The following is a 57,343-nucleotide window of genomic DNA, read 5'->3' on the forward strand; positions in this document are numbered from 1 at the left end:
GGGCAGGGCCCGGAAGCAGGTGGTAAACAGGCCGGTTCCCCCGTTGAAGCGGTATCGGACGAGGCCGAGCTGATTTCCTGGCCCGAGGAGGAGATAGCGGTCACCGTCGAGGGCCTTGAAGAGGCAAAAGTCAATGAGGCCGAGATCGAGGCTGATGCCGCCATAGAGCCAGTCCCTTCATCCGTGGAAGAGACTCCGGATGAGCCGCCTGCTCCGGTTCGCGCGGATGATATGCCGTCGCCCGCCGCGGGCATCGAGGCCGGGCCTGGCGAGGTTGAAATTGATATCGAAGACCTCCTTAAAGGAGAGCTGCCAGCTGCAGCATCCGAGGGGATACTTTCCGAGGCCGGTCCTGGAATTCCTTCCGAAATCGAGATTGAAATCGAAGCTGCACAGCAGGAAGAGGCCGTGGCGCCTACTTCCGAAGCCGATTCAGAGCCGGAGGAAACGCTTTCTTCCGGCGGGCCGTTTGAAGCCGGGTCCGGGGAAGAGGAAATTGAAATAGATGTAATGTCCGAGGAAGGGGTTGAGGAGGCGGTTTCCGGGGAAGCTGCTATTAACGAAGCCCCGAGCGCTTCGGAGGAGCCCCCTCAGGAGGTCCTGCCGGAGACTGTAATCGAGGCCGAAGCCCTAGGCAATGATGCTGTCGAGGCGGCCGGCGAAGTACCCCCGGTCACAGTGGAAGCGCTTACGCCGGTTGAGGCAAACGAGGAATATGCCGAGCCCGCGCCAGACGAAGCAGGTCCCCAGGCCGCCGAAGCGCCGGAGCCGGAGGTCATTGACGAAGAACCTGGCGAGGCCGCGCCCCCGCACGAGGACGACGGGGCCCAGGCTGCAGGCCTTCCCCGGCCGGAAGAGCAGGCGTTCAGCGATTTCGAGGAGTCGCAGGAGGACATCTCCTCCGCCATCAAGGAGCTCATGGAGAAGATCGAGCCCGAGGCGGGGGATGCGGCGGCAAAGAAAGAAGACTACGTCGACCTTTCCGCAGAGCTCGGCATGGAAGAGGCGCTTACGGACCTTGCCGGCTCATGGGGGAGCGAGGAAAAGAAGGACACCTTCGACGAGTTCAAGAGCGGCATAGGCAACCAGCTCAGCAAGGAAGACTCCGAGACGCACTACAACCTCGGCATAGCCTACATGGAGATGGAGCTCTTCTTCGAGGCCTCGAAGGAGTTCAAGATAGCGCTTAAGGACCCGCGCCTCGAATTCAACTGCTATACGAGGCTCGGCCTCTGCGCGATGGCGCTTAGCGAGCCGCAGGAGGCAGTGACATATTATCTTAAAGGCATCAAGGTCGAAGGCCGCTCCATAGAGGAACGGATAGGCATGATGTACGAGCTTGGGTTGGCTTACGAGGCTGCCGGCGAGACCGAAGAGGCCGAGGAGCTCTTCAAGGGCATACACGAGCTCGCGCCATCCTTCAGGGAGGTAGCCGACAAGGTCAAGACCAACATGCAGGCGCGTTCGAGCCCGCCGCCCTTCATGCCGCTCGAAGACGGGCTCCTGGAAGTGGAGCTCCTGTGAGCGGAAACGAAGAAATGGAAGGGACGGGCCGAAGCGATTCGGCCCGTTCGTTTTTAAGGCACTTCGAAGGCCTCGCCTCGCTAGCGAACGACAGGGTAGTGAAAGGGGTCTTCTCGGCAGCCGAGGCCCGGGTCTGGCTCGTGGGAGGCGTGCTCCGGAACCTTGCGCTTTCAGCCCCGGCCGCGCCCGATTATGATTTTGCCGTCATGGGCGATACAGCCGCGTTCGCAAAGAAAGCGGCGTCGAGCTTCGGGGGCACCCCCTTTGCCCTCGACGAGGAGGCGGGCGCGTACAGGGTGGTCGTCAAGGGCGACGGCGCGGCCACACTCGATTTCACGCCCCTCTCACCAGGCGGAATAGAGGAGGACCTCGCGAAGAGGGACTTCACAGTGAACGCGATGGCAGTCGATCTCCGTAGCCTCTTCGAGGGAAATGGCAAGCTCATGGACCCCTTCGGCGGGCTTGACGACGCAAGGGCCGGGGTATTGAAGGCGGTCTCAGCCGGGGCCTTCGATAGCGACCCTCTTAGGATGCTCAGGGCAGTGCGCCTTTCAAGCCAGTACGGTCTCCGCGTTGAGGACGGTACCTATTACCTCATAAGGGAAAAGGCCGGGCTTATTGAAAGGTCTTCTCCGGAAAGGATAAGGGACGAGTTCAAGGCGCTTTTCGCAAACAGCGGGACCGCAAACGGGATAAGCCTCCTCTACGATACGGGGCTGGTAAATACGATAATCCCTGAGATAAGCGGCTGGCCTGACGTGGACGGGTATGACCTCCTTTCCCATTCCCTTGCGGCTTTAAGAGAGGCTGAGAGTATCCTCGCGAAAATGACAGAGGAGGCGTTCCCCGGCTTCTCCGAAAGGCTTAGGGAATATTTTTCCGGGCGCGAAGGGGAGCTGCCAAACCATGCGATCCTCAGGCTCGCGGCTTTTTTTCACGATACCGGAAAGCCGCTGGCCCTGTCCAGGGAGGAGGGGAGGCTCCGCTTCATCGGGCACGATACCAGAGGCGCTGAGGCGGTAAAGGGCCTTTTGGAAAGGCTCAGGTTCAGCAGGAAAACCTCCAACGTCGTTTCTTCCTTTGTGGCGAACCACCACAGGGTATTCATGCTAGCCGGCCTCAAGGAGCGGAGCTACCGCGCAAAGGGGCACTTCTTCAGGGCTTCGGGCGACTCAGGCGGCCTGCTTCTGCTTTGCCTCGCCCTTGCGGACGCGCGGGCCACGAGGGGCGGCGAGGACCCGGAACTCTTTTCCGTGGTCATGGAAATGCTGGACTTCTATTTTGGGCCGTACTCCAGGAAAAAACCGAAGCCCCTCCTTACGGGGGACGAGATAATGGAGGCCTTCGGGGTCGAGGAGGGGCCGATAGTGGGGGAGGTTATCCGCGAGCTTAACGAAGGGGTCGAGAAGGGGGAGATAAGGAACAGGAAAGAGGCGTTGAAGCACATAAGGGATTGGCTCAAGCGCAAGCCCCATTAATGTTGACAACGGTGCACTGTTGGGGTTTACTGTATTTCCGTAATAACGAGACCGGAGGGGATTATGAGACGCTTTCTTTTGGTTTCACTTGTCATAATGATCATGGCGGCCTTGCCTGCCTTGATAAACGCAAAGGAAGGAGCAGGTAAGAGGATGGGAGAGGCAAAAGAGAAAAGGGCCGTAATCGAGACCACGTACGGCGATATGGAGTTGAGGTTTTTCCCGGAAGTCGCGCCAGGGCACGTTGAGAACTTCCTCAAGCTCGCCGGGGAGGGTTTTTATGACGGCACGATATTTCACAGGGTGATACCAGGCTTCATGATCCAGGGCGGCGACCCCAACACCAAGGGGGCCGACAAGAGCACCTACGGCACGGGCGGGCCGGGCTGGCACGTCAAAGCCGAGTTCAACGACAGGCCCCACAAGAGGGGCGTATTGTCCATGGCAAGGGCCCAGCACCCGGACAGCGCCGGCTCCCAGTTCTTCATAGTGGTCAAGGACTCGAACTTCCTCGACGGGCAGTATACGGTTTTCGGCGAGGTCACGAAGGGCATGGAGGTCGCGGACAAGATAGTGAACCTTCCGAGGAACCCCAGGGACCTCCCGAACGAGAGGGTCGAGATGAAGGTGAGGGTGGTTGAGTAGGGTTTTCCTGAACTGGATAGAGTCGGTGAGAAGAAAAGGCCCCTTACGGGGCCTTTTCTTGTTTTTTACTTTTTCTGTTTTGTCTTCGGCTTCGGCTTCAATTTCCTGAGTTCTTTCTCCGCTATGTCGAAGAGCGCCCTTACTTCCTTCTTCTGCGTCTCGAAAAGGGAAGGCACCTTCACGCCCCTGGGGACCTTCTCCTTAGCCTTGCAGTTCTTCTTAAGGGGCGTATCGATGAAGAGCCTGCCCCTGTGCCACGTGATGGGATAGGTCCTGCATATGGTCGGCACTATCCTCTTCGGCAGCCCCTCGGTGGCCCAGAGATAGAAGAGCGAGCAGCCCTTTGAGCCCCTGAGGTGAAAGGCGCAAAGGTCGTCCTTTTTCCTCACGGCGGTCTCCCTGAACGAGCCGCCGATGTAGTCGTCGTCCTTTTTAAGCTCGGTCGAGAAGCAGTCCTCGACCTTTGCCCCGATGAGGGGCTCGATAAGGGCCCTGTATTTCAGGATGAGCTTGTAGGTCGCGTAGTCAACGTCGCAGCCCCAGCCGCAGCACTCGTCCTTGCAGGCGCACCCGTAGCAACCCTCGTCGAAGAGGCCGTTATGCTCGGCTATCCTGGTGTCAACCTCGGTAATCCGTATCTTCCCTGTCCTTTTTTTCGCCCCGGGCTTTTTGCCCGCGCTCTTTGCCATCTTAAGCCAAGCCTCCGTCGTAGATTAGGTGTTTTTTTGCTGCAAATAAAGGTATGCGGGTTTTCAGGGCAGCTTGTGTATGCTGGCCGCGTCCACTATTATGTTGTTTATTACTCCGTTTACGCCCCAGGTGAACCATGCGTCGTCCTCTGCGGCCTCCCTGCTTTCCGTGCTTGCCGCGACGCCTTCGAGGGTGACGACCCAGTCCCTTGTGAAGACCCTCAGGCTCGAGGCGTCGACGAGCCTGTCTTTTTCGAGTATGAGCCTTATCGCGTCGCTCACTTCATCGTCCGAATCGGCCTCCGCCGGCACGACCTCTATGCTGTTTATGACGTCCGTCGAGCCGGGCACCCACCACGCGAGCGCGCCTGCAAGGCGCTTGTGGCTCAAGGACCAGACCTCGCCCTCGAGGTCCACCACACCCCCGTTCACCTCGGGCTCGATGCGGAGGCCCTTGAGGGCGCTTTCCTCTGAAAGGGCCCTTTCGACATGGTCCCGTATTTCGTCGTCGGACATGTGGACCGAGGGCCGCACCCGGAGCCTGTCTATCACTCCGGAGACGCCTTCGAAGCCCATCGCGAAAAGGAGCGCCCTCTTTTTCTGGGCTATCTTCTCGACTGCTCCTTCAATGAGGACGGAGCCGTTTTCGGTCCTCACCTCGACCGGGTGGATTGCGGGGTCGAGGTGAAGCTCGTTTACGAGAAGAGCCTTTACGGCCTTCGCTATGTCGTTGGGGGTGTTTTCTTTCGGGGTCATTATGCTTTATCAGGCTGCTGAAAAAGCCCTTGAATGAGTCGTCTTCAAAGTTGGATGCTCCGGCGTACAGGGAAAATACGCCTCACTCCTCATTTTTCGGCTCCTTGCACCGTGGGCTTTTTGAGCAGCCTGAGTGAGATTTTGGATTTTTCCTTTTAGTGATCTCCGGTCCGGCTCGCTCGGGCGGTCGCTATAGCCGATGCTAAAGCTAAAATTTAAAATTGCTGTTGAGTATAGCAGAGCAAACCCCCTTTAACAAGCGGTATTTGGGGCATTGCGCGTCCACTGACGCGCAATGCCCCGGTCAGCGGAATGCCATGATTCGGCTCGAAAAAACCTCAATTTTGGCCTTGCAAAGGCCGTTATTGTGTGTTAAATTGTATTTAATTAAAAACCCTCTTACATCTAAAGTGGGCCTTTGCTCACTTTTTTTGTTTGGGAGGAAGTTCTCCCAGGCGTTCCGTATTTTAGCGGCTCGCCGCAAGGGGTCGGAGGCAGGTTGAAGCCGGAAGGCGTCGAGGACAGGATAAGGGAACTCGCCAGGCCTGTTGCGGAGGGCTTCGGCCTTGAGCTCGTGGACGTTTCATACACCTCAGAGTACGGCAGAAGGGTCCTCCGGATATACATAGACAAGCCGGGCGGCATAACGGTCGAGGACTGCGAACGCGTAAGCAGGGAGTTGAGCGCCATCCTCGATGTCGAGGACCCGATACCGCAGAGCTACAACCTCGAGGTCTCATCTCCGGGGCTCGACAGGCCCCTTAAGACAGAAGCGGATTTTTCAAGGTTCAAGGGCAAGAGGGCCAGGATAAAAACAAGGGAGCCCATCGAGGGCAGAAGGAACTTCAAGGCCCTTATAGACGACGCCAGGGACGGCGAGGTGCTCGTAACCGACTTCGACGGCAGGAAGTTCACGATAGCCGTCATTAATATCGAAAAAGCGAGACTGGAAATAGAGATTTGAAAAATTTCAAGATGGAATCCGGAGGATTTTTTAGATGCTAAACTTGGCCAATATAATCGACCAGGTCGGCAAGGACAAGGGGATCGACAAGCACATCCTCATCGAGGCGCTTGAGTCCGCGATGCTCAAGGCCGCCGAAAAGAGGTTCGGCCCGAACAAGGTCATAGAGGCGCACTACCAGGAGGAGATGGGCGAGATAGAGCTCTTCCTCTTCAAGGAAGTGGTCGAGGAAGTTACGGACCCCGACACGCAGATAAGCTTCGAGGACGCCAGGGAGCTCGACCCCGAGGCCGCGCTCGGCGACAGCCTGGGCGTCAAGCTCGACTCCAAGGAGTTCGGCCGCATAGACGCGCAGACCGCGAAGCAGATTATCATACAGAAGGTCCGCGAGGCGGAGAGGAACATAGTCTACAACGAGTACTCGTCCAAGCGCGGCGAGATCGTGACCGGCATAGTCCAGAGGTTCGAGAAGGGCGACATAATCGTGGACCTCGGCAGGGCCGAGGCGCTCCTTTCCAAAAAGGAACAGGTAAGGCGCGAGGGCTACAGGCAGGGCGAGAGGATACGTGGCGTGATACTCGAGGTCAAGGTAGAGGCCAGGGGCCCGCAGATAACCCTCTCGAGGACGCACCCGGCGTTCATAATCAAGCTCTTCCAGATGGAGGTCCCCGAGGTATACGAGGGCATAGTCGAGATAAAGGGCGCGGCCAGGGAGCCGGGAGACAGGGCGAAGATAGCCGTGGTATCGCATAACTCCGACGTCGACCCGGTCGGCGCCTGCGTGGGCGTAAAGGGCTCCAGGGTGCAGGCCGTCGTGCAGGAATTGAAGGGCGAGAAGATAGACATAGTCCACTGGTCCGACGACCCCGCCATATACGTGAAGAACACCCTTTCGCCTGCCCAGATATCGAGGGTAATCGTCGACGACGAGGAGCACGCGATGGAGGTCATAGTCCCGGACGACCAGCTCTCTCTCGCGATCGGGAAGAAAGGGCAGAACGTAAGGCTTGCGGCCAAGCTCACGGGCTGGAAGATAGACATACGGACGGAGAGCGAGTCCAAGGGGATAAAGGAGAAGCTCTCCCCCGAGGAGGCGCTCCGGAAAGAGGTCCAGGCGGCCGGGGAAAGGGAAGACCGCGAGAGGGCGGCCGCCGCAAGCGATATCGGTGAAACGCTTGGCCTCTCCCCCGAACTGGCAACCAAGCTTGCCGCCGCGGGATACGTAAGCGCCGACAGCCTTACCCATGTGACGAGGGAAGAGCTTGAGAAGATAGAGGGGCTTGACGAGGAGGATATCGAGGCGGTGCTCGGCGCCGTCTCCGAGCGCTCCGAGAAGGGTAATGCCTGATAGGACGTGCCTGGGCTGCAGGTCGGTCCTTCAGAAGTCCTCTCTTGTAAGGCTCGCGCTGGACGGGGAGGGGCGGCTAAGGCCTGACCTTCCGGGAAGGCTCGGTGGCAGGGGGGCTTACATATGTCCGGACGAGGCCTGCCTCAAGGCGGCTTTGAAGAAGAACGCGTTTCATAGGGCATTGAGGTCGGTTCCATCCGTCCCGGCCGCCGACGTTTTATGGAATGAGATAAAGGGCGCGGCCGGCGAGACCGGCTAAGGTATAACAGCTTGCTGAAAAACTCCGTTTTTATTCAGGCTGTTCAAAAAGCTCCAGATGCGAGGCGTCGAGGAGCGAGGAATGAGGCGTACTTTCGTGTACGCCGCAGTGACGAGCGACGAAGGCAACGACGCAGATGGACTTTTTCAGCAGCCTTCTAAAACTTAAGAGCATTGCATCCGGAGACCGGATGCAAAAGTCCTGGCAATAATCTTTGGGCGAGGAAAATGACACAAAAAGAAAAAGAAAAAGAGATCCAGCAGGGCGGAGAGGTCGTTGAGAAGCGGATAAAGCCTTCGGTAATAAGAAGGAGGACCGCGCCAAAGCCCGCACCTGCGCCTGAAAAGGCAGCCCCGGAGGCAAAGGCTGAAGAAACGAAGCCGGCGGCAGGCGCGGAAGTGCAGCCTCAGCCTGCAAAGGCGGCCAGGGAACCTGAAGCCGCAGCCCCCGCAGCGGCTGAGGCGGCCACAGCCCCCGCAGCCCCGAAAGCCAAGGACGAGAAAAAGGACGAGAAAAAGGGCAGGCCCGTAAGGGGCAGGGGCAAGGCAGACGAGAAGAAAGAGGCCCCGAGGAAGACGGCCGCTAGAAAGGTCAAGGAAAAATCCGCAGCCGAGATACTCGCCGAGCTAACGGTGGAGGAGGAGCTTGAGAAGGCTGCCCTTACAGGCGCCGCTCCGGAGCCCACGGAAACGGCCGCCCCCGAAGTCCAGGCCGAGGCCGCGCCAGCGCCTTCAGAGGCACCGTCGGCTGCCCAGCCTTCCGTCAAGAAGGAGAAGGTCTTCGAGAAGGAGCCTGAGCTTAAGAAGTTTTTCTCAAGGCGTCCCCAGAAGAAGGACAGGTATCAGAGAGACGCGAAAAAGGCATCGTCCCAGGCCAGGCCCATGAAGAAGACCGAGATAACGGTCCCGAAGGCCGCCAAGAGGGTCATAAGGATAGTCGACGCCATAAGCGTTGCCGACCTTTCGCAGAAGCTTGGCGTAAAGGCGGGCGAGATAATAAAGAAATTGATGGGTCTCGGGATAATGGCCACCGTCAACCAGCTCATTGACCTGGACGCGGTCACGCTCATAGCCCAGGAATACGGCCACGAGGTCGAGAGCACCGCTGTCCTCGAAGAGAACCTCATGGAAGCCGGGGTCGAGGCCCCGGAAGGTGAGCGCATAACCAGGGCCCCCGTAGTGACTGTCATGGGACACGTCGACCACGGCAAGACCTCTCTCCTCGACGCCATCAGGAAGACCAACGTCGTAAGCGGCGAGGCGGGCGGCATAACCCAGCACATAGGCGCATACCACGTGCACCTCGACAAGGGGGACGTTACCTTCCTCGACACGCCGGGCCACGAGGCGTTTACCGCCATGAGGGCCAGGGGAGCGAAGGCTACGGACCTGGTCATCCTGGTCGTCGCGGCGGACGACGGCGTAATGCCCCAGACGGTCGAGGCCATAAACCACGCCAGGGCCGCCGGGGTCCCGATAATAGTCGCCATCAACAAGATAGACCTCCCCCAGGCCGACTCCGGGAAGATAAAGCAGGAGCTTACGGGATACGGCCTCGTCTCCGAGGAATGGGGAGGGGACACCATATTCGTCGAGGTCTCGGCCAAGAAGGGCATAAAGATAAAAGAGCTTCTCGAGATGATACTCCTCCAGGCCGAGGTGCTGGAATTGAAGGCCAGCCCGGACTCCCCGGCAAGGGGCATAGTCGTCGAGGCGAAGCTCGACAAGGGGCGCGGCCCGGTCTCCACGGTCCTTATACAGGACGGCTCGCTTAAAGTAGGGGACGCAATCGTCACCGGCATGCACTACGGCAGGGTAAGGGCCATGATAAACGACTGGGGCAAGCGCGTGGAGAGCGCGGGTCCCTCGATGCCTATCGAAATACTGGGCCTTTCCGGGGTTCCGCTTGCCGGGGATACCTTCGTCGCGGTAAAGGACGAGGCCACTGCCAAGCAGATAGCCGCCATAAGGGAAAGAAAGAGTGTCGAACGGGAGCGGCTTAAGACCGCAAAGGTGAGCCTTACCGACCTCTACGACAAGATAAACAAGGGCGAGGTCAAGGAACTTAACCTCATAATAAAGGCGGACGTCCAGGGCTCGATAGAAGCCGTGAAGGAGACGCTCGGCAAGCTTTCGACCGAGGCCGTCAAGATAAAGGTCATCCACAGCGCCGCTGGCGGCATAAACGAGGGAGACGTCATGCTCGCCGCCGCCTCCAACGCGATAGTCATAGGCTTCAACATCAGGCCGGACGCAAAGGCCCAGGCCCTTGCCGAGCGCGAGAACGTCGACCTCCGCCTTTACGACATCATCTACAACCTCGTTGACGAGATAAAGGCCGCTATGGAGGGCATGCTCTCGCCGGTCGTCAGGGAAGAGGTGCTGGGAAGGGCGGCCATCCGCGATGTCTTCCGCATAACCAAGGTCGGAAACGTCGCCGGATGCTTCATGACCGACGGCAAGGCCGTAAGGGGGGCCAAGGCCAGGCTCGTAAGGGACAACGTCGTCATATACGACGGCAAGCTCTCGTCCCTCAAGCGTTTCAAGGACGACGTGAAAGAGGTCGCCTCCGGGTTCGAGTGCGGCATGACCATAGAAGGCTATAACGATTACAAGGTAGGCGATGTCATAGAACTGTATGTCCTCAAGGAAGAGGCCGCCAAGCTATAGCACTGCTCAATAGCCCAATCTGCGCGGTGTCGTCTTTTAAAATTGGCAACTCCGGCGTACAAGTAAAGTACGCCTCGTTCCTCATTTTTCGACTCCTTGCATCTTGAGCTTTTTGAGCAGCCTGGATGCGTTTTTGAGTTTCAGCAACCTGACAGAGGCATGCCGGGCCTTTTTCGCCGGAACCGGCAAATACACGCGGCCGGAGCGCAATGGTAATCGGGGTATCGAGGGTTACGCTCATTGTGCATGAAAGCCGGTCTCTGAAGGACAAGAGGCAGGCGATCAAGAGCGTGATCGGAAAAGTGAAGAACAGGTTCAACGTCTCCATCGCGGAAGTGGCCGACAACGACTCGTGGCAGAAGGCCACTATCGGGATAGCCGCCGTGGGGAACGACAAGGCCTTCGTCAACTCGGTCCTCGACAAGACGCTTTCCTTCATAGAGGGGCTGCACCTTGCCGAGGTCACTGACTCGACCATCGAGATGATTAATATTTAGAACGGGCATTCCGGTCTACCGGCTTTAATCCCTGTTCCTATATCTTCCAAAGGACACCTGATTTCCATGAGCTACAAGCGTTCCGAACGGGTGGCCGACCTCATAAAAGAGGAGGTCGCCTCCATGGTCCTTTACGGCGAAATAAAGGACCCGAGAATAGGTTTCGTGACCATCACCAAGGTCGAGCTCACGCCGGACCTCAAGGAGGCCAGGATATTCTTTAGCCAGCTCGGCTCACCGGAGGACAGGGAAAAGAGCCGGCAGGGGCTTGAGAGCGCGAGCGGGTACATCCGGAGAAACCTTGCAAAAAAGCTGGATTTGAGGCATATTCCTAAAATCACCTTCCTTTTCGACGAGTCGCTCGAATATTCGGAAAAGATTGAGAGGATGATAAGGGACATGAAAAAGGGAGGGGACCTTTAAGGGGCTACCGTCGAATCATCGGCGCCTTAAGGCCCGCTAAAGACCAGGGACATGGACAAAAGGTTTGACGATTTAAAGCCGGAAATAGAGAAGGCGAAAAAATTTCTGGTGGTATCGCACGTAAGCCCGGAGGGCGACGCGATAGGCTCCCTCCTGGGGCTTGCACTGGCCCTGAGGGCGGGCGGCAAGGAGGCGGTCGCCTATCTCGAGGACCCGGTCCCGGAACTCTTCAAGTTCCTTCCCGGCGCGGATACGATCGTACACAGCCTTGAAGGCGCGGGGCCGTTCGATGTTACCTTTGCGGTGGACTGCGGTCAGAAGGAGAGGCTCGGCAAGGGCTTTGTCGGGCTCAAGCAGCCTGGGAAGGTGATTAATATAGACCACCACGCTACGAACGACTCCTTCGGGGATTTTAACGTGATAGAGCCTGGCGCGAGCGCCGCCGGCGAGATGGTCTACGACCTCTGCAAGGCCGTATCCCTCCCGATCACAAAAGAGGTGGCCGTGAACCTGTATGTGGCGATACATACGGACACCGGCTCTTTCCACTATTCCTCGTCCACTCCTGAATCATTCATCAAGGCGGGCGAGCTCGTGAGGCTCGGCGCAGACCCCTGGGAGGTCTCCAAGCGTGTCTACGAGAACCACCCGGCAAGGAAATACAAGCTCCTCGGCATGGTGCTCTCAACCCTCGACGTGGTTGACCTTAACGGGAGCGGGCACGCCAAGGCCGCAATCCTCGTCGTCACCCAGGAGATGTTCAGGAAGTCGGGGGCGGAGAAGGACCTTGCCGACGGGTTCGTCAATTACGCGAGGGGCATAGAGGGCGTCGAGGCCGGGGTGCTCTTCAGGGAGGCAGGAGAGCTCGAGTACAAGGTGAGCCTCCGCTCCAAGGGCGGGCTTGACGTTTCGGCGGTCGCCATGCAGTTCGGAGGCGGCGGCCACAGGAACGCCGCCGGGTTCATGCTGAAGGGAAGCCTCGAGGCCGTGAAGGCCAGGGTCATAGAGGCCCTTAGAGGCGAATTCGGCAGGGTATGACACGCAGGCCTGGCGGACGCGGTTGCATATAAAGGCGTGAAGGTGCTTTCTGCAGGGTATAACGGCGTCCTGGTAATAGATAAGCCCCAGGGCTGGACCTCGCATGACGTCGTTCAGCACGTAAAAAGGAAGCTCAAGGCAAGGAAAGTGGGGCACCTGGGCACACTGGACCCCATCGCGACCGGCGTGCTGGTGCTGGTCCTGGACTCCGCGACAAAATACGCGGCGAGCCTTGGCGCGGGCTCGAAGGAATATCTGGCTGCCTGCAAGCTCGGCGAGGAGACTGACACCTACGACAGCGAAGGCAGTGTTGTAAGGGCGCCGGGTGTCGCGGGCCTTACTGGCGAGGAAATCAAAAAGGCTATAGGGGGCTTCAGGGGCCGCATAAGCCAGGTCCCGCCCATGTACTCGGCCATAAAGAGCAAGGGCACTCCCCTTTACAAGCTCGCGAGAAAGGGTGTTACTGTCGAGAGGGAGGCCCGTGAGGTAACGGTCCACGAGCTTGAGGTCACGGCCTTGGACCTCCCCGTTCTGGAATTCAGGGCCGTCTGCTCCGGCGGGACCTATGTGAGGTCCATATGCCACGACCTGGGCGAAAGGCTCGGTTGCGGGGCGCACCTTCAGGCCCTCCGGAGGACCAGATCGGGGGCTTTCCGCATAGACGAGGCGGCGCACCCGAAGATTGCGGCCGAGGAGCTGGCGAAGAGGATAATACCGCTCGATGAGGCACTGAAGAGGGCCGAGGCCGAGGCCGGGCCTCATGGCCCTGAAGTATAGATTTTGCTTTTCTTATTTGAAGAGAGGTGTTACTATCGATTTGCCCTACGCCGCACGCGGGCCGGGCTTTCCGGAAAAACGCGGCACGGCTTAAAGAGGATGACCCCTTTGAATTGCCGGAATGCTCTCATGCTTTCAGCCCCTGAGAGTCAGTTCATACCCATTCAGTCATGAGAGAAAGGAGGTAGTAAATAGTTCAGATGCTGGCTACCGAAAAGAAACAGGAGATCATAACGTCCTTCAAGACGCACGAGAAGGACACGGGCTCGCCCGAGGTGCAGATAGCGCTCTTAAGCGAGAGGATAAACAGCCTGAGCTCGCATTTCAAGACGCACAAGGCTGACCACCATTCGAGGAGGGGCCTCCTCAAGATGGTCGGTCAGAGGAGGCGTCTTCTTGATTACGTCAAGAAGAAGGACATCGAGCGCTACAAGGGCATAATCGAAAAGCTCGGTCTCAGGAGATAAAGGACGGTTGGGGGCGGCGCGTTCCGCTTCTACTGCCTGGCGGCCCGAAGGCCGCCGCGAATTCCGCGCAATGGGCCCTCGGAAGAGGGCTTCCTGAAAGCAAGGGCGCAGGGCGCATTTGCGCTTTGGGCCCTGTAGTATTTTGTCCACAAAACTTAGGAGAATGGAAGCAGAATGAGTAAATACGAAACCACATACGCCGGCAGGCCGCTCACAATAGAGACTGGCAGGATGGCCAGGCAGGCGCACGGCTCTTGCACCGTGAGATACGGCGATACGGTCGTGCTGGTCACGGCTTGCAGGAACGACGCCCCGGCAGCGGGTGTCGACTTCATGCCGCTCACGGTCAACTACATGGAGATGACATATGCCGCCGGCAAGATACCCGGCGGCTTTTTCAAAAGGGAAGGAAGGCCGAGCGAGAAAGAGGTGCTGGGCTCAAGGCTCATAGACAGGCCGCTGCGCCCCCTTTTCCCTGAGGGATATTATAACGAGACGCAGATAATAGCCACGGTGCTTTCGGTCGAGCAGGAGAACGAGCCTGAGATCGCCGCCATGATAGGCGCGTCAGCGGCCCTCGGCATCTCGGATATCCCCTTCGGCGGCCCCATAGCCGGCATCCGCGTGGGCTACATAAACGGCGAGCTCGTCGCGAACCCGTCCCTTAAGCAGCAGAAGGAGAGCCAGATAGACCTCCTTGTCGCAGGGACCGACGGCTCGATAATAATGGTCGAGGCAGGGGCGAAGTTCGCCTCCGAGGACCTCCTCGTAAAGGCCCTCGCCTTTGCCCAGAGCGAGATGCGGGGCGTGATAGATCTCCAGAAGCGGATGGCATCGGAATTAGGAAAGCCCAAGCTGGCAGTCAAGCCCGCCGGCGCGGACCCCGAGCTCGAAGCGAAGGTAAAGGAGCTTGCCGCCGGTAGGCTCAAGGAGGCCCTCCGCATACCCGTAAAGCAGGAGAGGTACGCCGCCGCAGGGGCCATAAAGGACGAGACCAAGGCGGCTCTCGCCGAGGCCTTCCCCGGCCGGGAGAAGGAGATAGATTCCATCTACGGGGATTTGAAATACTACCTCATGAGGGAGATGGTCGTAAGCGAGGGGAAAAGGGTCGACGGCAGGGGGTCCAGGGACATAAGGCCCATAACCTGCGAGGTCGGTCTCCTTCCGAGGACCCACGGCTCGGCCCTTTTCACCAGGGGAGAGACACAGGCAATGGTCGTCACCACCCTCGGCACCTCGGAGGACGAGCAGAAGATAGACGCCCTCTCCGGGTGGGAGTACAAGACCTTCATGCTCCACTATAACTTTCCGCCCTTCAGCGTCGGCGAGGTCAAGATACTCCGCGGCCCCGGAAGGCGCGAAATAGGCCACGGCGCGCTTGCCGAAAGGGCCGTTAACAAGATACTCCCGCAGGAGGGCTTCCCCTACACCATAAGGGTCGTCTCCGACATACTCGAATCGAACGGCTCGTCGTCGATGGCGACGGTCTGCGGCGCATCCCTTTCGCTTATGGACGCCGGCGTCCCGACACTCGGGCACGTTGCGGGCATAGCGATGGGCCTTATAAAGGAAGGCGATAAGGTCGTGATACTCTCCGACATACTCGGGGACGAGGACCACCTGGGAGATATGGATTTCAAGGTCGCGGGGACCGCGGAGGGCGTAACGGCACTCCAGATGGACATCAAGATAGGCGGCGTCACGGCCGAGATCCTGAAAGACGCGCTCGAACAGGCCCGCGAGGGAAGGCTCCACATACTCGGTAAGATGAGGGAAGCCATCGAGACGCCGAGGGCCGAGCTATCCGCCTACGCGCCGAGGATAACGACCATATACGTCAAGCAGGAGAGGATCAAGGACGTCATCGGGCCCGGCGGCAAGAACATCAAGGGCATCATACTCGAAACGGGCGTGAAGATCGACATAGACGACACTGGCAAGGTGAACATCGCCTCCGTGGACGGCGCGGCAGCCGAGAGGGCCATAGCCATGGTCAAGGGGCTTACGCAGGACGCCGAGATAGGCAAGGTCTACATGGGCAAGGTCAAGAAGGTGATGGACTTCGGCGCGTTTGTCGAGATATTCCCCGGGACCGAAGGCCTCGTCCACATCTCGCAGCTCGCCCATGAGCGCGTAAAGAACGTAAGGGACATCGTCAAGGAAGGCGACGAGGTCCTCGTCAAGGTCATAGACATCGACAGGGACGGGAAGATACGGCTTTCGAGGAAAGAGGCGCTCGAAGAAACGCTCTAAAAATTGATTTTTCCCCCGGACTCGCGTAGTTACGGGAATAAAATGCTCACATATCATCATATGCTGCGCTTTTTATTCCCGGCCTTCCTGATTGCGGGAAAAATCTCTAATTTTTAGAAGTGGCCTGATTAATCCGGCGCTTTTAAAGAAGGCCAGCCCGGGGCCTGAACGGCCCCGAGAAAAGCAATGTCCATAATAAAGAAGACCCTTCTCGGAAGCGGGATCCCCGTCATCACGGAGGAGATGCCTGACGTTGAGTCGTCATCCATAGGCATCTGGGTGAACACCGGCTCAAGGCACGAGACCCCTGAGATAAACGGGGTCTCGCATCTTATAGAGCACCTCCTTTTCAAAGGCACTGAAAGAAGGACGGCCCTCGACATCTCGATGGAAATCGAGAGCGTCGGGGGCGTTCTGAATGCCTTTACGGGCAGGGAATACACCTGCTTTTATTCCAAGACCCTCAATAAGGACCTCCCCAAGGCGATAGACCTCCTCTCCGACATTTTCATAAACTCGAAGTTCGACCGGAAGGAGATGGAGAAGGAGAAGCTCGTAGTCCTCCAGGAGATCAAGATGGTGGAGGACACGCCCGACGACCTTGTACACGACCTCTTTGCCGAGAGGTTCTGGGACGGGCACCCGCTCGGCTGGTCCATACTCGGTCCTTCAAAGACTATCCAGTCGATGACGAGGTCGAGCGTCCTTAAGTATTTCAGCGCGCAGTACGCCCCGCTAAACGTCTTCATAACGGCCGCCGGGGGTCTCAGCCACAGGAGTGTAGTGCGCCTCCTGAAGCCCTTTTTCGAGGGCCTTGAAAAAGGAGCGCGGTCCTCCGGGCGCACGGCCCCGAAGGCGCTCCCTGGAGTAAAGCTCATTAAAAAAGAGCTCGAGCAGGTGCACATGTGCATAGGCGTGCCCATGCCGCCCCAGCCGCACCCGGACCGGTACAAGGTCTATCTCATTAACACGATGCTCGGCGGCGGCATGAGCTCAAGGCTCTTTCAGGAAGTAAGGGAGAAGAGGGGGCTTGCCTACTCGGTATATTCTTACCTGAACCTCTGCAGGGACGCGGGCGCCCTTACCGCATACGCCGGGACGTCCGCCGATAAGTTCTCCGATGTCGCCGGGCTTGTGCTCCGCGAATTCGAGAGGTTCCCGAAGGACGTGACCGCCTCGGAGCTCAGGAACGCGAAGGAGCAGCTTAAAGGCGGGATGCTCCTGGGCCTTGAGACGAGCGACAGCAGGATGATGAAGCTTGCGAGGGACGAGTTCTACTTCGGGCGGCCGGTGCCGGTAAAGGAAATAGTGAAGGACATTGACTCGGTGTCGCTTTCGAGCCTCAAGAAGTCCGCGGCTGAGCTCCTTTCGCCCGATAGGGTCACGATGGTCGCGATGGGGAAGGTGAGCCCCCGGAGCCTTCCGTCGCAACTCAGGGTCGTAGCCCGCAGGGATTGAATCGCGGGGCCAGATATGGTAATTTATAAACGGATTTTACCATGAGGATACTCGTAGTAGAGGACGAAAAGAAGGTAGCGGCGTTCATAAAGAGGGGGCTTGAGCAGGAGAGCTACGCCGTGGACGTGGTCGAGGACGGCGCCGAGGGGCAGAACTACGCCGAGATGAACGACTATGACGCGATCATCCTCGATATAATGCTCCCCGGCAAAAACGGACTTGAGGTCCTCAAAGACCTGAAGGCCGCCGGCGTGAGCTCGCCGGTCCTCCTCCTTACGGCCCGCGACTCGGTCGAGGACAGGGTAAGGGGCCTTAACGTCGGCGCCGACGACTACCTTACAAAACCCTTCGCATTCGAGGAACTGCTTGCGAGGCTTCGGGTCCTCATGAGAAGGGGCGGGTACGGCGCGCCCGTACTGAAGTTCGCGGACTTAAGCCTCGACCCTGCGACCCGCAAGGCCAAAAGGGGCGGAGTCGAGGTGGAGCTTACGGTTAAGGAATACGCTCTACTTGAATACCTCCTTCGGAACCCGAACAGGGTGCTCACGAGGACCCTTATCGCGGAGCACGTATGGGACCAGTCCTTTGACAGCGAAACGAACGTCGTGGACGTCTACATAAATCATCTCAGGAGCAAGGTAGACAAGGATTTCCCGCAGAAGCTCATCCACACCGTAAGGGGTGTTGGCTACGTCCTGAAGACCGAAGAATAGCCAGGCTTCTCCTTCGCATTCCCCGCTTTGCCCTTCTTGACTTCATCTTTTAGTGTCTTATAGTTAAGTTAAGGCTACGCGATTCATCAGCTTAGCGCGTTTTTGCGACCGCGCCCTATTGCTGTCGGACCGTTTCGGCAAGGCGCTTAATTATAAGCCCGGGTTTCATCGGTTTTACGGGAGGATGGATATGGAAAGGCATTGCAGCATAAACGAGGCGAGGCCTGAAGACCTCACGCATATAAAGGGCATCGGCATAGAGACCGCCAGGAATATAATCGAGTACAGGAACAGGCATGGCGGCATAAACGACTGGGAGGAGCTCCGGGGGGTCCCGGGCGTGACCGACAGGACCATCGAGGAGATGCGTAGCGACGGGTGCACGCTCGGTCGCTATGGCCGAGAAAGGGAGGGGTTCCTTAGAAGGCTCCTGAAGACCTTCGGCCGCCATTGAATCCGGACCGCCAAGGGTGTTTCAAATCGTGCCGCTTCAGTCTTTGTGCAGAGACCTCGGCTCAGACTCGGATTTTATTTTTTGTGCCTGGGTCGGTCTTGCCTTCCTCGTTTTCCCTATTGAATCGGGTACCTCTTAACTCCCTCTTTTTTTGAATTTTTCCCGATTAGTAGTATAATGAAACGAGCGCCAGGAATCTATCCCGGCGCGCCTGGGGCAGTGTAATGCTCTCGAACCTTGTAAAAAACGGGCTTGGCAGGATTGTCGGAGAGGCGAACTGCTCTTTTTCCAAAGAGGAACTCCTCTGTTATTCCTACGATGCCACAAATACGCTCCACCAGCCTGATGCCGTCGTATTCCCGTCAGGGCCGGAAGAGGTCTCGCTCATCCTCAAGATGGCCAACTCCGAGGGATTCCCGGTAATACCAAGGGGCGCGGGCACCGGTTTCTCCGGCGGAAGCCTCCCTGTCGAAGGGGGCGTTGTCATCTCCTTCGAGCGGATGAGGAAGATATTGGAGATAGACACGGAAAACCTCGTGGCAGTCGTCGAGCCCGGGGTCGTCACATGGGACCTGCAGCAGGAGGCCGAAAAGCTCGGCCTCTTCTACCCGCCAGACCCCTCAAGCCTCAAGTTCTCGACCATAGGCGGCAATATCGCCGAGTGCGCCGGCGGGCCGAGGGCCGTCAAATACGGCGTGACCAGGGATTATGTCCTGGGGCTCGAAGCCGTGCTCCCGACCGGAGAGATAATTAATACAGGCGTAAGGACCGCCAAGGGCGTTGTCGGCTACGACCTTACCAGGCTCCTCGTAGGCTCGGAAGGGACGCTCGGCGTCATTACAAAGGCCATCCTGAAACTCCTGCCCCTCCCTGAGGCTACTATCACCATGCTAAGCCTTTTCCCGGACTTGAGGGATGCCGCAAGGGCCACCTCGGCCATAATAAATGCCAGGATAATCCCTTCAACTCTCGAGATAATGGACAGTGTTTCCATCAAGTGCGTGGAAGGGTTTGCGAAGACCGGCCTTCCGGAGGCGGAGTCGCTGCTCCTTATTGAGGTGGACGGCAGTAAATCGGCTGTCGAGGCCGAAACCGAAGCCGTCCGAAGGGTCTGTCTTGGGAGCGGGGCAACCGAATTCAGGACAGCCTCGGATAAAAACGAGGTAAAGGACCTCTGGAAGGCCCGGAGGGCCGTATCCGCCGCCCTCTACAAGGCCCGTCCCAACAAGATAAACGAAGACATAGTGGTCCCGAGGTCGAGGATACCGGAGCTCGTGGACGGGCTCCGTGGCATATCCGAAAAATACGATGTCCTCATAGCGAGCTTCGGACACGCCGGGGACGGGAACATCCACGTCAATATCATGCACGACAAGAAGACACAGGCCGAAGCGGCCCTGTCCGCAGCAGAGGACGTCTTCAGGCTAGCGATAAGACTCGGCGGGACCATCTCCGGCGAGCACGGAGTGGGTGTGGCGAAGGCCCGCTACCTTGACATGGAGCTTAAGCCTGAAGCGATCGCGGCAATGAGAAAGATAAAAGAGGCCTTTGATCCGAAAGGGGTCTTAAACCCCGGCAAAATATTCCCCGGCCCTCGAAACTCGATGAGTGAGGCAACCGGATCCGGATTTGCCAACAGGACTTGAAGCGCCACAGCGTTCCGGACCTATAAGATGAAGCCGTTAAACTTACTCAAGCACGAAATAGACAAATGCGTCCGCTGTGGCACTTGCAGGTCTACCTGCCCGACCACAAAGGTGCTCGGGGTCGAGACCGCCTCCCCAAGGGGGCGTATCTCGCTTGTGTCCGCTTACTCCAAAGGGGAGATAGGCCTTTCCGAGACTTATTTGAAGCACCTTAAGGAATGCACGCTATGCGGTGCGTGCCGCACCAACTGCCCCAATAATGTCGATACCGTCTCAATCTTCGCGGCGGCAAGGGCCGAAGCCGTGGAGAAGCAGGGCGTGCCTTTGACCGCCTCGCTCGCCTTCAGGGGCCTCAAGGACTCAGGCGGCATCGTCGGCATGGGGCTTAAGCTTGCGAGCAGGCTCCAGGGGCTTCTCTTCAAGGACGCCTCAGCCGGATCCGGCCTCGTATCTCGGTTCTCATTGCCACTCGTCGGAAACGGCAGGCTCGTGCCGCCCCTTGCGAAGACTTTCTTCCTCGACCTCCCTGAGGTGAAGGCGCTTTCGGGTGCCGGGGAGGGTAATAAGCCCAGGGTCGCCTTTTACGCAGGCTGCGGCATCAATTACCTCATGCCGTGGGTCGGGACAAAGTCCATAGAACTCATAAAGAGGGCAGGGGCCGGTGTAGAGGTCCCAGGAGGCCAATCCTGCTGCGGGATGCCCGCATACGCGATGGGCGACCTGGCCGCCGCAAGGGAGATGGCCAGGAAGAATCTCGAAGCGCTGGAATCGTCAAACGCCGACTTCATTGCAACTTCATGCGCGACCTGCGGCCACGGCCTCAAGGCCGTAATGCCGGAGCTCCTCTCCGGCGACCCGGCCCTGAAGCTCAGGGCAGAGAAGGTCTCATCAAGGGTAAGGGACATATCCGAGCTTCTCCTGAATGAGCTGAAGTTCAAAACCGAAGGCAGCGGAAACGGCCCCAGGACCGTCGTTACTTACCACGACCCCTGCCACCTCGGCAGGGCCCAGGGCCTCAGGGAAGAGCCCCGGGAGCTTCTGAAAATGGGCAGCGGCGTAAAGCTCAAGGAGATGAAAAACCCGTGCCTCTGCTGCGGCCTCGGCGGCGGGCTCATGTACGCGAATTACGAGCTATCAATGGAAATAGCCGCGAAAAAGGCCGAGAACATAAAAAAGTCCGGCGCGGACGTCGTCGCTACAGCCTGCCCGGGCTGCATCGTCCAGCTCAAGGACGGCCTCCACAGGGCCGGCATCCAGACCGAAGCCAAACATGTCGTAGAGCTCCTGTAAGACCGCTCAACGGGATCGCTGGAAAGAGCCTTTCCGGGGGAAACCTTTCTGTAGAAAGTTTCCCCCGGACCCCCTTCAAAGACTTCTAGTTCCTGAGAAAAACCCCCGATTGGGGGTTTTCTCAGGAAGAACTAAAAATTTTTGGAGAGAGTCTGAGATGACCTTTTTACAAAAAGGTCATCTCAGAAAGACTTTTTCCGGTGACCCCTGTCGCGCGGTCTCGCAGGATGTCTCATAACTCTCCGGGGGTTTATTTTCAAATGACCTATTTTGTCTTCTGCATCCACAACCACCAGCCGGTCGGGAATTTCGACAGCGTTATCGAGGAGGCCTATCAGAGCTCGTACTGGCCTTTTCTTGAGGCGCTATCGAGGCATCCGGCCATAAAGCTCTCGCTCCACAACACGGGCTTTCTCCTTGACTGGATAGCCGAGAAGCACCCGGAGTACATCGAGCTTCTTCGAAGCATGGCTGCATCCGGGCAGGTAGAGGTCATGGGCGGCGGCTATTATGAACCGGTCCTGTCGGTAATACCCGAAGAGGACAGGCTCAGGCAGGTAACAATGCTCTCCGAGAGAATAGAGGAGCTTTTTGGCGTGCGTCCCAGGGGCATATGGCTGGCGGAAAGGGTCTGGGAGCCCACGCACCCGAGCATCATAAAAAAGGCCGGGCTAGAATATCTGGTGGTTGACGACTACCACTTCGTAAAGGCGGGGCTTGAAAAAGGCGAGCTCGGAGGCTATTACACGACCGAGGACCAGGGCGACCTCATAAAGATATTCCCCGGAAACGAGGCGCTCCGGTATCTCATTCCGTTCAAGCCCGTCGAGAGCTTTGAGGAGTACATGCTCGGCATAAAGAACGGCTTTTTCAGGCGGGGGAACGCGGCCATATACGGCGATGACGGCGAGAAGTTCGGGGTCTGGCCTGGCACGAGGAAGTGGGTATTCGAGGACGGCTGGCTTGAGAGGTTCTTCGAGTCCATAGAGAGGAACCTCGACTGGATAAGGCCCTCGACCCTCGGCGGGTATCTCGACCATGAGGAGCCGGTGGGGCATACTTACCTTCCCAATACATCTTATATGGAAATGGGCGAGTGGGCGCTCCCCGCAGGCGCGTCAAGGGACTACATGCGTCTCATAGAGGAGCTTGGCCGACTGGGCGAGACCGGCGGAAGGCTCAAGAGGTTCCTGCAGGGCGGCACATGGAGGAACTTCCTTGCCAAGTACCCGGAGTCGAACTGGATGCACAAGCGCATGCTCATGGTGAGTAGCGTATTGAAAAAGGATGCTCGCGGCAACGGCGGACGGAATGAATCCGAAAGGCATCTATACAAGGCGCAGTGCAACGACGCATACTGGCACGGGGTCTTCGGCGGGCTGTATCTTCCGCACCTCAGGACGGCTGTCTACGAGAACCTGATACTGGCAGAAAGGGAGGCCCTGGAGAAAACGGAGTCCCTCGGCGTTTCAATCTCCGCGGCAGACCTGGACGCGGACAACCACGAGGAGGTCATCGTACGGTCTTCGGACCTTAGCGTGTTCCTAAGCCCCTTTAACGGCGGGGCTATTTTCGAGCTCGACTACGGGCCCAAAGGCGTAAACCTCCAGAATACGCTTACGAGGTACCAGGAAGGCTATCATTACAAGCTTGAAGCCTCGGGGAGCGGGGATGAGAATAACGGGGCCAAATCGATACACGAGATGGTGAAGGTAAAGGAGGAGGGGCTCTTAAACTATCTCAAGTACGACCGGAACCGCCGGGCCTCTTTTATCGACCATTTCCTCGACGAAGGCCTCACATTGGACGAATTTTATTCACACACATACCTGGAGCTGGGGGATTTCGCCTGGAAGAAGTACGAAAGGGATCTCCTTTCCGACAAGGTCGTGATGCAGAGGTCCGCGACCGCCTTGGGGGCCGCACATACGGTCAAAAAGACCCTCTCGACCGACGGCGGCAACGCCATTTTCATGAACTACGAGGTAAGCGGCGAGGCTGATAAAACAAGCGGCCTTTTCGGGGTAGAGCTTAATCTCATCCTCCCCGGGTGCGACGGGCCGGCCTGCTGGTATGAATCGAATGCGGACCTGGGTAGCGACGGCATTGGCCTCGGGAGCAGGGGGAGGGTGGAAGGGGTCGAGTCGCTCCGCCTCGTCGACTCATGGAAGGGCGTCGCCGTATCCGTAAAAATCGACAGGCCCGCTGCGCTCCTCAGATACCCTGTCCATACCGTCTCCCTTTCCGAGGGCGGTTTCGAAAAGATATACCAGGGCTCGTGCCTCCTTTTCCTTTTCCCTGCCGGGAGCGGCCCCTTAAAGCTCTCATTCAGGCTCGCGGTCGAATCCCTTTCAAAGTAGACCTGCCCGCGGTACTGTGGTAAAAATAGCGATAAATAGACCGTGGAGGCCGTTTACCATGCCAGTATCCCCGACCGTAGCCGAGAAGATAAAGGCGGTGAAGCTCGCCATTTTCGACGTGGACGGAGTGCTTACCGACGGACGGATAATCTTCGACGCGCACGGGACTGAGACGAAGTTTTTCGACGTCAAGGACGGGCACGGGATAAAGCTCCTCATGCGCTCCGGAATCGACGCCGCGATAATAACCGCCAGGGAATCTAAAGTAGTCCAGCTCCGGGCCGACGACCTGGGCATCTCGCTCGTCTATCAGGGCATGAAGGACAAGAAAGCGGCGCTTGAGAGCATATCGGCGCGGACTGGCCTTCCACCTTCGGCGATGGCGTACGTGGGCGATGACATAATCGACCTCCCTGTCATTAGGAGGGTCGGCTTCTCCGCAGCAGTTTCGGACGCGGTCCAGGAGGTAAAAGAGGCGGTGGATTACGTGACCGGAAAGCCAGGCGGCAAGGGGGCGGTAAGGGAACTCGCGGAGCTTATCCTCAAGGTGCAGGGCAAATGGGATGAGGTCATGCGGCAATTTCTCGTTTGAGGCAACCTCTAAAAATTGATTCTTTCCCAGGACTCTGAGTCAGGCCGGGAAAGCGGAAAAATTTATAATTTTAGAAGTTGCCTTGATAAATAACGCCCCCCCTTCTTCCCGCCAGAGTTTTTAAATACTTCAGGCGCTCCGGCCTGTTCTAACTCCCCCCCGAACGCGCTCAGCCCCGGACCTCCCGATTCGGGGACAAAAGCCTTTACAGTGTTATTTCCGGATGGTATAATTTTTGCTATATATGCCCATTAATTCAACAATCAGTTGCAAGCAGTTGAAATATTTTGTTTTTACGGGCTGTCGAATGCTTGCCGATGAACCGTAAGCTAAGGGCCTCACTCTCTGCCTTCATAATCCTTTCCATAATGGGGCTCGCAGTCCTGGTCTTTATCCATTACAGGACCAGGGAGCTTCCACAGGAGGACTTCGTGGAGGACGAGAAGGTAGAGGTAAGCATCGACAGGATACATTATTCCGGCACCAAGGACGGCAGGATCGAATGGGAGCTGGATGCCAGGTCGGCCAGCCGTTCGCGTGAGGGCGACCTAACGCTTTTCGAGGACGTCAAGGCGACTTTTTACGCAAAGGACGGCTCGTCATATACGCTTACGGCCAGGGAAGGGACGCTCCGCGAGCTCTCGGGCGAGATAGGCGTTTCCGGCGACGTTGTAATAGAGTCCGGCGAGGAGGGGTATGTCCTTCGGACCGGCACTCTAAAGTACCTTATAAACGAGAAGGAAGTATCGACGCCTGACCGCGTTACAGTGACTTCCGACAGGCTGGACCTTGAGGGCATCGGCTTTCTGGGGCATATCGATACAGGGGAGTTCCGTCTCCTTAAAAATGTAAAGGCGGTCTTCAGGGACTCGCGCATATAGGATGGACTTCATCATGAAATTCAGGACAGGGCTGCTTATGGCAGCGGCCCTTCTTATGCAGGCTTCGGTTTCGGTAGCCGCCCAGAAAAAGGCAGAGGGCGCCCCGAGGAGCCCGGTGACCGTCACCTCCGATACGATGGAGGCCAGGTCAGGCGAGGGCAGGGTCGTCTTCAAGGGGAACGTGGTCGCTGTCGAGGACTTCACCCTTTGCTCGGATGAGCTCCATGTAACGTACGGCGACGGGAGCGACATAAAGAGTATCGAGGCCTCGGGGAACGTGAGGATATTCCAGGACCGGAAATCCTCGACCTCCGCGCACGCCGTTTACGACCGCAGGGAGCGGATAATCGTCCTCACGGGCGAGCCGCATCTCAGGCAGTGCTCGGACTCAGTCCGGGGCGAGAAGATAACCGTGTATCTCGACCAGGAGAACGCCCTTGTCGAGGGCGGGAACGGGGGCAGGGTCAGGGCGGTCATAATGCCCAACAAGGACTGCCCGGAAAACGACGCACCGGAGAAATACGTAAGTGAAGAAGCTCGCTGTAAGGGGACTCGTTAAGTCCTTCAAAAAGCGGAGGGTCGTCGACGGCGTAAGCCTTGAGATCGGGCCCGGCGAGATAGTCGGTCTTCTCGGCCCGAACGGCGCGGGCAAGACCACCACCTTCTACATGATAGTCGGGCTCGTGAGCCCGGACGAGGGGAGCGTCTCTTTAGGCGAAAGGGAGATAACAGGCCTCCCCATGTACGAGAGGGCGAGGCTCGGCATAAGCTATCTTCCGCAGGAGCCTTCCGTATTCAGAAAATTGACGGTCGAGGAGAACGTAAAGGCCGTCCTCGAGTACATGGACCTCCCGAGGTCCGAGCAGGAGGCGAGGCTTAAGGAGCTCCTCGAAGAGCTCGGGGTCCTGCACATCGCCAAATCAAAGGCATACGCCCTTTCAGGCGGAGAGAGGAGGAGGGTGGAGATAGCCAGGGCGCTCGTCAACTCACCGGCCTTCCTCCTGCTTGACGAGCCCTTCTCCGGCATAGACCCCATAGCGGTAGGCGACATACAGGACATAATGCTCGAGCTCAAGAAAAAGGGAATAGGCATACTGGTCACGGACCACAACGTGGGCGCGACCCTGGGCATCTGCGACAGGGCCTATATAGTCGGCTCCGGCAGGCTATTGAAAACCGGCACGCCGACCGAGATACTCGACTCAAGGCGCGTGAGGGAAGTCTACCTCGGCGACAAGTTCAGGCTTTAGCCGGTCCAAACTCAATCATCGAGAGGCATAGCCCCCATCGTGGCTTACGAACTCAAACAGGAGCTCAGGCTCACACAGAACCTCGTGATGACCCCGCAGCTGCAGCTTGCGATAAAGCTTCTGCAGCTCTCCAGGCTCGAGCTCGTCGAGATGGTGCGGGAGGAGGTAGAGACGAACCCGGTCCTGGAGGACCTTTCGGGCCCTGAGGTGGAGGCCGGGGGGCAGGAAGCGCCGCCGGAGAAGCCGGAAAAGCCTGAGATGGACTGGGAGGCCTATATAGAGGAGCAGAGCCAGTACAGGTCCGGGGGCATAGACTTCAGCGAACGCGAGGAGGAGGACGACTTTGTCTCCAACCTCTCCGAAGCCGGCGGAAGCCTTTCCGAGCACCTTTTATGGCAGCTGAGGATGCAGGGGCTTCCGGATGCCGACTTCGCGGTAGGCGATTTCATAATAGGAAATATCGACGAGGACGGATACCTGAGGGTAATAGAGCGCGGCCAGATGCAGGACGATGAGTACGAGGCCGCTACGATCGCGGAGGTCGCGAACGCGACCGGGACCGCTCTTGAGGACGCCTCCCGGGTCCTCGCGACGATACAGCAGTTCGACCCCCTCGGGGCAGGCTCCCGCACCCTGAGGGAGTGCCTCATGGTGCAGGCAAGGAGCCTGCCTGTCCGCGACACCGTCATGGAGGAGGTCATCTCCTGCCATCTCGAGAAGCTCGCGAAAAAGAATTTCAAGGCCATTGCAAAGGCGCTCGGGGTGGAGGTCGAAGAGGTGCTCGAGGCCGCAAGGACCATAAGCAGGTGCTTGAACCCCATGCCCGGCGCCGGTTTCGGGAAAGACGAGTCCAGGGCGGTATTGCCGGACATATTCATACAAAAGGTCGGGGACGAGTACGTCATATCCCTCAACGAAGACGGGATGCCGAAACTCAAGATAAGCCCGTACTATAGGGAGCTCCTCAAGGCAGGCGGCGCGTCGGCGGACCAGGCCAAAGGGTACATACAGGACAAGCTCAGGAGCGCCATGTGGCTCATAAAGAGCGTCCACCAGAGACAGCGGACTATATACAAGGTAGTCGAATGCATAGTGAAGTTCCAGAGGGAGTTCCTGGACAAGGGCTTGAAGCACCTTAAGCCCCTGGTCCTGAAGGACGTTGCCGTGGAGATAGGGATGCACGAGTCCACGGTGAGCAGGGTCACCTCGAACAAGTACGTCCAGACCCCCAGGGGCATATTCGAATTGAAGTATTTTTTTTCCAACGGCATAGCCGGCGACGGCGGGGAAGCGGTCGCCGTCGAGTACATCAAGGAGAAGGTCAGGAAGATAATAGAGTCGGAAGACCCGAAAGCGCCCTTGAGCGACAAACAGATTGTCGAGGCATTGAAGGAGTCCGGCATAATGGTCGCAAGGAGGACCGCCACCAAGTACAGGGAAGCCCTGGGGTTCCAGTCCTCGAACAGGAGAAAGGTCCATTTCTGAGGAGACGGCCGGTCTGAAGCCGTATTTTATGGTGTTGACTTTCCCTTCCTTAATGCTTAAAAATAGCTTGTTCCCGGAAGGCGCCCGCAGTCCGCGAAACGCATTATTCCCCATACCATACGGAGGTCAATTACATGCAGAAGAGCGTTACTTTCAGGCACATGGAATCCTCTGACGCCCTGAAAACCTATGCGGAGGAGAAATCCGAGAGGCTCTCCAAGTACCTGCTTGAGCCGGCGGAAATACATTGGGTGCTCTCGGTCGAGAAGATAAGGCACATAGCCGACGCGACCGTGACCGCAAACGGTGTCACACTGAAGGCCCAGTACGACACGCAGGACATGTACTCGGCAATCGACATGGTCATCGACAAGCTCGAAGGCCAGGCCATGAAGCACAAGGACAGGGCAAAGGACCACAAGGCGCCAAATGGCGAGTCGGCGTCCATCAGGTACACCGCCGTCCCCGAGGGCGAGGCCGCTCCAGCCGCGCCCGGGCGGAGGATCGTAAAGAAGGAGAACCAGTTCGTAAAGCCCATGTCCGTGGAGGAGGCCTCCATGCAGATGGACGTCATGAAAAGCGATTTCCTGGTCTTCACCGATTCGGGCACGGGCAATACCAGCGTCATATACAGGCTCAAGGACGGGGACTACGGGCTAATCGAGACCACAAGGTAGGCGGCAACCACAAAAAAATTGATCTTTTCCCCGGACTCTGCGTAGTTACGAGAATAATAATGCTCACATATTTTCATATATGCTCCGCTTTTTATTCTCGGCCTTCCTTGACTGCGGGAAAAATCTCAAATTTTTTGAGGTTGCCTTTATAGGACGGGTATTGAAGGCCAGGGTCAGCCCTGGCCTTCTGGCATATCCCCCTTGTGAAGGCGAGGATGTAATGAGATTGGCTGACGTACTGAGCGAAAACCGCATAATGACCGGCCTCGAGGCCGGCGAAAAGAAAGAGCTCCTTGAAAAGATGGTCTCGAGGGCGGCTTCGCTCGATAACGCGGTGGAGAAGGATGCCGTCTTGAAGGCCATTCTTGAGAGAGAGAGGCTCGGGACCACGGGAATAGGCCACGGCGTGGCCATCCCCCACGGACGCGTGAAGGGCCTTAAGGAGATAATGGTCTTTTTCGGGAGGAGCGAAAAAGGGGTCGATTTCGACTCAATGGACAGGATGCCCGTGCACCTTTTTTTCCTCATAATGGCCCCGGAGAACTCGACGGCGGCCCATTTAAAGGTGCTGGCGAGCATCTCGCGCCTACTTAAAAACCAGGACCTGAGGAGCAAGCTCATGAACGCGAACGGCAGGTCCGAGATATACAGGGCCATCGTAGAGGCCGAGAGATGGAGCGGCGTATTCTGAGCCGGGAGGAGTAAGCGTGGGCGTACCCGTAAGAGAACTTATAGACGGCGAGCAGGCTGAGCGGTTCAGCCTGAGGCTCGTGACAGGGGAAAAGGGCCTCGGCCGGGAGGTGACGACCTCCCGCATACAGAAGCCGGGCCTTCTCCTTACCGGACTCCTCGAGGAACTCCATTCGGACAGGCTCCAGATATTCGGCGCCGCAGAGATAAACTATCTTAAGCGCCTCGACGAGGAGGAGCTCGAAGACGTACTCAAGGTCTTCAAGCCCGAGCTCCCTGCCATAATCATCGCCAGGGACCTCCAGCCCCCCGGGTTCCTTGTGGACATATGCGCCGGGAAGGACATACCACTTTTCATAACCCCGCACACCTCCTCGGTGCTCATAGAGCGCGTAACCAAGTACCTTGAGGAGAGGCTTGCGCCTTCGCTTACGATGCACGGCGTGCTGGTGGACGTGCTTGGAGTGGGGGTCCTCATTACCGGAAAGAGCGGCATAGGGAAGAGCGAGTGCGCCCTGGACCTTGTATCGAGGGGATACAGGCTCGTCTCCGACGACGTGGTGATAGTGAAGCGCATGCCACCCAACGTACTCATTGGCAGGAGCTCGGAACTGATAAAGTACCACATGGAGATCAGGGGCCTCGGGATAATAAACGTAAAGGACCTGTACGGGATAACCGCCATAAGGGAACGGAAGCAGATGGACATCGTGGTCGAGCTCGTCAAATGGGAGAGCGAGACCGAGTACGACAGGCTGGGGCTTGAGGAGAACACCTTTTCCATCCTCGGGGTGGACCTTCCTTACCTCAAGATACCGGTAAGCCCCGGAAGGAGTGTTGCGACGATCGTCGAGGTCGCCGCAAGGAACCAGATATTGAAGATAATGGGCCACCACCCGGCGAAGACGCTTGAACGGGAGCTCGACAACGCCATGAAGGTGCTTAAGAAGTGAAGGATATAAGGCTCGTGGTGATCTCCGGGCCTTCGGGCTCGGGCAAAAGCACCGCCATAAAGGCCCTCGAGGACCTCGGCTTCTATTGCGTGGACAACATGCCGGTAGCCCTCCTTCCGAAGTTCCTCGAGCTTCTGCCGCGCTCCGGCGAAATAGAGCGCGTGGCCGCGGTCGTCGACGTAAGGGAGAGGGGGTTCCTCAAGGACTTTATACCGGTCCTCTCGGAGCTCAAGGCCGGGGGCTGCCGCCTCGAAGTCATATACCTTGAGGCGGACGACGGGGAACTGGCCCGGAGGTTCAGCGAGACCAGGAGGAGGCATCCGCTCGCCGCCGAGGAGAGCCCGCTCGAGGGGTTGTCGAGGGAGAGGGAGGCCTTGAAGGACCTCAAGGCCCATGCGGACCGGGTGATAGACACTACCGATTTCAACGTCCACCAGCTGAGGGACCTTATAAAGGACATATATTCGGGGCCCGCGGAGCGCGAGAGGATGGCCCTGAACCTCATCTCTTTCAGCTATCGCCACGGCATACCAGCCGACTCTGACCTCGTCATGGACGTAAGATTCCTCCCGAACCCGTATTTCGTGAACTCGCTTAAGCGCCTCGACGGAACGGACAGGAGCGTCCGCGACTACCTCCTTTCGAGGGACGAGGCCGCGGCGTTCCTTTCGAGGTTCAAGGAGTTCCTCTCCTATCTCATCCCGCTCTACTGGAAGGAGGGGAAATCCTATCTCACCATAGCGATAGGCTGTACCGGCGGCAGGCACAGGTCTGTCGCGATGGTCGAGGCTTTGTCGGATGGCCTGAACTCCGATAAAGTGGTGGTCAGGAAAAGGCACAGGGACATAGGAAAGACATAAAAACGAGGGAAGGCTTAAGATGATAGGAGCTGTAATCGTCACGCACGGCAGGCTCGCTGAGGCGCTCCTCGAGGCGGCCGAGGCGATAACCGGCAAAGTGGAGGGCATAAGGATACTGGCCCTCTCGAGATCGGACACCACCGACGGCATACGGGACGTACTCAGGGCCGCCGTAAGCGAGGTGGACACCGGGAAGGGAGTGCTGGTCTTTACCGACATGTTCGGCGGGACCCCCACCAACATAGCCCTCTCTGCTTTCGAGGAGGACAGGGTGGAGGTCATCACTGGTGTGAACCTCCCCATGGTTTTGAAATACGTGAGCCACAGGTCGGATAAGGGCCTCGGCGAACTTTCGGAGCTCCTGAAGGACTACGGGAGGAAATCCATAGTGCTCGCCGGTGACATGCTGAAGGATAAAAAATAGGAAAAGGCCCCTGTTGTTTTGATAAAATATAGGGAGCCTCCGCGGGCGGCTGAACATATGTTGATCCTTATCAGAGTAGACGACAGGCTGCTGCACGGGCAGGTAATATGCTCCTGGGTCCCTTTCACCAGGGCGGACGCGCTTATCGTTGCCTCGGACGAGGCGGCCGGGGACCGGCTCGCGGCTGATATAATCGCGGCCTGCGGCTGCGATGAACTTAGCGTCCACGTGAAATCCGTCTCGGATGCGGCCCGGTATCTTTCCGGGGGGCTCCCGGAGGAGAGGATAATGCTCGTGGTCGGAGACCTCCGGGACGCGATGAGGCTCTACGAGGCCGGGACGAGGTTCAAGGCCCTGAACCTCGGGAACATACACCATGAGGGCGGAAGGAGGATAACCCCCTCCATAATAGTGAACGCCGAGGATGAGGAGATAATGGAGCGGTTCGAGGCAATGGGTGTGGAGCTCGAGATAAGGGACGTCCCGAGGAGCGCGCCTATTACATATACTTCCGAGAGGAAATAGAGGCACCCACAAATAAGTATAGCAACGATAGCCGGGCACGGGGGCGCAAAGCAAGCACGTTGCCCCTGCGGGGCCCGGCGATGGAGAAAAGAGAGCCTGGATGGATAGCGGACAGGGTAACGCTACAAACCTGGAAAGGACCTATACGATAAAGAACAAGCTCGGCCTGCACGCAAGGGCGGCCGCTCTTTTCGTGCAGCTTGCAAACAAGTTCGACTCCGAGATACTCGTCAGGAAGGACGACCAGGAGGTGAACGGCAAGAGCATCATGGGCATACTGATACTCGCCGCGACCCAGGGCTCGAAGGTGACGCTCCGCGTGGAGGGGAGCGACGCCGAAGGCGCCCTGGGGGCTCTAGGCGATCTTATAGACAGGGGTTTTGGTGAGGATTGATGCCAGAGATTAAGAAACAAGTCATATTGATGAAGGGCATAGGCGTGTCTTCCGGCATCGTCATCGGAAAGGCCTATCTCCTTGAGAGGGGCAAGGTCGAGCCTGCCCAGTTCTGCTATCTCGAGCCGTCCGAGACCGAGCGCGAGATAGAGCGGTTCAAGGCCGCCATGAAGGCGTCGAGGGACCAGCTCATGCGCATCAGGAACCGGATGGAAAAGGACGGCAAGGGCAAGGAGCACATCCGCATAATAGACGCGCACCTCATGATCCTCAAGGACAACATGCTCATAAACGACACCATGAAGGTGATACGTGAGCAGAGGGTCAACGCCGAGTGGGCGCTGAAGACCGTCCTCAAGGAAGTGATGGACTACTTCGAGAAGATGGACGACCAGTACCTCCGCGAGCGCGCCATGGATATCGAGCACCTTGTGAACAGGGTGCTCCTGAACCTCATGGGCCGGAAACACGAGTCGGTCGCGGCCATCAAGGAGCCCGTCGTGGTTGTCGCGCACGACCTCGCGCCGACCGACACCGCCCAGATGGTGCGCGGGACAGTGCTGGGGTTCCTCACCGACGTCGGCGGAAAGACCTCGCATACGGCCATAATGGCGCGCTCCCTTGAGATACCGGCCGTAGTGGGCCTTGAATCCATAACCAGGAAGGCCGAGTCCGGCGATACCGTCATCGTTGACGGCACTACCGGCACGGTAATCATAAACCCCTCCGAGAGCGTCGTAGAGGTCTATAAAAGGAGGAGGGAACGGTACGAGAACTACGGCAAGGCCCTTTTCCACTACAAAGACCTCCCGAGCGAGACGACCGACGGCAGGCGCGTAAGGCTTATGGGCAACATGGAGATAGTCGAAGAGATAGACTCCCTTATCGAGCACGGGGCCGAAGGTATAGGCCTCTACAGGACCGAGTTCCTGTACCTTAACAGGAAGGACCTGCCGACAGAAGATGAGCACGTGAAGGCCTATCGCCAGGTCGCCAAGAGAATGTCCCCGCACCCGGTGGTCATAAGGACCCTCGACGTGGGAGGAGATAAGGTGCTTGCCCAGGCCGCTCCGCCGGACGAGATAAACCCGGCCATGGGCCTCCGGGCAATAAGGTTCTGCCTTAAGAACGTGGACATCTTTAAGACCCAGCTCCGGGGCATACTCCGCGCCAGCGCCTACGGGGACATAAAGGTGATGTTCCCGATGATATCCGGCATAGAGGAGATAAGGCGGGCGAAGCAGATACTCGAGGAATGCAAAAAAGAGCTTAAGAGCGAGGGCAAGCCATTCAATCAGGATATCGAGACAGGCGTCATGATAGAGGTGCCCTCGGCCGCTATGATAGCCGACCTCATTGTCAAGGAGGTCAAGTTTATCTCCATAGGCACGAACGACCTCCTCCAGTACTCCCTCGCGATAGACCGGGTGAACGAGCACGTCGCATACCTTTACGAGCCCTTCCACCCGGCGGTCCTCCGGATAATAAAGGGCGTCATAGAGGCCGCCAACAAGGCCGGGGTGAGCGTCTCGGTCTGCGGCGAGATGGCCGGAGAGCCGGAGTACGCCCTCATACTCCTCGGCTTCGGGGTGGACCATCTCTCGATGAACGCTTATTCGATACTTAGGGTCAAGAGGCTCATAAGGTCCATAAGCCACGCCGAGGCCAGGAAGATATGCAGGAACATACTGGGATTCGCCACGGCCAAGGAGGTCGAGGACCAGATAAACGCCAAGCTCCCCGGGCTCTACAGGGAGGAGTTCTGGAGCTGAGAGCGGAAGCCTGCCTCCTTAATCGCGCCCGCGGATCCAGAGGTGTTTTTGGTTGACAAACATCGGGAAAGGTTCAATAATAACGAATTCTCGGCCTTTACAAAGACTAAGGAGGCGCCAAAACAATGGGAACGAGGGAGTACCTATTCACTTCGGAATCAGTCACCGAGGGGCATCCGGATAAAGTAGCGGACCAGGTATCTGACGCGGTATTGGATGCGCTATTGAGGGAGGACCCCAAGAGCAGGGTCGCGTGCGAGACCCTCGTCACCACCGGACTCGCCCTTATAGCGGGCGAGATAACCACCAAGGCAAGGATCGACTACCAGGACATAGTCAGGGAGACTATAAGGGATATCGGCTACACTGACGCGTCCATGGGTTTCGACTGCAAGACGTGCGCCGTCATGGTCACGCTCGACAGGCAGTCGCCCGACATAGCAATGGGCGTGGACAGCGGGGAGGCGAAGGAGCAGGGCGCGGGCGACCAGGGCCTCATGTTCGGGTACGCGTGCGATCACACCTCCGAGTTCATGCCCATGCCCATCGACCTGGCCCATAAGATAACCGCCAGGCTCGCCGAGGTCAGGAAAAAGGGCATACTGGATTTCATAAGGCCTGACGGCAAGAGCCAGGTCACCATCAAATACGTTAACGGCAGGCCCACGACCGTCGACGCGGTGGTTGTCTCAAGCCAGCACGCGCCCGAGGTAAGCCAGTCCAAGCTCAAGGAAGCGATAATCGAGGAGGTCATAAAGAAGGTCGTCCCGGCCGAGCTTCTGACTTCCTCTACGAAGTATTTCATAAACCCCACCGGCAAATTCGTCGTTGGCGGCCCGCACGGCGACTGCGGCCTCACCGGCAGGAAGATAATCGTCGACACCTACGGCGGCCACGGCAGCCACGGCGGCGGCGCCTTCTCCGGCAAGGACCCCTCCAAGGTTGACAGGAGCGCTTCCTACTTCGCCAGGTATATCGCCAAGAACGTCGTGGCGGCGGGGCTTGCGTCCGAGTGCGAGGTGCAGCTCGCGTACGCCATCGGCGTAGCCGAGCCGGTCTCGGTCATGGTCGACACCTTCGGCACGGAGAAGATACCTGTCGAGAAGATAGAGGAGATAGTAAAGGCCAACTTCCGCATGAAACCGGCGGAGATAATAAAGGACCTTGACCTCCTCCGTCCCATATACAGGAAGACAGCGGCATACGGGCACTTCGGCAGGAACGAGTCGGGCTTCAGCTGGGAGCTCACTGACAAGGCCGAAGCCTTGAGAAAGGCCGCCGGGGTCGTGGCCTGAACTGCACTGGCGTTTGAATGACTTTGGCGGGAACCCTGCCAAGGTCATTCTTTTATCTGCAGAATAAAAAAATTGCTGGAGGGACGATGGATTTTCACGTGAAGAACATAAAGCTCAGCCAGGCGGGGCGGAAGAGGATTGAATGGGCTGAGACGGACATGCCGGTCCTGAGGAAGGTAAAGGATAGCTTCTCGAAGAAAAAGCCCCTCAAGGGGACCAGGCTCGCGGCCTGCCTCCATGTGACTACCGAGACCGCGAACCTCATGATAACCTTGAAGGCGGGCGGCGCCGACGTGGTGCTCTGCGCATCAAACCCCCTCAGCACCCAGGACGACGTGGCGGCCTCGCTCGTAAAGGACTACGGCATCCCGGTCTACGCGATAAAGGGCGAGGACAACAAGACCTACTACAGGCACCTTAACGCCGCGCTGGATTTCAAGCCGAACATCACCATGGACGACGGCGCCGATCTGGTATCGCTCCTTCATACCAAAAGGAAGAGCGCGGCCGACAACATCATAGGTTCGACCGAGGAGACGACGACCGGCGTCATAAGGCTCAAGAGCCTGGCCGTGAACAAGCTTTTGAAGTTCCCGGTAATAGCGGTTAACGACGCCTTCACAAAGCACTTCTTCGACAACCGGTACGGTACCGGCCAGTCGACCCTCGACGGCATATTACGCGCTACCAACAGGCTCTTCGCGGGCTCGTCGTTCGTCGTATGCGGCTACGGCTGGTGCGGCAAGGGCGTAGCCATGAGGGCCAGGGGCATGGGCGCAAACGTGATCGTGACCGAGGTCGACCCGCTTAAGGCCCTTGAGGCCGTCATGGACGGGTTCAGGGTGATGCCCATCGCTGAGGCCGCGAAGCACGGGGACTTCTTCTGCACGGTCACAGGGAACCTGAACGTGATAAGGAAGGAGCACTTCCTAAAGATGAAGGACGGGGCGCTTGTGTCGAACTCCGGCCACTTCAACGTCGAGCTCGACCTTGAGGGGCTTAAGTCAGTCAGCAAGGGCAAGAAGGTCCTCCGCGATTTCGTCGAGGAATACACGCTCAAGAACGGCAGGACAGTGTGCGTGCTCGGCGAGGGCAGGCTCATCAACCTCGCGGCCGCCGAGGGGCACCCGGCAAGCGTCATGGACATGAGCTTCGCGAACCAGGCGCTCGCGGCGGATTTTCTCGTTAAGAAAGGGAAAACCCTCGCAAGGGAAGTGTACACTGTCCCGCAGGAGATAGACAAGGAGATAGCAAGGCTAAAGCTCCTTTCGCTCGGGATGAACATAGACACCCTCACTAGCGAGCAGAAGAAATATCTTGCTTCCTGGGAGATGGGGACATAGCATCGCCTGACCGGGGGGCGGGGACAAAGTCCTCGCCCCCTTTTTTTTAAAATCCAAAAAACCTTTACATAAACGCGAGTTGTGCTAAAATATAAGTCCAAAGGTTGATGGTGACCGGGACCTGCCTACGTGAGGCTCAAGCTGTAACCCCATGACTTCGCTTTATATTTCGGCGGGAACTTGTCTTTTTTGCCTTCTGGCGGGACCCAGTCCTGGCCGGTCCAGCCATCTTTCACCTCCTCCGGCCATATCGGCACGCACTGTTGCATATCCTTGGTAAGCAAGCGGCATGAAAGACCGTTTCAGGATTGTCAGGACCTTCATCTTTGACGGGCGGCTGTAGGTGGCTAAGAGAGACTTGAAATCAGAGCGGTTCAGGGAATTCCTTGCCGAAGCTGAGGACGTCCTCAACTCCATGGGGAAGGGTCTCACGAAGCTCGGCAAGGGCGTGAAGGCCGGTATCATAGACCCGGCCGTCCTCAACAGCGTCTTCCGTTCCGCCCATACTCTCAAGGGCATGTGCGGCATATTCGAGCAGGCCGAGCTTGCCGCTCTGAGCCACTCGATGGAAGACACCCTCGATCTCCTCCGCCTCGGTAGGATCGCCCTCACCGACGACGTCCTCTACAATATCATGAACGCCCAGGACCTGATGGCGAAGATAATCGCTTCAAAGGGCTCCGGTGACTTTACGGGCGAGATAGAGGCCGCAAAGTCGGCCCTCTCGATGATGCAGCACGTAAAGAGGACCAGGCCCAGGGACGAGATCGCCAAGGACCTCGTCTCCGTCCTTACCGACTACGAGGACCACAGGCTCCGCGAGAACCTCCGGGGCGGCAAGAACATACTGATAGTGAGCGTCAGGTTCCCCATAACGAGCTTCGACAGGGGATACATGGCGCTTACGGACCTCTTGAAGACAGAGTCGGAGGTCATAGCGACGCTTCCCTCCTCCAAGACAAGCCACGAGTTCCTCCACTTCGACATACTCATCGGCACGGCAAGGGACAGGCAATTCATAACCGACCTCGTAAAGGAGATCGCCGAGCCGGAGATAAAGGTCCTTGCCGAGCCGGCCGCAAGGCCGGAAGGCCGCGAGTTCGAGGTCATAAAGGGGAGCGGCGGATACGGCCACCACGGGAGGGCCGGGTCGCTCAGGAGGGTCAGCAACACCGTCAGGGTGAACATCTCGAAGCTTGACTCGATAATGAACCTCATAAGCGAGCTCGGCATATTGAAATCCGACATAGCAGCCCTGAGCTCTGAGATAAAGGGGCACCAGGAGTTCTCTGTCTACGGGATAGAGCTCTCGAAGACCGGAAAAAACCTCGACAGAAAGCTTTCGGAGCTCCGGGACAGCGTCCTCGACGTGAGAATGGTCCCCATCGGCCAGCTCTTCGGGCGGTTCGACGCCTTCATAGGGAAGCTCTCAAGGGAGACCGGGAAGGAGATGAGGATAGTCACCTACGGCGACGAGACCGAGCTCGACAAGCTCATCGTCGAGGAGCTTGCGGACCCGCTCATGCACATAATAAGGAACGTGGCCGACCACGCCATAGAGGCCCCGGTCGTGAGGGAGGCGCTCGGCAAACCCAGGACCGGCACCATAACCTTTTCCGCCTACCAGAAAGGCAACCACGTGGTCGTGGAAGTCAAGGACGACGGCGCGGGGATAGACGTAGACCTCGTAAAGGAGAAGGCCGTCGCGAAAGGCCTCATAGCCAGGGAGTACGCGGACGGGCTTTCGAGGCAGGAAGCGCTAGAGCTCATATTCACCCCCGGCTTTTCCACCAGGGACGTCGTAAGCGAGACATCCGGCAGGGGCGTCGGCATGGACGTCGTAAAGGAGAACATAACCAGCCTTTCAGGCATTATCGACATCGAGACGGTAAAGGGCAAGGGCACCCGGCTCATACTCACGATACCCATAACGCTCGCGATAATCCAGGCCCTCATAATCGAGGACGCCGGGAAGAGGTACGCGGTGCCCCTCAATTCCGTCATGGAGATAGTGGAGCTCCGGTCCGCGTCCCTCTCCTCCGTGGACACCGAGGGCGCCATAAGCGTGGAGGACAGGGTGGTGCCCGCGGTGAGGCTTTCGAGGTTTTTCGGCCACTCCCATTCCGGCAGTAGCAGCCACGCGTACGGCATAGTGGCGGGGCTTGCCGAGCACAGGCTCTGCCTCGTGGTCGACCATCTCCTTGAGGAGCTTGACGTCGTCATAAAGCCCCTTTCGAGGATGCTCAAGGCCCCGGGCATTGCGGGCGCGACGGACATAGGAACCCAGGGCACCATGCTGGTGCTGGACGTCACCGGCATACTCGAGAAGGTCATACGGGAGAGAAAGGCCGGGCTCCCGGCGCGGACGGCAATCGTATGAAGAAGGCGATAGGGCTCAAGATAGCCGAGGCTGAGCGCCAGGCGACGGTTGCGCCGACTGTCGAGAACTATGACGAGAGCCTCGATCATAAAAAGAGGTCTGCCGAGGGGACTATCAACATCATATCGTTCTTCCTTGAGGCGGATGAATACGCCTTCGAGGTCTCAGAGGCGGTAGAGGTATTGAGGCCCAGGCAGACGACGGAAGTCCCGTGGACCCCGGCTTACATAAAGGGCATACTCTCCGTGAGGGGCGAGATGGTCCCGGTGCTGGATTTGAAGATGCGCCTCGGGCTGGGGACGGTAAACGGCAGGCCTACGGCAAGGATACTTGTGATCGCCGTGGAGGACCTGAAGGCCGGGCTCCTGGTCGACAGGCTCTCCGGCGTAAAGGAGGTGCCGGCCAGGCTCCTCGAGCCGCCTGGAGAGTCCGAGCCCCAGGCGGCTTTCATGAAGGCCGTGATACATGACGGGGAAAAGGTGATAAAGCTCCTGGACGCAGGCGTGCTGATAACCGTAGAGAATTTATGAAGAGCATCAGGTCTAAATATACCAGGCCTGATTTCCAGTTCATCAGGTTCCGGCTCGGCCCTTTCGAGTTCGGTATCGAAATAGGCGAGGTTAAGGAGATACTGAGGCTCAAGGAGCCCCGGAAGGCGGAAAAGGCCCCCGGGTTCATCGAGGGGCTCATAAATATGAGATCTATGACGCTCCCCGTCATGGACCTCAGGAAAAGGTTTTCCTTCCAGGCAGAGCCGACGGAAACCGCAAGAATTATAGTTGCTTCCATAGATTCCCTTATAATCGGTCTTATCGTCGACGAGGTCTCTGATATCGCGCTCGGGGCCAAGGAGGTCACGTTGAAGCCCGAGCCTTCCGGCTCTCCCTGGGACGACTGCCTCGAAGTCTCGGTTGAGACCGGGAGCGGTAAGGTCCTCATCATAAATCCGTCGAAGGTCTTTACCGACGAGGAAAAGCGCTTTCTGGCGTGCCCCGTAAATGCCGATTAAGCACCCCGGTCCGTCCTTCTTTTGCCTTTGCCTCCCGGCTTCAAGTCAATTGCCTTGAAAAACGACCGATTCCCGTGATAAATTTTATTCCGTGGCAACGGCATTCCAAAAAATGAAAACGGCTTTGAAGAGGACCTGGAAAAGTACCGTTTTTTCGCCGCTCCTCCTGGCGGTCACAATCGGGCTTTCGGGGTGCGCGACCGCCCCGGAGGCCTATAAGAGGGACGCGGCCGAGCTCTATAATAGCGGCATGCAGGCCTATCTCGGCGGCAGACTCGATGAGGCCGACAAGAGCTTCAGGACGCTTCTCGAGGACCATCCGATGAGCCAGTACTCCACTGAGGCGGAGCTTCTCCTTGGAGACGTGAGCTACGCGATGGAGAATTACGAGGACGCCAGCGCCTATTACGCCAATTTCATCGCGCTCCGCCCGGCCCACGCCAGGGCGCCTTACGCGCTCTTCCAGAAGGGCATGAGCCACATGAAAGAGGTGCTCTCCCTCGACAGGGACCAGACCTCGACGAGAAAGGCCCTCTTCGCCTTCGAAGACCTGCTCGCCGCATACCCCGGTTCACCATACGCGGAAAGGTCCAGGGAGTTCATCTCGTTTCTCCGGGGGAGGCTCGCCGAGAGGGAATTCTACATAGCCAACTTCTATTTCAAGAAGAAGAACTACAAGGGCTCTCTCGGCCGCCTGAGGGACATACTTGCCGAATACCCCGACGCAGGCATAACCGACAAGGCCCTTTACTACGTTGGCGTGTCTTATTTAAAGCTCGGCGAGAAGGAGCTTGCCGAGGACGCCTTCTCCACGCTTCTTAAAAACTACCCGGACAGCCCTTACGCCGAGGACGCAAAAAACAGGATGCGCGCGGGATAGCCGCCTAGGAGGAATATGGAAAAGGGCTGGCAGCATGAATACGATCTTGGCAAGAGGGCATTCGACGAGAGGGACTACGACGCGGCCCTCGTCCACCTTGAGAAGGTAGCGGCAGAGAAGACCGGCTTCGCCGACGTCCACAACATGCTCGGGCTCGTATACTACAACGCGTCCAGGCACGAGGACGCCATAGCCGCTTTCCGCAGGGCCATAGAGATAAACCCGAGCTATACGGAGGCTTCCCTGAACCTGGCGGTAGTTTATAACGAGCTCGGCAGGTTCGACAAGTCTGCCGAGGTCTACACGCTCGCGAAACAGGCGAGGCAAGGCTCCCATTCCTATCTCGACCCGTTCGTAAAAGGCAAGCTCGCCAACATGCACTCAAACCTCGCCCGCATCTATAAAGACATGGGCTTCTACGCCGAGGCGGTGGAAGAATACAGGAAGGCGCTGAGGCTCCGGCCCGAGTTCGCCGACATCAGGACAAGCCTGGGGGTGTCCTGCAGGGACATGAGGGACTATAACGCGGCGGTAAGGGAGCTCCAGGAGGCCGTAAGGCAGAACCCCTCGTATCCCGATTCCAGGATCCAGCTCGGCCTCACCTATTACGCCATGGGACAGCGCGAAAACGCCAGGACCGAATGGCAGGGCGTGCTCCGCGACCACCCCGATCACAAGATGGCCCGGATGTACATGAACCTCCTGCTTGCGCCTGCCGAAAAACCGGAGTAAACGGGGCTCCTGGCCCCGATTTAAGAGAGAATATTTTTTTGCCGTTCCAGGCTGCCCCATAATTTTCCGGCAACTCGCGCCTCCCTTGCCATTTCAATCATCACTTCGTATTCAGGCCTGAATGCCGTCTTAACGGCCGAACGGGCTTGTCCGGGGAGCTTTTTTCTGCTATAATTTTGATTATTCTGAAAAGTAGGAAAATTCGGAGGAGCATATGGCGAGGAAGAAGAACGGAAGCTGCTGCAAACCCGGAGAAGTGAAAAAAGAGGGCCTTTCGGTCGAAGCGGTCGTGGGGGTCGATGAGCGAGGGCAGATGGTCCTGCCAAAGGAGCTAAGGGAGAGGGCAGGGATAAGGGCCGGGGACAAGCTCGCGGTCGCCGCCTGGGAAAGGGGAGGCCAGGTCTGCTGCATTACGCTCGTAAAGGTGGATGAGCTTGTCGAGATGCTGAAAGACAGGCTAGGCCCGGTAATGAAGGAGGTCCTTTGAACAAGCCTGGTTCAGGTGCGTTCCGATCAACTTGTGAAGGGATGGCAGGAAAAGCAAAGCCGGGCAGCGCGGCCGCTCCATGCTGTGAAATGGGTGCTCCGTCACGTCAGGCGGAGGGGCCTTTACGGACCTCTTCGGACCTGAACTTACGCGACCGCCTTGGACACCTGAGGTGCAGGATAGGCTCCTACAGGATGAGGCATGCCGTTAAGCCGGGGCTTTACTCGCTCGGCAGCCCGGACGAGGCCTCCGACGTCTTCGTCACGGGAAACTACAAGATGAGCTTCGATATGCTCCGGAGCTCCCTTTCGGGCATGGACGCCTGGATACTCGTCCTGGACACAAGGGGCATAAACGTCTGGTGCGCGGCGGGGAAGGGGACCTTCGGCACAGGAGAGCTGGTGAAAAAAGTCTTTACGGAAAGGCTCCATGAGAGGGTCTCCCACAGGAGGCTTATACTTCCCCAGCTCGGCGCTCCGGGCGTATCGGCGCATGATGTCAAAAAAGAGACCGGCTTCCGGGTGGTATACGGCCCGGTCCGGGCTTCCGATATCAAGGGGTTCGTGAGCTCCGGGTACAAGTGCGGGGAGGGGATGAGGAAAGTTCGCTCCGGAATGGCAGACAGGTTTGTCCTTACGCCAATGGAGCTCAGGCCGGCTTTCAAATGGTTTATGGCCTTCTCAGCCGCCGCTTTTGCCGCCTCCGCGGTCACGGCCTCGGGCGTTTCGTTGGATGCCGCTCTTGATTACGGTTTGCCGCTTGTGCTTCTCGGTTTAGTTTCGGTCCTGGCAGGCGCGCTACTAACGCCCATGTTTTTGCCTTATATACCTTTCAGGCCGTTTGCCCTGAAGGGCTGGCTCACGGGGCTTTTTTCGGTCCTCGCGGCTTCCGTTTTCATCCCCCTTCCTGAAAGCGCCGCATACAGGCACATGACGCTCGTATTTTTCCCGCTCGCGAGCTCGTATTTTGCCCTGCAATTCACGGGTTCGAGCACATATACAGGCATCTCCGGGGTTGAAAAGGAACTCAGGTTCGCTCTCCCGGTTTACGCGGCAGGCCTTATTGTCTCAATAGCGTTTTTCGCGTCCTTCAAAGCGGGGTGGCTATGATGTATTTGCGAGGGGTCTCGACTCTCCAGTACGACAGCGCCAAATGCAGCGGCTGCGGATATTGCGCGGCTGTCTGCCCGCAACGGGTCTTCGTCATGAAGGGAGGAAAAGCCGGTGTTATTGACCGGGACCTCTGCATGGAATGCGGCGCCTGCATGAGGAATTGCGTCAGCGGGGCGATCAAGGTGAGGTCCGGAGTGGGCTGCGCGGCCGCCCTCATAAACGGCATGCTTACGGGAGACGCATCGTGCGGATGCTCGGACGGCGGCTCCACCCCTTGCTGTGGATAGAAATAAAAAGGCCCCGCATTTTGCGGGGCCTTTTTAACGTTCAGGCGCGCTTATCAGTGCTTCCAGCGGTCGTATCCGTCCCCGGCGAGTACCGAGGCGTCGAACTCAAGTTTCTGCTCAGGCGTAAGGAGGCTCCGCACCTTAATCATGTGGTCATACCTGGTCTCAAGGGCTTTAGCCTTGAGCCCGGATATCTCCGATGCGAGCTTCGAGATCGCCTTCCTGTCCGGGGTGTCAGAGGCGACCGCTTTCCTTATGTCGGTTTCCTTCAGCCCCATGGCGGCATTAAGTGACGCAAGCTCTTTTTTAAGCTCCACTTTGAGGCGCTTCATCTCGGTCTTCTGCTCGGCGGTAAGGTCCTTTATCCATTGCTTTTCGCCGTGCCTTTCATGCTTATGCTTGCTTTCGCAGCCAGCATAATGTTCCTTGCCGTATTTGCCAGGTTCGGCGTGAACGGCCGCTGCGGTAAGCGTCCCTGCCGCGACCAGCGCCGCGAGCGCCATCAACGGCCTTCTGACTGATAATCTCATTCCCTGCCTCCTTTAGGTTGAGTGTTTCACGGCGAAGGGTGCGTGTGCTTCCATTTCCTCTCCGCCATACGCTTTTCCATCCTCTTTTCGAGAAGCTCCAGATACCTTTCCTGCTGCTCCCTGTTCAGGACCGCCTTTTCCCTGAGCATGTGCTCTATTGCCTTGGCCTCGATCACGCCCTGGACCCTGCCTATCTCGGCGAGCGAGGCGTTTATGGAAGCCCTGTCGGGTTCCTCCTCCTTTAAGAGCCTGAATATATGCCTCCTTTTTTCCGCAAGCTCGCCGTGCGCGGCCTGTATCGACGCCCTGAATTTTTTGTCCTCTTCCTTGAATAGTGATTTCTGCTCGGGAGTGAGCTTAAGCTTCTCCGTAACCGCCTCGTGCCTTTTTTCAGCCTTGCCCAGGGAGGTCCCGCATTCCTTGAGGTAGAAGAAACCTGCTGCCCCGAGGATGGTTATATTGAAAAGGATCGAGATGAAGAGTACGGGTTTAAGTAACTTACTGCCCATTGCCGTTCTCCTTTATTGACAGGTATATGTCGCCCAGGGACACGGGCGGCACGGGGCCGAGGTCTTCCGGCTGCACCGACGCCACGAGGCTTGGGTCCGACTGTTCCAGGGCGGCGTTCTCGGCCCCGCTGGAAAAGAGGTTGTCCGAGAGGACCCCGGCCGAATATATCCCGAGCGCCATTACGAACGCGGCTGCCGCGGCCTCGGCGAACTTCAGTCGTAGCGGCATGGCCCTGAACCATCCGAACGCGCCCTCGCCCCGGATGTCGAGCCCCTCGTCCCTTATCCTTTCCATCACCCCGGATGCGAAGCCCCCTGGTGCGCTGTACTTCGGTGCCGAACGGAAGGCGTCCTTGAGGGCGATGAGAAAACGGGCCTCCCCAGCGCACCCGGAGCACGAGCCAAGGTGAGCGACAAGCCCCTTCCTATCGTCCTCACCGATGAGGCCGTCGGCGTAACCGGATAAGAGATATTGTGCCTTTTCGCAGTCCATTTCAGCTCCTTATAAAATAAACGCCGGCATTAACTGATTTGTTCCATTTGAGAGCGTAGAAGCCTCTTAAGCTCTTCTCTCGCCCTCGATATCCTCGATTTCACCGTGCCTATCGAGATGCCTAGCGTCTCTGAGATCTCCTCATAGGAGAGCCCTTCTATTTCATAGAGAACAATAACGGCCCTGAGCTTCTCGGAGAGCCCTGTCAGGGCCGCGGATATCGCCTCGCCGGCCTTTTTGGATTCAAGGGCCGCCTCAGGGCCCGGGGAATCTGACTGGGGCTCAAGCGTGTATTCATCGCCCTCCCGGCTCGTCATGGCGAGCGAGACGTGCGCGGGCTTTCTCTTGTAGTCGAGGCAGGAGTTTACGGCGATGCGGGTAATCCATGCCTTGAAGCTCGGGGAAGGAGTGAACCTGTCGAGGTGACGGTAGGCCTTTACGAACGCGTCCTGGGCCGCGTCCTCGGCGTCAGCCGCGCCCAGCATGTAGCGGCAGATGTTGTAGACCCGGTCCTGGTACTTCTTTACAAGGGCCTCGAAGGCGGCGTTGTCGCCCGCCATGGACCTCGTTATCAGCTCGTCATCATCGTTGAAGGGCATACGCGCACTCCCGTAAATAACTCCGGAGCCCGGCATTTTGTTCCGTGGGGCCGGAAAAAGCCGGGGCGCTTTTGAGAGTCAGGAGGAGAAGATATCCGGGGAAGGTATAAAAGGCTGTATACGCCGTAAAGCGGCAACCGGTCGGTCGAAAAGCACTTTTTAGCCGGAAAGGGCAGTGGGCCGGAAATCAGAGCTCCCGGACCGTATTGTACGCCTCTTCCAGGGCCTCGCTTATCTTTGCGGCCTCGGGCCCCCCGGCCTGAGCCATATCGGGCTTGCCGCCGCCCTTGCCGCCGATTATGGGGGCGAGCCTCTTTATTATTTCTCCTGCACTGTAGCGCGGCACAAGGTCCCTGGTGACAGCCGCAAGGAGCACGGCCTTGGAGTCCTGCTCGGCGGCGAGGACCACTATGCCTGAGCCGAGCTTCTGCCTGAGGGTGTCGGCCATCTCGCGTAGCTCCTTGCCGCCCCCGGCGACTTTCGCCGCGAGCACCGTGACGCCGTCCACCTTCCTCGCGGCATCCATGAGCTCTCCCGCGGCCCCGGCCTTTTCCCTGCCCCGGAGGCGCTCGATTTCACGTTCGAGCTCCCGCTCCTCTTCGAACATCTTTCTTATCTTTTCGGGGACCCCGGCGGGCGGCACCTTGAGCGCCTGGGAGGCCTCCCTGAGCGCGTCCTCGGCCTGGTTCACGTATTCGAGCGCGTATTCGCCGGTAACCGCCTCTATCCTCCTTACGCCGGCCGCTACCGAGCCCTCGCCCGTAATCTTTATCATGCCGATGTCGCCGGTCCTCCGGGCGTGTGTGCCGCCGCAGAGCTCGGCGCTCACATCTGGCACCTGGACCATCCGGACGAGGTCGCCATATTTCTCGCCGAAGAAGGCGAGGGCGCCCCTCTGGACAGCCTCGTCATAGGTCAATACCTCGGTTATGACCTCTTTATTTGAGAGTATCGCCCTGTTCGCCTCGCGTTCGATGTCGCGGAGAAGCTCGGGCCCGAGCTGCTCGAAGTGGCTGAAGTCGAACCTGAAGCCCCTCGGAGAGACGAGCGAGCCGGCCTGCCTCACGTGCTCGCCGACCTTCCTCCTGAGTATTGAGTGGAGTATGTGCGTGGCCGTGTGGTTCCTGCGGGTCGCGTCACGGGCTTCGACGTCTATCGCAAGCTCGGCGGTGTCGTCCACGTTTATCGTGCCTTCCTCGACCGTGCAGTAATGCACGATAAGGCCGTTCACGGGCCTTCTCGTCCCGTTTACCTTGAGGGTGAAGCCCTTTCCGACGATTACACCGGTATCGCCGACCTGCCCGCCCGATTCGGCGTAAAAGGGTGTTTCTCCCGTTATGACCTCGACCTCATCGCCGTGGAAGGCCGCATCGACCGTTCTGCCGTCCTTTATGAGACACAGGACGGGAGATGAGACCGCGTCCATGTGGTAGCCGACGAACTCGGACTTGAGGCCCGAGTTCGCAAGGCCCTTGTAGAGCTCCTGAGAGGACTCCCTGCCTTCGAGCCCCTTCCACGAGGCCCTTGCCATCTTCCTCTGTTCATCCATGAGGCGGTTGAAGCCGTCCTCATCGACCGAAAAGCCCTCATGCCTGACGATATCGGCCGTAAGGTCGACCGGGAACCCGAACGTGTCGTATAGCCTGAAAGCTACATCCCCAGGCACCACATTGCCGTTAAGCTCCTTGAGGGCAGCGATCTCCTGGTCGAGGAGCGCCAGGCCCCTTTCGAGTGTCTCGAAGAAGCGCTCTTCCTCGCCCTTGGTCGCCCTCGCCACTAGGTCGGCGGCCTTCACGACCTCGGGGTAGGCCTCGCCCATGGACTCGATCACCGCGGCATTTACCTTGTAAAGGAAAGGCTCTTTAAGCCCCAGGAACCTGCCGTGGCGGGCGGCCCGCCTTATAATCCTCCTCAAGACATAGCCCCGGCCCTCATTGCTGGGGAGAACCCCGTCTGCCATGAGGAACGTGACAGCGCGCGAGTGGTCGGCTATCGCCCTTATCGAAATGTCGGTCTCCGGGTTGGAGCCGTATTTAACCGGGGAAAGCTCCTCTATCCTGGCGATTATGCGTTCGAATAGGTCGCTATCGTAATTGTTGAGCTTACCCTGTACGACCGCGGAAAGGCGCTCAAGCCCCATGCCGGTATCTATGCAGGGCTTTGGAAGGGGAGTGAGCTTCCCCTCGGCGCTCCTGTCGTACTGCATGAAGACGAGGTTCCATATCTCCAGGTACCTGTCGCAGTCGCAGCCGACCGCGCATTCGGGCCTGCCGCATCCGGCTTGAGGGCCCTGGTCGATCAGAATTTCCGAGCACGGGCCGCAAGGGCCGGTATCGCCCATGGACCAGAAGTTGTCCTTCTCCCCGAGCCTTACTATCCGTTCACCGGGCAGCCCCGATACCTTCTTCCAGATATCCTCGGCCTCCTGGTCCGTCTCGAAGACGGTCACCCAGAGCCTGTCCTTGGGAAGGCCCATCTCGCGGGTGAGAAAGTCCCAGGCGTACTCTATCGCGCCCTCCTTGAAATAGTCCCCGAAGGAAAAGTTGCCGAGCATCTCGAAAAAGGTATGGTGGCGGGCAGTCCGACCCACGTTTTCGAGGTCGTTGTGCTTTCCGCCAGCCCTCATGCACCTCTGGCAAGAGGCTGCCCTGGCGTAGTCCCTTTTCTCCTCGTCCAGGAAAACGCCCTTGAACTGGACCATGCCGGCGTTCGTGAAAAGGAGAGTCGGGTCGCCCTCCGGGATGAGGCCCGAAGAGGGCACGACCGTGTGCCCCTTTTTAGCGAAGAATTCAAGGAAGCGTTTTCTTATTTCAGAAGACTTCATCTCTCTTCTTTCCGAAAATGAATTTTTCAGGGTATTGAAAAGTCCCGGCCAGCTGAAAAACAATATTATAACACGCCTTCGGGCCTATTCATCCGGGGGGAGGCCGCCAAGGGCCTTCATTATGGCGGCTGTAGAAAAACCCCTTGCCCGGAGATGCCTGAAGGCCTTTTCCCTGGCCCTGGGGCCTGTTTCCCTGCTGTTCCTCTTAAGCCAGCGCCTGTAGGCCTCGAGTGCCGAATCTTCCTCAGGGGCGCATCCTGCAAGGGCCGACTTTACGGCGCTTTCATCAAGGCCCCTTGAGGCGAGGTCCCGGGCAATCCTGGCCGGGCCCCATGCCTTGTGTCTCGACCTGGACTCCGCGAGACTCCTCGCAAATCGCTCGTCGTCGAGGAGGCCTGCTTTAAGGAGGTATTCGATGGTTTTACCGACCGCATCCCCGTCGAACCCCTTCTGAAGGAGCTTTAATTCCAGCTCCCTGACGCTCCTCTGCCTTACGGACAGGAGCCTGAAGGCCGCCTGGACGGCGTCCTGGCTCCCGCCCTCCTTCCTCTCCGGCTTCTCTTTCATGGAGGGCACAGGGCGAGGGGAGGGACGGCCGGGTGCAATTTCAGAACCTCTCTATATCGGTAGGCGCGGCCGGGGCGGCGCCTCCGTCCTTATCGCTCTTCTCGAAGTCCTTCCAGCCCATGTCGCTCGTTCCGGACACGCCCTTCACCTTGAGCTCGAAATCAGCCGGGTTGCTGGCCTGCATGAGCGCCTCTTCATAGGTGATGAGCCCCTTGTTGAGGAGCGACAGTATCGACTGGTCGAAGGTCTGCATACCGTAGGTGGTGAACCCCTTGGATATAGCGTCGGCGATGTCCTTGGTCCTCTCCTTGTCCTCGATGCACTCCCTTATGCGGGCCGTTGTGACCATGATTTCGACCGCGGGGACCCTGCCCTTGCCGTCCTTCGTGGGGATGAGCCTCTGGGAGATTATGGCCTTAATGACTCCGGCCAGCTGTATCCTTATCTGCTTCTGCTGGTACGGCGGGAAGACCGAGACTATCCTGTTTATGGTCTCCATCGCGTCTATCGTGTGGAGGGTCGAAAGGACGAGGTGGCCGGTCTCCGCCGCGGTAAGGGCTATCTCGATCGTTTCGAGGTCCCTCATCTCGCCGACCATGATGACGTCAGGGTCCTGCCTGAGCGCGCCGCGTAGCGCCTCCGAGAAGCCCGGAGCGTCGACCCCGATCTCCCTCTGGTTTATGATGCACCTCTTGTCCCTGTGGAGGAACTCGATAGGGTCTTCGACGGTTATTACATGGCACGATTTCTGGCTGTTTATCTGGTCGAGGACCGAGGCCAGGGTGGTGGATTTGCCGCTCCCGGTAACGCCCGTGACAAGCACGAGACCCCTGACTTCGTTTGCTATGGTATGGAGGACCTTCGGGAGATTGAGTTCATCGAAGCTCTGTATCTTTATGGGGATGACCCGGAGGACTATGCCGACCGCGCCCCTCTGCTGGAATATGTTGACCCTGAACCTTCCCAGGCCCGGGACGCTATACGCCATGTCTATCTGGTGGTTCTGGCGGAAGGTCTCCTTCTGGACCTCGTTCATTATCCTCATCGCGGCCCTGGATATCTCGTCGGGGGCGAGCCTCTCGTGGTTCTTGATGGGAAGGAGCGAGCCGTGGACGCGTAGTATCGGGGGCACTCCGGCCTTCAGGTGCACGTCAGAGGCCTTGCTCTTTACCGCAACGTTCAGAATGGAACTCAGGTCTATTTCGGCCATTTACTTCTTCTCCTCTTTTTTCTTCGCTTCCGCCGTCTTTACGCCGTAATGCTCAAGTATTTTCGTCCCTATCTCCGAGGTTATCTCGGGGTGCTCGCGGAGAAACGCCCTTGCGGCCTCGCGTCCCTGCCCGAGCCTCTCGCCGTTGTAGGAGAACCACGAACCGCTCTTCTCGACTATGTCGACGCCGCTTCCGAGGTCGAGGATGTCGCCCTCCCTCGATATGCCCTCGTTGAAGAGTATGTCGAACTCGGCGTCCCTGAACGGCGGGGCGAGCTTGTTCTTGACCACCTTGACCCGTATCCTGTTCCCTATGACCGACTCGCCCTGCTTTATCTGGCCTATTTTCCTTATGTCGAGCCTTACCGAGGCATAGAATTTGAGGGCATTGCCGCCGGTAGTGGTCTCGGGGCTTCCGAACATCACGCCTATCTTGTGCCTTATCTGGTTTATGAATATTACGCAGGTGTTGGATTTGCTTATGGTGGAGGTGAGCTTCCGGAGGGCCTGGCTCATGAGCCTGGCGTGGAGGCCCATGTGGGAATCGCCCATCTCGCCTTCAAGCTCGGCCCTGGGCACGAGCGCCGCGACCGAGTCTACCACGATAAGGTCCACTGCATTGCTCCTTATGAGGACGTCGGCTATCTCGAGGGCCTGCTCGCCTGTGTCGGGCTGCGAAAGGAGGAGCTCGTCCACGTTAACCCCGAGCTTCTTCGCGTACGAGAGGTCGAGAGCGTGCTCCGCGTCTATGAAGGCGACCGTCCCGCCGAGCTTCTGCGCCTCGGCTGCCACGTGGAGGGTGAGGGTGGTCTTGCCCGAGGACTCGGGGCCGAAGACCTCGACGACCCTGCCTCTCGGAACTCCCCCTATGCCGAGCGCGATGTCCAGGGCTGTCGAGCCGGTCGAGACGGCCGAAATTTCCGCCGGCGCCGCGCCGTCCTTTCCCAGCTTCATTATCGAGCCCTTGCCGAACTGCTTCTCGATCTGGCTTATGGCAAGGTCTATTGCCTTGGTCTTGTTTGCCGAGGTTCCGGGCGTGGTCGACATCTATGCGCCTCCGTTTAAAATTTATGATTCCTGAGCCGTTACCTGTTTATTGACGAGCTTGTAGAAAGGCCTCCCTCATGGCCGTGTACTCGGCCCCCTTGGGCCTTAATACGCTTTTAAAGAGTACGACCGAGGAGACCGTGAACTCCGTTTTAAGCGGGGGATTTTCCTCCGAAAGGACGCTCCCCATGAGCATGGAGTCTTCGGGCGTTTTTATCCTGCAAAGCGTGAGGTGAGGGGAGAACTCGCGTTCCTCAGGCTCGAAGCCGAGGGCATTTATGCTCTGCTCGATCCTCTCCTTAAGCTCCGTAAGCTCCGCGCTCGCTCCTATTCCTGCCCATATCACCCGGGGCCGCCTCTGGTTAGGGAACGCGCCTACGCCCTCCACGGTGAGGTTGAAAGGCCCGGTGCCCGAGGCCGCGTTTTCAAGCCCGTTGCCGAGGGCATCGATAAGCCTTTCGTCCACTTCGCCCAGGAACTTGAGCGTCAGGTGCATGGCCTCGGGCCTTACCCAGTTTATCGACGGAGACCCCCGGTCAAGCCGGGCCTGCGCCAGCCTGAGCGATTCCTTCACCTCCGAAGGGAGCCTTATGGCTATGAACGCCCTTATCTCACGCCTCCCGATCTTTTTATGCCGAGGGCCGTACCGAGCATCTCAAGGGCCGCTTCAGCCGATTGTTTCTTTACGGCCTTCCTTCCGCCCTTGAAGAGGAACCTTTTAACAGTCGTTCGGCTCCCCTTTGAGACGGCGATAAAGACAAGCCCGACCGGCTTTTTCGGGGTCCCGCCGCCAGGCCCGGCTATGCCGGTCACGGCGGCTGATATATCCGCTTTGAAGGACTTCCTGGCCCCTTGGGCCATCTCTCCGGCCGTTTTCCTTGAGACGGCCCCGTATGAGGCGAGGGTGGAGCTTTTTACCCCGAGCATGGCGGCCTTAACATCGTTTGCATAGGCTACAATCGCGCCCTCGAAGTAATCCGAGCTTCCGGGTATGTCCGTTATCATGCTCGAAAGTAGCCCGCCGGTGCAGGATTCGGCGACTGCGAGCTTGAGCCCCTTTTTCCTCAGGGCCTCTCCGATAATGACTGGAAGAGTCATGGGCATTCGGTCAAATGAGCCACAGCACCGCATGGGCCGAGATATTGGCGTAAACACCGGCGACAAGGTCGTCCAGCACTATGCCGGCCCCGCCGCCAAGACGCCTGTCCAGGAGCCCCGCCGGATAGGGCTTAAGAATATCAAAAAACCTGAAAAGAATAAACACCAATATTGCGTTGAACGGCGTGAAAGGGATAAGGAATATGCCCACAAGATAGCCGCTTATCTCGTCGGCTATAATCGACGGGTGGTCCTTGCCGCCAAGCGCCCTCGAAGCCTGCCCGGATACAAAAATTGACGTCGCTATGACCGCGAGCGTAATGAGGGCCTGCGACTCTATCGAGAGCCATGAGGCGAGCCACGCGAAGAAGACCCCCCAGAGCGTCCCGAAGGTCCCGGGCATGAAGGGTATCTTACCCACATACGCGCCGGTGGCTATAAAAACCATAATCTTTTTCACTTGTTTCCCTGATTAATTACGACGCCGTCTTAGAAGATGAAGCGCCGCATTTTTATATTAAGGAGTATTCCGGCGGATATGAGCGAGGTTATAAGAAACGAGCCGCCATAGCTTACGAACGGGAGCGGGACCCCGACCACCGGCAGGACGCCGGTGACCATGCCCAGGTTTATGACTATCTGCCAGAAGAACATGGATATTATGCCGAAGGCCAACAGGAACCCGAACCTGTCCTTGGAGCTCGATGCGGTGTTGAGGCCGGATATGACAAAGGCGAGGAAGAGGCCGAGAAGGACTATGGCGCCAAGGAGGCCCCATTCCTCCGCAAGGGCCGCGAATATGAAATCAGTGTGGTGCTCGGGGAGGAACATGAGCTTTCCCTGGGTGCCATGGAGGAAGCCCTTTCCCAGGAATCCGCCCGAGCCGATGGCTATCTTGGATTGCATGACATGGTAGCCGGAGCCGAGGAGGTCTGCTTCCGGGTTCATGAAGCTCGTTATCCTGGCCTTCTGGTAGTCCTTGAGGAACATCCACCCGAGAGGGGCCAGCGCCGCGAAGAGCGCGCCCAGGCCCGCTATGACCCTGAAGCGTATCTTGACGACGAAGGCCATTGACCAGAATATGAGCCAGACGATTATGCCGGTCCCGAGGTCAGGCTGTTTCACTATGAGGAGGAATGTGACCATCATGATGACACCCGGCGGGATGAGGTCTTTAATGCCCATGCCCCTTTCAGGTATCGATTTCTCGTTAAAGTACCTGGCGAGCATGATTATTAGCGCGAGCTTGGCGAATTCCGAAGGCTGGAGCGAGAAGAACCCGAGGGAGATCCACCTCCTGGCCCCTCCGAACGAGCTACCGATGAAGTAGACGGATATGAGGAGCAGTATCGAGGCCCCGTATATGAAATATGCGCTCCGCTCGAGATAGGAATAATTGACTGCAATCGCCAGGAGCATGAGGGCGGAGCCTATTATTATCCAGTACACGTCTTTTTTGTACACTGAGGGCATCTGGGCATGGGTCGCGCTGTAGATGCTCGCGAAACCGATGCAGACAAGCGCTGCGATTATCCCGAGCATTACCAAGTCGAAATGGGTGAAGAGGCGCCTGTCTATCATCTCGGGACCTCCGCGCGCACGGCCGAGACCCTGGCCGCGGCGGCCCCGTCCCCTGCGCCCGAATCGGCCGTCAACCCTTCAGGTAGTTCTCCGGGCTCGCCCAGGAAGGCCTTGAATATCTCCCTCGCGACCGGCGCGGCCGTGCTCGCGCCGAACCCGCCGTGCTCGACTATCACCACGACCGCTATCTGCGGGTCGTCGTACGGGGCGAAGCCAGCGAACCACGCGTGGTCGCGGAGCTTATAGGGTATGGACTCGACGTTCTTGGTCCTCTTTATGAGCCTCGCGACCTGGGCCGTGCCGGTCTTTCCGGCGATCTTCAAGTCTGTCGTCCTTCCGAGGAATCTTGCCGTCCCGCCCTCCTCGTGGGTGACGCCGGCGAGCCCCTTCCTCACGTGCTCCATCGTCTTTTCGGAAACGCCCAGGTCCCCGTTTTTTTCAGGCTCCGGATTATAGACGACCTCGCCCTTGGGCGTCGTTATCTCGTCCACGAGTATGGGCTTCCAGAGGGTGCCGCCGTTTGCTATGGCGGAGTACGCATTAAGGAGCTGTAGCGGGGTAGTGAGCATGTATCCCTGCCCGACGGAGACGGATATGGTCTCGCCCTCATACCATTTGGTCTTGTATACCTTCTTCTTCCACTCGGACGACGGCACGAGACCGGCCTTCTCGCCGTTGAGCGGCAAGCCCGTCTTTGAGCCGAAGCCGAATTTCCTGCTGTACTCGGCAAGGCGGTCCACCCCGAGCATGAGCCCCACTTGGTAGAAGAATGTATCCGACGACTGTACGATGGCCTTGTGCACGTTTATGGTGCCGTGGCCCTCCTCCTTCCAGTCGCGGTAGGCCCTGCCCGCGAACCAGAAAGACGGGCCTGAGAATATTTTCGTGCCGGGGGCTATGACCCCCTCCTCGAGCGCCGCGGCCGCGTGTATGGGCTTGTAGGTCGATGCCGGAGGGTACTGCCCCTGTATGGCCCGGTTATTGAGGACGTTGAAGGGGTTGTCTATAACCGCTTTCCATTCCGCCGGCGTCATGCGGGAGGAGAGCGCGTTCGCGTCGAAGGAAGGGGAGCTGACCATCGCGAGTATCTTCCCGGTCTTCGGGTCCATTGCCACGGCCGCCCCGACCTTGTCGCGCATGGCTGCCCAGGCCGCCACCTGTGTCTTTACGTCGATAGTAAGCTTCAAGTCGTTTCCGGGGTAGGGCGGCCTCCAGTTGACGACCCGTATCTTTCTCCCCATGGCGTCGACCTCGACCTCCTTGCCTCCGTCAACGCCTCGGAGCTCCTTCTCGAAGTATTTCTCGAGGCCGTATTTGCCGACGATGTCGCCGGCCGAGTATTTTTCGCCTTCGGATTCGCGCTCCTTAAGCTCCCTCTCGCTTATTTCGCCCAGGTAGCCGAGTACGTGGGACACGGCCTCGCTGAAGACGTACGACCTCTTTGGCGCGACTTCCAGGAGCACCCCCGGCATCTCGAACCTGAAGCTCTCAATCCTGGCTGTCTCTTCCCAGGTCAGGTCCTGCTTGAGCTTGACCGCCTGGAACGGGGGCCTTTTCTTTGATTTCTCTAGCTTGTCGTCGATGTCCTCGACCTCGATGTCCACCAGCCCGGCGAGCATGCGCTTTGTAGCGTCCCAGTCCTTTACGTCCTCGGGCACTATGTAGAGGTCGAAACCGGGGCGGTTTTCGGCGACCTTTACTCCCAGCCGGTCGTATATCAGGCCCCTCGGGGCCGTTGCCTTTATGAGGCGGGTGGCGTTATTGAGCGAAAGCTCGTGGAAATGGGAATGCTGGAATACCTGCAGGTACCAGAGCCTGGCCGCAAGCATGAAGAAGGCGATGCCCGCCAGAAGGACGGCGGCATAGACCCGGCCCTTTAATTCCTTAGGCTCCTTGTCCTTGAAGTAGCTGCCGCTCAATTCTCGTTGTCCTTGAATTTGCGGGGCGTTGCGATGTCGACCGTCTTCTGGAGGAGGGCGAAGACAGCCGGCGCAAGGAGCCCGCTTACCGCGGCCTCCAGGACCATCCCGGCCTGGAAGAGCGCATCCAGCCCGGCGGCCCTGAGGATGTAGTACGCGAGAGCGCCCTTCAAGACGGAAGCGGCGAACACGCCGCCTCCCTTGACGGCCGGAGTGGTGAACTGCACAATCTTCGAGAGGAGGTGGACGGCAACGAATATGAGCACAAGGGAGAAAGAGCTCGAGCCTAGAACCCCTCCGCTCATGGCGTCGTCAAGGTATCCGAGCGCGAACGCCGCTAGCAGGCCGTCCACGGCTGCTTTCCTGTGCGCCATGTAAAAGACGATTATGAGCGGGATGTCGGGCAGCGGAAACCCGGCGAGGACCGTGCTCTTCAATGCCAGGTATGCGATCGTAAGGGGGAGGAATAGAAGGAATTCTTTCATGGCTCTAAAAATTGATCTTTTCCCCGGACTTTGCGTAGTTACGGGAATAAAAATGCTCGCATATTGTCATATATATGCTCCGCTTTCTACTCCCGGCCTTCCTTGATTGCGGGAAAAATCTCCCAATTTTTTTAGGAGATTGCCTCATGTCAATGCCTGAAACCGGGTCAAGCGGTCCGGCCTGCCGAACCACGGCAGGAAGGGAGAGCTATTCCATCATCCGGGGGCGCTCGCTCAAGACCAGCACCTCCTCGAGCTTCCCTATGTCCACGGCTGGGCGGACCTCGATGTGGTTGAAAAAGTTGTCCTTGCCTTTTTCTATCTTGGTTACCTCGCCCACGACGAGGCCTTTCGGGAATATGCCGGAGATGCCAGAGGTCACGACCTTGTCCCCGACCTGGACGTCGTCTATCACCCGAACGTACTTGAGCACCAGGGCGTCAGTGCCGTTCCCCTCGGCCATTCCCTTTACCCTGGTGCGCTGTACGATAACGTCTATGTTGGACCTGGCGTCGGTCACGAGGAGGACCCTTGAAGAGCTATTGTGCACGTCGAGCGTCCTCCCGACTATGCCCTCGGAGGCTATGACCGCGTGGTCCTTGCCTATGCCGTCCGAAAGGCCCTTGTTCACGACGATGGTCCTCATCCAGCGCTCCGTGTTAAAGCCCGTGACCGCTGCGCCTGTAGTACCGAAGGGCAGGGCGTCCCTGTACTCGAGTATCGCCCGGAGCCTTCCGTCCCGCAT

General features: G+C 58.2%; 59 protein-coding genes (1 of these 59 cut by a window edge). 42 read left to right on the top strand and 17 right to left on the bottom strand.

What is annotated here, in order from left to right:
- The 3 genes from K8I01_00065 to K8I01_00075 all read left to right on the top strand — a co-directional run.
- A partial coding sequence (locus tag K8I01_00065; protein MBZ0218813.1) for a hypothetical protein occupies window positions 1-1,524 on the top strand: 1,524 nt, incomplete at its 5' end.
- A complete protein-coding gene (locus K8I01_00070) occupies window positions 1,521-3,002 on the top strand; it encodes an HD domain-containing protein (GenBank protein MBZ0218814.1) in 1,482 nt (493 codons plus the stop codon). The genes K8I01_00065 and K8I01_00070, both read left to right, overlap by 4 nt.
- A 102-nt stretch (window positions 3,003-3,104) precedes the next feature.
- Complete coding sequence (locus K8I01_00075) at window positions 3,105-3,647, top strand: peptidylprolyl isomerase (protein MBZ0218815.1); 543 nt, start codon at window positions 3,105-3,107, stop codon at window positions 3,645-3,647.
- 65 nt (window positions 3,648-3,712) lie between these two features.
- Here the strand turns inward: K8I01_00075 and K8I01_00080 are convergent, their stop codons facing one another.
- Entirely contained in the window at window positions 3,713-4,336 is a 624-nt protein-coding gene (locus K8I01_00080; GenBank protein ID MBZ0218816.1) for a hypothetical protein, read from the bottom strand.
- Window positions 4,337-4,399: 63 nt separating this feature from the next.
- Entirely contained in the window at window positions 4,400-5,092 is a 693-nt protein-coding gene (locus K8I01_00085) for a BON domain-containing protein (GenBank protein MBZ0218817.1), read from the bottom strand.
- A gap of 499 nt (window positions 5,093-5,591) precedes the next feature.
- On the opposite strand from K8I01_00085, the gene K8I01_00090 reads away from it, so the two are divergent.
- From K8I01_00090 to K8I01_00280, 39 genes are all read left to right on the top strand, one after another.
- Window positions 5,592-6,056 (top strand): ribosome maturation factor RimP, encoded by a 465-nt coding sequence (locus K8I01_00090; GenBank protein MBZ0218818.1) that lies wholly within the window; start codon window positions 5,592-5,594, stop codon window positions 6,054-6,056.
- Window positions 6,057-6,090: 34 nt separating this feature from the next.
- Window positions 6,091-7,404, top strand: a complete 1,314-nt coding sequence (nusA, locus tag K8I01_00095) for a transcription termination factor NusA (GenBank protein ID MBZ0218819.1) — start codon at window positions 6,091-6,093, stop codon at window positions 7,402-7,404.
- Complete coding sequence (locus K8I01_00100; protein ID MBZ0218820.1) at window positions 7,397-7,663, top strand: YlxR family protein; 267 nt, start codon at window positions 7,397-7,399, stop codon at window positions 7,661-7,663. The genes nusA and K8I01_00100 overlap by 8 nt, the downstream gene beginning before the upstream one ends.
- 227 nt (window positions 7,664-7,890) lie before the next feature.
- Entirely contained in the window at window positions 7,891-10,332 is a 2,442-nt protein-coding gene (gene infB / locus K8I01_00105; protein MBZ0218821.1) for a translation initiation factor IF-2, read from the top strand.
- Window positions 10,333-10,541: 209 nt separating this feature from the next.
- Complete coding sequence (locus K8I01_00110; GenBank protein MBZ0218822.1) at window positions 10,542-10,829, top strand: DUF503 domain-containing protein; 288 nt, start codon at window positions 10,542-10,544, stop codon at window positions 10,827-10,829.
- 66 nt (window positions 10,830-10,895) lie between these two features.
- A complete protein-coding gene (gene rbfA / locus K8I01_00115) occupies window positions 10,896-11,252 on the top strand; it encodes a 30S ribosome-binding factor RbfA (protein ID MBZ0218823.1) in 357 nt (118 codons plus the stop codon).
- 51 nt (window positions 11,253-11,303) lie between these two features.
- Window positions 11,304-12,290, top strand: coding sequence for a bifunctional oligoribonuclease/PAP phosphatase NrnA (locus K8I01_00120; protein ID MBZ0218824.1), 987 nt, complete (start codon window positions 11,304-11,306; stop codon window positions 12,288-12,290).
- Window positions 12,291-12,332: 42 nt separating this feature from the next.
- Entirely contained in the window at window positions 12,333-13,067 is a 735-nt protein-coding gene (gene truB, locus K8I01_00125; protein MBZ0218825.1) for a tRNA pseudouridine(55) synthase TruB, read from the top strand.
- 200 nt (window positions 13,068-13,267) lie between these two features.
- Complete coding sequence (gene rpsO / locus K8I01_00130) at window positions 13,268-13,534, top strand: 30S ribosomal protein S15 (GenBank protein MBZ0218826.1); 267 nt, start codon at window positions 13,268-13,270, stop codon at window positions 13,532-13,534.
- Between the two features lie 174 nt (window positions 13,535-13,708).
- Window positions 13,709-15,787 carry a polyribonucleotide nucleotidyltransferase gene (gene pnp, locus K8I01_00135; protein ID MBZ0218827.1) on the top strand — a complete coding sequence of 693 codons (2,079 nt, stop codon included), beginning with the start codon at window positions 13,709-13,711 and terminating at the stop codon, window positions 15,785-15,787.
- A 192-nt stretch (window positions 15,788-15,979) separates the two neighbouring features.
- The gene (locus K8I01_00140; protein ID MBZ0218828.1) at window positions 15,980-17,245 is read left to right on the top strand and encodes an insulinase family protein; all 1,266 of its coding nucleotides are present in this window, start codon (window positions 15,980-15,982) and stop codon (window positions 17,243-17,245) included.
- Between the two features lie 41 nt (window positions 17,246-17,286).
- Complete coding sequence (locus K8I01_00145) at window positions 17,287-17,958, top strand: response regulator transcription factor (protein ID MBZ0218829.1); 672 nt, start codon at window positions 17,287-17,289, stop codon at window positions 17,956-17,958.
- 190 nt (window positions 17,959-18,148) lie between these two features.
- Window positions 18,149-18,412: a helix-hairpin-helix domain-containing protein gene (locus tag K8I01_00150; protein ID MBZ0218830.1), complete on the top strand. Its 264-nt coding sequence runs from the start codon at window positions 18,149-18,151 to the stop codon at window positions 18,410-18,412.
- 224 nt (window positions 18,413-18,636) lie between these two features.
- Window positions 18,637-20,058, top strand: coding sequence for an FAD-binding protein (locus K8I01_00155; protein ID MBZ0218831.1), 1,422 nt, complete (start codon window positions 18,637-18,639; stop codon window positions 20,056-20,058).
- 27 nt (window positions 20,059-20,085) lie between these two features.
- Complete coding sequence (locus K8I01_00160) at window positions 20,086-21,348, top strand: (Fe-S)-binding protein (GenBank protein ID MBZ0218832.1); 1,263 nt, start codon at window positions 20,086-20,088, stop codon at window positions 21,346-21,348.
- Window positions 21,349-21,608: 260 nt separating this feature from the next.
- Window positions 21,609-23,708, top strand: a complete 2,100-nt coding sequence (locus K8I01_00165; protein MBZ0218833.1) for a DUF1926 domain-containing protein — start codon at window positions 21,609-21,611, stop codon at window positions 23,706-23,708.
- A 58-nt stretch (window positions 23,709-23,766) separates the two neighbouring features.
- A complete protein-coding gene (locus K8I01_00170; protein ID MBZ0218834.1) occupies window positions 23,767-24,300 on the top strand; it encodes an HAD hydrolase family protein in 534 nt (177 codons plus the stop codon).
- Between the two features lie 317 nt (window positions 24,301-24,617).
- Window positions 24,618-25,181 carry an LPS export ABC transporter periplasmic protein LptC gene (lptC, locus tag K8I01_00175; GenBank protein MBZ0218835.1) on the top strand — a complete coding sequence of 188 codons (564 nt, stop codon included), beginning with the start codon at window positions 24,618-24,620 and terminating at the stop codon, window positions 25,179-25,181.
- Between the two features lie 13 nt (window positions 25,182-25,194).
- Window positions 25,195-25,740, top strand: a complete 546-nt coding sequence (lptA, locus tag K8I01_00180; protein ID MBZ0218836.1) for a lipopolysaccharide transport periplasmic protein LptA — start codon at window positions 25,195-25,197, stop codon at window positions 25,738-25,740.
- Window positions 25,709-26,431 (top strand): LPS export ABC transporter ATP-binding protein, encoded by a 723-nt coding sequence (gene lptB / locus K8I01_00185; protein MBZ0218837.1) that lies wholly within the window; start codon window positions 25,709-25,711, stop codon window positions 26,429-26,431. Before lptA ends, lptB begins: the two co-directional genes overlap by 32 nt.
- Window positions 26,432-26,470: 39 nt before the next feature.
- A complete protein-coding gene (gene rpoN, locus K8I01_00190) occupies window positions 26,471-27,916 on the top strand; it encodes an RNA polymerase factor sigma-54 (protein MBZ0218838.1) in 1,446 nt (481 codons plus the stop codon).
- Between the two features lie 134 nt (window positions 27,917-28,050).
- Window positions 28,051-28,593, top strand: a complete 543-nt coding sequence (gene raiA / locus K8I01_00195) for a ribosome-associated translation inhibitor RaiA (GenBank protein MBZ0218839.1) — start codon at window positions 28,051-28,053, stop codon at window positions 28,591-28,593.
- A 220-nt stretch (window positions 28,594-28,813) separates the two neighbouring features.
- Window positions 28,814-29,284, top strand: coding sequence for a PTS sugar transporter subunit IIA (locus K8I01_00200; GenBank protein ID MBZ0218840.1), 471 nt, complete (start codon window positions 28,814-28,816; stop codon window positions 29,282-29,284).
- A gap of 16 nt (window positions 29,285-29,300) precedes the next feature.
- Entirely contained in the window at window positions 29,301-30,236 is a 936-nt protein-coding gene (gene hprK / locus K8I01_00205) for an HPr(Ser) kinase/phosphatase (GenBank protein MBZ0218841.1), read from the top strand.
- Complete coding sequence (gene rapZ / locus K8I01_00210; GenBank protein ID MBZ0218842.1) at window positions 30,233-31,096, top strand: RNase adapter RapZ; 864 nt, start codon at window positions 30,233-30,235, stop codon at window positions 31,094-31,096. Before hprK ends, rapZ begins: the two co-directional genes overlap by 4 nt.
- A 19-nt stretch (window positions 31,097-31,115) precedes the next feature.
- Window positions 31,116-31,520: a PTS sugar transporter subunit IIA gene (locus tag K8I01_00215; GenBank protein ID MBZ0218843.1), complete on the top strand. Its 405-nt coding sequence runs from the start codon at window positions 31,116-31,118 to the stop codon at window positions 31,518-31,520.
- Window positions 31,521-31,577: 57 nt separating this feature from the next.
- Window positions 31,578-32,045, top strand: coding sequence for a PTS sugar transporter subunit IIB (locus K8I01_00220; protein ID MBZ0218844.1), 468 nt, complete (start codon window positions 31,578-31,580; stop codon window positions 32,043-32,045).
- Between the two features lie 100 nt (window positions 32,046-32,145).
- Window positions 32,146-32,439: an HPr family phosphocarrier protein gene (locus tag K8I01_00225; GenBank protein MBZ0218845.1), complete on the top strand. Its 294-nt coding sequence runs from the start codon at window positions 32,146-32,148 to the stop codon at window positions 32,437-32,439.
- Window positions 32,439-34,211: a phosphoenolpyruvate--protein phosphotransferase gene (gene ptsP, locus K8I01_00230; GenBank protein MBZ0218846.1), complete on the top strand. Its 1,773-nt coding sequence runs from the start codon at window positions 32,439-32,441 to the stop codon at window positions 34,209-34,211. The genes K8I01_00225 and ptsP overlap by 1 nt, the downstream gene beginning before the upstream one ends.
- A gap of 125 nt (window positions 34,212-34,336) precedes the next feature.
- Window positions 34,337-35,506, top strand: a complete 1,170-nt coding sequence (gene metK / locus K8I01_00235) for a methionine adenosyltransferase (GenBank protein MBZ0218847.1) — start codon at window positions 34,337-34,339, stop codon at window positions 35,504-35,506.
- 86 nt (window positions 35,507-35,592) lie between these two features.
- Entirely contained in the window at window positions 35,593-36,849 is a 1,257-nt protein-coding gene (ahcY, locus tag K8I01_00240; protein ID MBZ0218848.1) for an adenosylhomocysteinase, read from the top strand.
- 343 nt (window positions 36,850-37,192) lie between these two features.
- A complete protein-coding gene (locus K8I01_00245; GenBank protein ID MBZ0218849.1) occupies window positions 37,193-39,229 on the top strand; it encodes a chemotaxis protein CheA in 2,037 nt (678 codons plus the stop codon).
- On the top strand, window positions 39,226-39,759 hold the full coding sequence (locus K8I01_00250; protein MBZ0218850.1) for a chemotaxis protein CheW: 534 nt from the start codon (window positions 39,226-39,228) through the stop codon (window positions 39,757-39,759). The genes K8I01_00245 and K8I01_00250 overlap by 4 nt, the downstream gene beginning before the upstream one ends.
- Window positions 39,756-40,238, top strand: a complete 483-nt coding sequence (locus K8I01_00255) for a chemotaxis protein CheW (GenBank protein ID MBZ0218851.1) — start codon at window positions 39,756-39,758, stop codon at window positions 40,236-40,238. Before K8I01_00250 ends, K8I01_00255 begins: the two co-directional genes overlap by 4 nt.
- Window positions 40,239-40,350: 112 nt before the next feature.
- The gene (locus K8I01_00260; GenBank protein MBZ0218852.1) at window positions 40,351-41,118 is read left to right on the top strand and encodes an outer membrane protein assembly factor BamD; all 768 of its coding nucleotides are present in this window, start codon (window positions 40,351-40,353) and stop codon (window positions 41,116-41,118) included.
- Window positions 41,119-41,133: 15 nt separating this feature from the next.
- On the top strand, window positions 41,134-41,850 hold the full coding sequence (locus tag K8I01_00265; protein MBZ0218853.1) for a tetratricopeptide repeat protein: 717 nt from the start codon (window positions 41,134-41,136) through the stop codon (window positions 41,848-41,850).
- 214 nt (window positions 41,851-42,064) lie between these two features.
- Window positions 42,065-42,337, top strand: a complete 273-nt coding sequence (locus K8I01_00270; protein ID MBZ0218854.1) for an AbrB/MazE/SpoVT family DNA-binding domain-containing protein — start codon at window positions 42,065-42,067, stop codon at window positions 42,335-42,337.
- An 89-nt stretch (window positions 42,338-42,426) separates the two neighbouring features.
- On the top strand, window positions 42,427-43,446 hold the full coding sequence (locus K8I01_00275; GenBank protein MBZ0218855.1) for an acetyl-CoA synthase subunit gamma: 1,020 nt from the start codon (window positions 42,427-42,429) through the stop codon (window positions 43,444-43,446).
- Window positions 43,437-43,736 carry a 4Fe-4S binding protein gene (locus K8I01_00280; GenBank protein ID MBZ0218856.1) on the top strand — a complete coding sequence of 100 codons (300 nt, stop codon included), beginning with the start codon at window positions 43,437-43,439 and terminating at the stop codon, window positions 43,734-43,736. The genes K8I01_00275 and K8I01_00280 overlap by 10 nt, the downstream gene beginning before the upstream one ends.
- 53 nt (window positions 43,737-43,789) lie before the next feature.
- Here the strand turns inward: K8I01_00280 and K8I01_00285 are convergent, their stop codons facing one another.
- The 15 genes from K8I01_00285 to mreC form a co-directional block, all read right to left on the bottom strand.
- Window positions 43,790-44,266 carry a Spy/CpxP family protein refolding chaperone gene (locus tag K8I01_00285; GenBank protein MBZ0218857.1) on the bottom strand — a complete coding sequence of 159 codons (477 nt, stop codon included), beginning with the start codon at window positions 44,264-44,266 and terminating at the stop codon, window positions 43,790-43,792.
- A 26-nt stretch (window positions 44,267-44,292) separates the two neighbouring features.
- A complete protein-coding gene (locus K8I01_00290; protein ID MBZ0218858.1) occupies window positions 44,293-44,775 on the bottom strand; it encodes a periplasmic heavy metal sensor in 483 nt (160 codons plus the stop codon).
- Window positions 44,765-45,268, bottom strand: a complete 504-nt coding sequence (locus K8I01_00295) for a zf-HC2 domain-containing protein (GenBank protein MBZ0218859.1) — start codon at window positions 45,266-45,268, stop codon at window positions 44,765-44,767. Before K8I01_00295 ends, K8I01_00290 begins: the two co-directional genes overlap by 11 nt.
- Window positions 45,269-45,297: 29 nt before the next feature.
- Window positions 45,298-45,867, bottom strand: a complete 570-nt coding sequence (locus K8I01_00300) for a sigma-70 family RNA polymerase sigma factor (GenBank protein MBZ0218860.1) — start codon at window positions 45,865-45,867, stop codon at window positions 45,298-45,300.
- A 187-nt stretch (window positions 45,868-46,054) separates the two neighbouring features.
- A complete protein-coding gene (gene alaS / locus K8I01_00305; protein MBZ0218861.1) occupies window positions 46,055-48,691 on the bottom strand; it encodes an alanine--tRNA ligase in 2,637 nt (878 codons plus the stop codon).
- Between the two features lie 84 nt (window positions 48,692-48,775).
- Window positions 48,776-49,258 (bottom strand): recombination regulator RecX, encoded by a 483-nt coding sequence (locus tag K8I01_00310; GenBank protein ID MBZ0218862.1) that lies wholly within the window; start codon window positions 49,256-49,258, stop codon window positions 48,776-48,778.
- A 40-nt stretch (window positions 49,259-49,298) separates the two neighbouring features.
- A complete protein-coding gene (locus tag K8I01_00315; protein ID MBZ0218863.1) occupies window positions 49,299-50,459 on the bottom strand; it encodes a type IV pilus twitching motility protein PilT in 1,161 nt (386 codons plus the stop codon).
- Between the two features lie 9 nt (window positions 50,460-50,468).
- Window positions 50,469-51,515 carry a recombinase RecA gene (recA, locus tag K8I01_00320; GenBank protein MBZ0218864.1) on the bottom strand — a complete coding sequence of 349 codons (1,047 nt, stop codon included), beginning with the start codon at window positions 51,513-51,515 and terminating at the stop codon, window positions 50,469-50,471.
- A gap of 46 nt (window positions 51,516-51,561) precedes the next feature.
- Window positions 51,562-52,089 carry an RNA 2',3'-cyclic phosphodiesterase gene (gene thpR / locus K8I01_00325; protein ID MBZ0218865.1) on the bottom strand — a complete coding sequence of 176 codons (528 nt, stop codon included), beginning with the start codon at window positions 52,087-52,089 and terminating at the stop codon, window positions 51,562-51,564.
- Window positions 52,090-52,121: 32 nt separating this feature from the next.
- Entirely contained in the window at window positions 52,122-52,613 is a 492-nt protein-coding gene (locus K8I01_00330; protein ID MBZ0218866.1) for a CinA family protein, read from the bottom strand.
- A gap of 10 nt (window positions 52,614-52,623) precedes the next feature.
- Window positions 52,624-53,073, bottom strand: a complete 450-nt coding sequence (locus K8I01_00335; protein MBZ0218867.1) for a phosphatidylglycerophosphatase A — start codon at window positions 53,071-53,073, stop codon at window positions 52,624-52,626.
- Window positions 53,074-53,102: 29 nt separating this feature from the next.
- On the bottom strand, window positions 53,103-54,194 hold the full coding sequence (gene rodA / locus K8I01_00340; protein MBZ0218868.1) for a rod shape-determining protein RodA: 1,092 nt from the start codon (window positions 54,192-54,194) through the stop codon (window positions 53,103-53,105).
- Entirely contained in the window at window positions 54,191-56,113 is a 1,923-nt protein-coding gene (mrdA, locus tag K8I01_00345) for a penicillin-binding protein 2 (GenBank protein ID MBZ0218869.1), read from the bottom strand. The genes rodA and mrdA overlap by 4 nt, the downstream gene beginning before the upstream one ends.
- A complete protein-coding gene (gene mreD / locus K8I01_00350; protein ID MBZ0218870.1) occupies window positions 56,110-56,598 on the bottom strand; it encodes a rod shape-determining protein MreD in 489 nt (162 codons plus the stop codon). The genes mrdA and mreD overlap by 4 nt, the downstream gene beginning before the upstream one ends.
- Before the next feature lie 208 nt (window positions 56,599-56,806).
- On the bottom strand, window positions 56,807-57,343 hold the 3' portion of the coding sequence (mreC, locus tag K8I01_00355; GenBank protein ID MBZ0218871.1) for a rod shape-determining protein MreC. 315 nt of this gene lie beyond the right edge of the window; the window shows 537 of its 852 coding nt (coding positions 316-852); its start codon lies off the right edge, out of view; the stop codon is at window positions 56,807-56,809.

This window comes from Deltaproteobacteria bacterium (assembly GCA_019912665.1).
Lineage (GTDB): Bacteria > Desulfobacterota > GWC2-55-46 > GWC2-55-46 > GWC2-55-46 > UBA5799.

Bases quoted from the DNA above. Each gene is read 5' to 3' on its own strand.
- K8I01_00075 (MBZ0218815.1), top strand. From the start codon at position 3,105: ATGGCGGCCTTGCCTGCCTTGATAAACGCAAAGGAAGGAGCAGGTAAG.
- K8I01_00080 (MBZ0218816.1), bottom strand. From the start codon at position 4,336: ATGGCAAAGAGCGCGGGCAAAAAGCCCGGGGCGAAAAAAAGGACAGGG.
- K8I01_00085 (MBZ0218817.1), bottom strand. From the start codon at position 5,092: ATGACCCCGAAAGAAAACACCCCCAACGACATAGCGAAGGCCGTAAAG.
- nusA (MBZ0218819.1), top strand. From the start codon at position 6,091: ATGCTAAACTTGGCCAATATAATCGACCAGGTCGGCAAGGACAAGGGG.
- K8I01_00100 (MBZ0218820.1), top strand. From the start codon at position 7,397: ATGCCTGATAGGACGTGCCTGGGCTGCAGGTCGGTCCTTCAGAAGTCC.
- infB (MBZ0218821.1), top strand. From the start codon at position 7,891: ATGACACAAAAAGAAAAAGAAAAAGAGATCCAGCAGGGCGGAGAGGTC.
- K8I01_00110 (MBZ0218822.1), top strand. From the start codon at position 10,542: ATGGTAATCGGGGTATCGAGGGTTACGCTCATTGTGCATGAAAGCCGG.
- rbfA (MBZ0218823.1), top strand. From the start codon at position 10,896: ATGAGCTACAAGCGTTCCGAACGGGTGGCCGACCTCATAAAAGAGGAG.
- K8I01_00120 (MBZ0218824.1), top strand. From the start codon at position 11,304: ATGGACAAAAGGTTTGACGATTTAAAGCCGGAAATAGAGAAGGCGAAA.
- rpsO (MBZ0218826.1), top strand. From the start codon at position 13,268: ATGCTGGCTACCGAAAAGAAACAGGAGATCATAACGTCCTTCAAGACG.
- pnp (MBZ0218827.1), top strand. From the start codon at position 13,709: ATGAGTAAATACGAAACCACATACGCCGGCAGGCCGCTCACAATAGAG.
- K8I01_00145 (MBZ0218829.1), top strand. From the start codon at position 17,287: ATGAGGATACTCGTAGTAGAGGACGAAAAGAAGGTAGCGGCGTTCATA.
- K8I01_00150 (MBZ0218830.1), top strand. From the start codon at position 18,149: ATGGAAAGGCATTGCAGCATAAACGAGGCGAGGCCTGAAGACCTCACG.
- K8I01_00155 (MBZ0218831.1), top strand. From the start codon at position 18,637: ATGCTCTCGAACCTTGTAAAAAACGGGCTTGGCAGGATTGTCGGAGAG.
- K8I01_00160 (MBZ0218832.1), top strand. From the start codon at position 20,086: ATGAAGCCGTTAAACTTACTCAAGCACGAAATAGACAAATGCGTCCGC.
- K8I01_00165 (MBZ0218833.1), top strand. From the start codon at position 21,609: ATGACCTATTTTGTCTTCTGCATCCACAACCACCAGCCGGTCGGGAAT.
- K8I01_00170 (MBZ0218834.1), top strand. From the start codon at position 23,767: ATGCCAGTATCCCCGACCGTAGCCGAGAAGATAAAGGCGGTGAAGCTC.
- lptC (MBZ0218835.1), top strand. From the start codon at position 24,618: ATGAACCGTAAGCTAAGGGCCTCACTCTCTGCCTTCATAATCCTTTCC.
- lptA (MBZ0218836.1), top strand. From the start codon at position 25,195: ATGAAATTCAGGACAGGGCTGCTTATGGCAGCGGCCCTTCTTATGCAG.
- raiA (MBZ0218839.1), top strand. From the start codon at position 28,051: ATGCAGAAGAGCGTTACTTTCAGGCACATGGAATCCTCTGACGCCCTG.
- K8I01_00200 (MBZ0218840.1), top strand. From the start codon at position 28,814: ATGAGATTGGCTGACGTACTGAGCGAAAACCGCATAATGACCGGCCTC.
- K8I01_00215 (MBZ0218843.1), top strand. From the start codon at position 31,116: ATGATAGGAGCTGTAATCGTCACGCACGGCAGGCTCGCTGAGGCGCTC.
- K8I01_00220 (MBZ0218844.1), top strand. From the start codon at position 31,578: ATGTTGATCCTTATCAGAGTAGACGACAGGCTGCTGCACGGGCAGGTA.
- K8I01_00225 (MBZ0218845.1), top strand. From the start codon at position 32,146: ATGGATAGCGGACAGGGTAACGCTACAAACCTGGAAAGGACCTATACG.
- ptsP (MBZ0218846.1), top strand. From the start codon at position 32,439: ATGCCAGAGATTAAGAAACAAGTCATATTGATGAAGGGCATAGGCGTG.
- metK (MBZ0218847.1), top strand. From the start codon at position 34,337: ATGGGAACGAGGGAGTACCTATTCACTTCGGAATCAGTCACCGAGGGG.
- ahcY (MBZ0218848.1), top strand. From the start codon at position 35,593: ATGGATTTTCACGTGAAGAACATAAAGCTCAGCCAGGCGGGGCGGAAG.
- K8I01_00250 (MBZ0218850.1), top strand. From the start codon at position 39,226: ATGAAGAAGGCGATAGGGCTCAAGATAGCCGAGGCTGAGCGCCAGGCG.
- K8I01_00255 (MBZ0218851.1), top strand. From the start codon at position 39,756: ATGAAGAGCATCAGGTCTAAATATACCAGGCCTGATTTCCAGTTCATC.
- K8I01_00260 (MBZ0218852.1), top strand. From the start codon at position 40,351: ATGAAAACGGCTTTGAAGAGGACCTGGAAAAGTACCGTTTTTTCGCCG.
- K8I01_00265 (MBZ0218853.1), top strand. From the start codon at position 41,134: ATGGAAAAGGGCTGGCAGCATGAATACGATCTTGGCAAGAGGGCATTC.
- K8I01_00270 (MBZ0218854.1), top strand. From the start codon at position 42,065: ATGGCGAGGAAGAAGAACGGAAGCTGCTGCAAACCCGGAGAAGTGAAA.
- K8I01_00275 (MBZ0218855.1), top strand. From the start codon at position 42,427: ATGGGTGCTCCGTCACGTCAGGCGGAGGGGCCTTTACGGACCTCTTCG.
- K8I01_00285 (MBZ0218857.1), bottom strand. From the start codon at position 44,266: ATGAGATTATCAGTCAGAAGGCCGTTGATGGCGCTCGCGGCGCTGGTC.
- K8I01_00290 (MBZ0218858.1), bottom strand. From the start codon at position 44,775: ATGGGCAGTAAGTTACTTAAACCCGTACTCTTCATCTCGATCCTTTTC.
- K8I01_00295 (MBZ0218859.1), bottom strand. From the start codon at position 45,268: ATGGACTGCGAAAAGGCACAATATCTCTTATCCGGTTACGCCGACGGC.
- K8I01_00300 (MBZ0218860.1), bottom strand. From the start codon at position 45,867: ATGCCCTTCAACGATGATGACGAGCTGATAACGAGGTCCATGGCGGGC.
- alaS (MBZ0218861.1), bottom strand. From the start codon at position 48,691: ATGAAGTCTTCTGAAATAAGAAAACGCTTCCTTGAATTCTTCGCTAAA.
- K8I01_00310 (MBZ0218862.1), bottom strand. From the start codon at position 49,258: ATGAAAGAGAAGCCGGAGAGGAAGGAGGGCGGGAGCCAGGACGCCGTC.
- recA (MBZ0218864.1), bottom strand. From the start codon at position 51,515: ATGTCGACCACGCCCGGAACCTCGGCAAACAAGACCAAGGCAATAGAC.
- K8I01_00330 (MBZ0218866.1), bottom strand. From the start codon at position 52,613: ATGACTCTTCCAGTCATTATCGGAGAGGCCCTGAGGAAAAAGGGGCTC.
- rodA (MBZ0218868.1), bottom strand. From the start codon at position 54,194: ATGATAGACAGGCGCCTCTTCACCCATTTCGACTTGGTAATGCTCGGG.
- mreD (MBZ0218870.1), bottom strand. From the start codon at position 56,598: ATGAAAGAATTCCTTCTATTCCTCCCCCTTACGATCGCATACCTGGCA.